Origin of the sequence: Nocardioides sp., from assembly GCF_036274455.1 — a bacterium.
GTDB lineage: Bacteria > Actinomycetota > Actinomycetes > Propionibacteriales > Nocardioidaceae > Nocardioides.
Genome location: NZ_DASUFR010000178.1, coordinates 1 through 40,881, shown reverse-complemented (window position 1 = coordinate 40,881; position 40,881 = coordinate 1). Strand labels below are relative to the sequence as shown.

The window sequence follows — 40,881 nt, the reverse complement described above, 5'->3', positions numbered from 1 at the left end:
CGGTGACCGTCGAGTAGGCGGTGCCGCACCGGAGCGGGCCCGTCGGCGGCGGCACGTAGGGTTGGCGCGTGGCCGATCCGTCGACGTACCGCCCTGCGCCGGGGTCGATCCCGACCGCGCCCGGCGTCTACCGGTTCCGCGACGAGCACCGCCGCGTCGTCTACGTCGGCAAGGCCAAGAACCTCCGCGCCCGGCTGACGTCGTACTTCCAGGACATCGCCAACCTGCACCCGCGGACCGCCACCATGGTGACCTCCGCGGCGAGCGTGGAGTGGACCGTGGTGAGCACGGAGGTCGAGGCGCTCCAGCTCGAGTACTCCTGGATCAAGGAGTTCGACCCGCGGTTCAACGTCAAGTACCGCGACGACAAGTCCTACCCCTGGCTGGCCGTGACCGTCGGCGAGGAGTTCCCGCGGGTGATGGTCGGGCGCGGCGCCAAGCGCAAGGGGACCCGCTACTTCGGCCCCTACAGCCACGCCTGGGCGATCCGCGAGACCGTCGACATCCTGCTGCGGGTCTTCCCGATGCGCAGCTGCTCCAACGGGGTCTTCAAGCGCTCGGGCCAGATCGGCCGCCCCTGCCTGCTCGGCTACATCGACAAGTGCTCCGCTCCGTGCGTCGGCAACATCTCCGCCGAGGAGCACCGCCAGATCGTCGACGACTTCTGCGACTTCATGGGTGGCCAGACCCGCCCGTTCATCCGCCGCATCGAGCGGGAGATGTACGCCGCCTCGGAGCGCCAGGACTACGAGAAGGCGGCGCGGCTGCGCGACGACCTCGGCGCGATGAACCGCGCCCTCGAGAAGCAGGCCGTGGTGCTGGGCGACGGCTCCGACGTCGACGTGATCGCGCTGGCCGAGGACCCCCTCGAGGTCGCCGTCCAGATCTTCTACGTCCGGGGTGGCCGGATCCGCGGCCAGCGCGGCTGGGTGGCCGACCGCGTGGAGGAGGGCGGCACCGCCGAGCTGGTCGAGGACTTCCTGCTGCAGCTCTACGCCGGGGACTCCGACTCCATCCCGCGGGAGATCCTGGTGCCCGAGCTGCCGCCCGACGTGGAGACCTTCGAGCAGCTCCTCGGCGACCTGCGGGGCAGCCGGGTGCAGATCCGGGTGCCGCAGCGCGGCGACAAGCGGACCCTCCAGGAGACCGTGGCGCGCAACGCCCTCGAGGCGCTGGCCCTGCACAAGACCAAGCGGGCCAGCGACCTCACCACCCGCAACCGGGCGCTGGAGGAGATCCAGCAGGCCCTCGGGCTCGACGACGTGCCGCTGCGCATCGAGTGCTACGACATCTCCAACCTCCAGGGCACCGAGGTCGTCGGCTCGATGGTGGTCTTCGAGGACGGCCTGGCCCGCAAGAGCGAGTACCGCCGGTTCGTCATCAAGGGCGTCGACGGACAGAACGACGTCGCCTCGATGCACGAGGTGATCACCCGCCGGTTCCGGCGGCTGCTGGACGAGCAGGCCCGGTCGGAGTACCGGCCCGCCGACCCCGACCACCCCGAGGGCGGCCCGATGCTGGTCGACCCGGAGACCGGCCGGCCGAGGAAGTTCGCCTACGCGCCCGGCCTGGTCGTGGTCGACGGTGGCCCCCCGCAGGTCGCGGCTGCGCAGCGAGCCCTCGACGAGCTCGGGATCGACGACATCCCCGTCGTCGGCCTGGCCAAGCGGCTCGAGGAGGTGTGGGTCCCCGGCCAGGAGGACCCGGTCATCCTGCGCCGTTCGTCGGAGGGGCTCTACCTGCTCCAGCGGATCCGCGACGAGGCCCACCGGTTCGCGATCACCCACCACCGCTCGCGCCGCTCCAAGTCGATGGTCGAGAGCCTCCTGGACGACGTACCCGGCCTCGGCGAGGTGCGTCGCAAGACCCTGCTCAAGCACTTCGGCTCGCTGAAGAAGCTCCGCGACGCCGAGGTGGCCGACATCGCACAGGTGCCCGGCATCGGGCCGACCACGGCGGCCGCGATCAAGGAAGCGGTGGCCGCGGCCAAGGGCGATCGCCAGACTGTCTCCGTGACTCCGTCATTCAATGCCGCGACGGGGGAGGTGGTCGAAGAGTGACGACCGAGGACGCCACGGCCAAGCCCGGGGAGCTGGTCGTGGTGACCGGCATGACCGGAGCCGGCCGCAGCACGGCTGCGAAGGAGCTCGAGGACCTCGGCTACTACGTCATCGACAACCTGCCGCCCGAGCTCATCAAGGAGGTCATCCGGCTGGTCGACCGGAGCCGCGGCCCGGACCACCCCGTGGCGGTCGTGACCGACGTCCGCTCCGGCGCCTTCTTCGGCTCCCTCGCCGAGAACCTCGCCCAGGGCGCCACCGGCCGGCACGCAACCCTGGTCTTCCTCGAGGCCAGCGACGAGGTGCTCGTGCGCCGCCAGGAGGCCGCGCGCCGACCGCACCCGCTCCAGGGCGCCGGCCGGCTCCTCGACGGGCTCCAGCGCGAGCGGGAGGTGCTGGCCGGCCTGCGTGGGGACGCCGACCTGGTCATCGACACCACCGACTTCAACGTCCACCAGCTCACCGACCGGATCGCCGCCGAGTTCGGCACGCCACTCACCGTCCAGCTCAAGGTCAGCGTCGTCAGCTTCGGGTTCAAGTACGGCATCCCGGTCGACACCGACTTCCTCGCCGACATGCGGTTCCTGCCCAACCCGCACTGGATCCCCGAGCTGCGGCCGCGGACCGGCCTCGACCGGGAGGTGGCCGACTACGTCCTGGGGCAGCCCGGGGCGGAGGAGTTCGTGCAGCGCTGGGTCGACCTGATCGCCGGGGTCGCCGACGGCTACCTCCGGCAGGGCAAGCGGTTCGCGCAGGTGGCGATCGGCTGCACCGGCGGCAAGCACCGGAGTGTCACGGTGACCCAGGAGGTGGTCCGCCGCCTCCAGGGCCGCGGCATCGAGGCGCGCGCCTACCACCGCGACCTGGGGCGCGAGTGAGCGACGCCGCCGGTCGGGTCGTCGACCGGGCCGACGACAGGGCCGTCGCGGTGGTCGCCTTCGGCGGCGGCCACGGCCTGCACGCCTCGCTGTCGGCGCTGCGGCTCCTCGTCGACGAGCTGGTGGTCGACGACCTCACCGCGGTCGTCACGGTGGCCGACAACGGCGGCTCCTCGGGGCGGCTGCGCAACGAGTTCGGCGTGCTGCCGCCCGGAGACCTGCGGATGGCCCTGGCCGCGCTGTGCGGCCGCAACGAGTGGGGAGTCACCTGGTCACGGGTGCTCCAGCACCGGTTCGCCGGCCACGGTGAGATGCGCGACCACGTCGTCGGCAACCTGCTGATCGTCGGCCTGTGGGAGCTCCTCGGCGACCACGTCGACGCGCTGGACTACGTCGGCAGGCTGCTCGGCGCCACCGGCCGGGTGCTCCCCATGGCGCTGGTCCCGATGGACATCACCGCCGAGGTGCGCGGCCTGGTCCCCGACGACCCCGACGCGCTGGTGGCCGTGCGCGGCCAGGTCGAGGTGGCGACGTCCGACGGGGTCATCGAGTCGGTCGCCCTGGTCCCGCCCGACCCGCCGGCTGCCCCCGAGGCGCTGAAGGCGATCCAGGCCGCCGACTGGGTGGTGCTCGGCCCCGGGTCGTGGTTCACCTCGGTGATCCCGCACCTGATGGTGCCCGCGCTCCGGCAGGCCCTGGTCAGCACCGACGCCCGGGTGGTGGTCGTCCTCAACCTGGCCGCCGAGGCAGGCGAGACCTCGGGCTTCGGCGCCGCCGACCACCTCCGCGTGCTGGCCGGGCACGCCCCTGACCTGCGGGTCCACACCGTGCTCGCGGACCGGGACACCGCCGCGCACGAGCTGGCCGAGCTCGAGCAGGTGGTGGCGGCGTACGGCGCCCGGCTGGTGGTCGACGACGTCGCGGAGGCGCCGGGGACACCGCGTCACGACCCGGTCAAGCTGGCCGCGGCGTACTCGCGGATCTTCGGCTCGAACTCGTGAAAGACGATCGGCTTAGGATTGTTGACGTGCGTGCGAGGATCGCCCCATGGCGATGACGGCGCAGGTGAAGTCCGAGCTGGCCAGCATCCACATCACCAAGACGTGTTGCCGCAAGGCCGAGGTCGCCTCGATGCTCCGGTTCGCGGGTGGCCTGCACATCGTCAACGGCAAGATCGTGGTCGAGGCCGAGCTCGACACCGGTGCCGCCGCGCGCCGGCTGCGCAGCGACGTCTCCGAGGTCTTCGGCCACGAGTCCGACGTCGTGATGGTCCAGGGCAACGGCATCCGCAAGGGCAGCCGCTACATCGTCCGGATCAGCAAGCAGGGTGAGGCGCTGGCCCGGCAGACCGGGCTGGTCGACCAGCGCGGCCGGCCGGTGCGCGGGCTGCCGCCCGCGGTGGTGTCCGGCGGCGGGTGCGACGCAGTCGCCGCCTGGCGGGGTGCCTTCCTGGCCCATGGGTCGCTGACCGAGCCCGGTCGCTCCTCGTCGCTCGAGGTCACCTGCCCTGGCCCCGAGGCCGCCCTCGCGCTGGTCGGAGTGGCCCGCCGGCTCGGCATCCAGGCCAAGGCGCGCGAGGTGCGCGGTGTCGACCGCGTGGTGATGCGCGACGGCGACGCCATCGGCCAGCTGCTGACCAGGCTGGGCGCCCACGAGTCGCTGATGGCGTGGGAGGAGCGCCGGATGCGGCGCGAGGTGCGGGCCACCGCCAACCGGCTGGCAAACTTCGACGACGCCAACCTGCGCCGCTCCGCGCGGGCCGCGGTCGCGGCCGGCGCCCGGGTCGAGCGGGCGCTGGAGATCCTCGGCGACGAGATCCCCGACCACCTCAAGATGGCCGGTGCGCTGCGGCTCGAGCACAAGCAGGCCTCGCTCGAGGAGCTCGGCCAGCTGCACGACCCGGTGCTGACCAAGGACGCCATCGCCGGCCGGATCCGCCGGCTGCTGGCGATGGCGGACAAGCGGGCCGAGGAGCTCGGCGTCCCCGACACCGAGGCCTCCCTCACCCCCGAGATGTTGGCCGAGGAGTAGATCGGCCGACGAAGGAGGCCGGGCTACTCGTGTCGGCCAAGGTTGAGCGCGACTGCGCCTGAGGGACGAAGGCGCAACGGAGCAGTCGAAACCCTCCGCAGCGCTGGCTGGAAGCCGAGTCGAGCCGGGTGCCGTCGCTGCGGTGGTCTCGACGGGCTCGACCAGCGGTGGGGCAGCGGGTGGCGTCGCTGCGGTGGTCTCGACAGGCTGGACCAGCGGTGGCCGGTTACCCGCACGTATGCCGGACGCCCGGTGGGGCCCGAAATCCCCTGCCATTAGGCTCGAACCGGCGGGTGACTGAACGCCCGTGACCTTCAGGCCGGTGGGTGACCGAACGCCCGCCACGACGACCAAGGAGACTGCAGTGACTGTTCGCGTCGGCATCAACGGCTTCGGCCGGATCGGCCGCAACTTCTACCGCGCCGTGCGCGCCCTCCAGCAGGGCGAGGGACTCGACATCGAGATCGTCGCCGTCAACGACCTCACCGACCCGGCGGCGATCGCGCCGCTGCTCAAGTTCGACTCCATCCTCGGCCGCCTCGATGTCGACGTGCAGGCCGGCGACGGCCAGATCACCGTGGGCGACCAGGTGGTCAAGTACTTCGCCGAGCGCGACCCCGCCAACCTCAAGTGGGCCGACGAGGGCGTCGACGTGGTCGTCGAGTCCACCGGCTTCTTCACCGACGCGACCAAGGCCCGCGCCCACGTCGACAACGGGGGCGCCAAGAAGGTGATCATCTCCGCCCCCGCGAAGAACGAGGACTTCACGGTGGTCCTGGGGGTCAACCAGGACCTCTACGACCCGGAGCAGCACACCGTCATCTCGATGGCGTCGTGCACCACCAACTGCCTCGCGCCGATGGCCAAGGCGCTCAACGACTCGGTCGGCATCAACAAGGGGCTGATGACCACCGTGCACGCCTACACCGCCGACCAGAACCTCCAGGACAACATCCACAAGGACCTGCGCCGGGCGCGGGCCGCCGCGCTCAACATCGTGCCCACCTCGACCGGTGCCGCGAAGGCGATCGGGCTGGTGCTGCCCGAGCTCAAGGGCAAGCTCGACGGCTACGCACTGCGCGTCCCGACGCCGACGGGCTCGCTCACCGACCTGTCGTTCGAGGCCGGGAAGGAGACCTCCGTCGAGGAGGTCAACGAGGCGGTCAAGGCCGCGGCCGACGGTCGCATCCTGAAGTACTCCACCGACCCGATCGTCTCCTCCGACATCGTCACCGACCCGGCGTCCTGCATCTTCGACGCGCCGCTCACCAAGGTGATCGGCAACCAGGTCAAGGTGGCCGGCTGGTACGACAACGAGTGGGGCTACTCCAACCGGCTGGCGGACCTGATCAAGTTCGTCGGCGAGACGCTGTAGATGGGGGAGTACCCCGGACTGGGCGAGGTCGCCGGCAAGCGGGTCCTCGTCCGGTCCGACCTCAACGTGCCCCTCGACGGCACCCGGATCACCGACGACGGCCGGATCCGCGCCAGCGTCCCCACCATCAGCGCGTTGGCCGACGCCGGCGCCCGGGTGGTGGTGACCGCGCACCTCGGGCGGCCCAAGGGAGAGCCGGAGGACCGCTACTCGCTCCGCCCGGTCGCCGAGCGGCTCGGCGAGCTCCTCGGCCGCGAGGTCGCCTTCGCGACCGACACCGTCGGTGAGTCGGCCCGCGAGACCGTGGCCGGGCTCGAGGACGGCCAGGTCGCCGTGCTCGAGAACGTGCGGTTCAACGCCGGGGAGACGTCGAAGGACGACGCCGAGCGTGGCGAGTTCGCCGACCGGCTGGCCTCGCTGGCCGACGCCTTCGTCTCCGACGGGTTCGGCGTGGTCCACCGCAAGCAGGCGTCCGTCTACGACGTCGCCCAGCGGCTCCCGCACGCCATGGGTGGGCTGGTCGCGACCGAGCTCGCGGTGATGAAGCGGCTGACCGAGGAGCCCGAGCGGCCTTACGTGGTCGTGCTGGGCGGCTCCAAGGTCTCCGACAAGCTGGGCGTCATCGACAACCTGCTCGGGCAGGCCGACACGCTGCTGATCGGCGGCGGGATGGTCTTCACCTTCCTCAAGGCCCAGGGCCTCGAGGTCGGGAAGAGCCTCCTGGAGGAGGACCAGCTCGACGCCTGCCGTGGCTACCTCCGGCGCGCCGAGGAGTCCGGCGTACGGATCGTGCTGCCGACCGACATCGTCGTGGACACGGCGTTCCCCTCAGCCGACCGGGAGCCCGAGCCGCGGGTGGTCCCGGCCGACGCGATCCCAGCCGACGCCCTCGGCCTGGACATCGGGCCGGAGTCGGCCCGGGCGTTCGCCGACGAGGTCGCCGCGGCCCGCACGGTGTTCTGGAACGGTCCGATGGGCGTCTTCGAGACCCCCGCCTTCGCCGAGGGCACCCGGGCCGTCGCCGAGGCGCTGACAAGGGTCGACGGGCTGTCCGTGGTCGGCGGCGGCGACTCCGCGGCCGCGGTCCGCACGCTCGGCTTCGACGAAGCCGCCTTCGGGCACATCTCGACCGGTGGCGGCGCCAGCCTCGAGTACCTCGAGGGCCAGGAGCTGCCCGGCATCGCCGTACTGCAGGATTGACCCTCGTGGCTGACACTCGCACCCCGCTGATGGCGGGCAACTGGAAGTCGAACCTCAACCACCAGGAGGCGGTGGTCCTCGTCCAGAAGCTGGCGTGGACCCTGGACGACAAGAAGCACGACTACAGCCGGGTCGAGGTCGTCGTGCTCCCGCCGTTCACCGACATCCGCTCGGTGCAGACCCTCGTGGACGGTGACCGGCTGCCGATCCGGTACGGCGCGCAGGACGTCTCCGAGCACGACGGCGGCGCCTACACCGGCGAGATCTCGGCGGCGATGCTGGCCAAGCTGGGCTGCTCCTACGTCGTGGTCGGGCACAGTGAGCGGCGCGAGCACCACGGCGAGACCGACGACCTGGTCAACACCAAGGCGCACAAGGCTCTGGCGGCCGGGATGACGCCGATCGTCTGCGTGGGCGAGGGGCTGGAGGTCCGCCAGGCCGGCGACCAGGTCGCCCACACGCTCCGCCAGGTCGAGGGGTCGCTTGCCGGCTTCTCCGCGGAGCAGGTGGCCGGCCTGGTGATCGCCTACGAGCCGGTCTGGGCCATCGGCACCGGCGAGGTGGCCACTCCCGACGACGCCCAAGAGGTCTGCGCGGCGATCCGGGAGCACTGCCGGGTCACCTACGCAGACGCGGCCGCGGACGGCGTCCGCATCCTCTACGGCGGCTCGGTGAAGGCCGCCAACGTCGCCGGGATCATGAACGGGCCCGACGTGGACGGCTGCCTGGTGGGCGGTGCCAGCCTGCAGGCCGACGAGTTCGGAGGCATCTGCCGCTACTACGACATGCCGGTGCTGTGATCACCCTTTCGGGCGACCCGGTTTCGTGACGTAGGATCGCGCACGTGGATCTCCTCTTCACGATCATCCTGCTCGTCACGAGCGCGCTGATGATCCTGCTCGTCCTGCTGCACAAGGGTCGCGGTGGCGGCCTCTCCGACATGTTCGGCGGGGGTGTCTCCAGCTCCTTGGGCGGCTCGTCGGTGGCCGAGCGCAACCTGGACCGGCTCACGGTCGGCATCGGGGCGATCTGGTTCGCCTCCGTCATCGCGTTGGGCCTGCTGCTGGCCTACCAGGGCTGAGGGAAGGACCCGAGATGGCTGGTGGAGGAAACGCCATTCGCGGGAGCAGGGTCGGCGCCGGCCCGATGGGCGAGGCGGAGCGGGGCGAGGCTGCCCCCCGCCAGGCGGTCACCTACTTCTGCTCCCACGGCCACCGGTCCGTGGTGACCTTCGCGGTCGAGGCCGCGGTCCCCGAGTCGTGGGACTGCCCGCGCTGCGGGCTGCCCGCGTCGCTGGACTCGGAGAACCCGCCCCCGGCCCCCAAGATCGAGCCCTACAAGACCCACCTGGCCTACGTGAAGGAGCGCCGCTCCGACGCCGAGGCCGCCACGATCCTCGACGAGGCTCTCGAGCTGCTCCGCTCCCGGCGCAAGTCGGGCGACATCATCTTTTGATCGAGTCGAAACCCCCGCAGCCTGCGCTGGAACTCGTCATTGCACGGTCGCGGTGAGCCGCATCAGGTTGTCGAGCGCGCGCTGACCGCGGCTGCGCGCGCGCCACACGTCGAGGGTGAGCTCGGTCGACAGGGAGCGGTAGCGGTCCTGCACCTCGCGCAGCCGGTCGACCACGCCCGTGCCGGTCAGCATCATCACGACCTCGTAGTTGAGGGCGAAGGACCGCATGTCCATGTTGCTGGAGCCGACCACCGCGAGGTCGTCGTCGACGGTGAAGTGCTTGGCGTGCAGGACGAAAGGCTCCGGGTAGAGCCAGATCCGCACCCCGGAGACCAGGAGCGTGTCGTAGTAGGACCGCTGGGCGTGGGAGACCATGAACTGGTCCGCTGTCGCGCCGACGAACAGCTCGACGTCGACGCCGCGCTGGGCCGCGGTGGTCACGGCGTAGAGCAGCGAGTCGTCGGGGACGAAGTAGGGGCTCGTGAGCGACAGCGTCCGCTCGGCGGCGTAGATCATGTTGGTGAAGAGCCGCAGGTTGTTCTCGGTGACGAACCCGGGGCCGCTCGGCACGACCTGGAGCCCGACGTCGGTCACGGCGCCGGGGCGGGCTGACGGCGGGGGCGGGATCGCGGCCACCAGCTCGTCGAGCCGCTCGCCGGTCTCGGCCAGCCAGTCGGTGGCGAAGACGACGTTGAGCTCCTGGACGGCCGGCCCCTCGATCCGCGCCATCAGCTCGACCCAGGCCCGGCCGAGCTTCTGGTTCTTCGGCTTGTCGTAGCAGGGCTCGATGAGGTTGAGCGAGCCGCTGAACGCGACGCGTCCGTCGACGACGAGGATCTTGCGGTGGTTGCGCAGGTCCGGGCGCCGGAGCTCGCCCTTGAACGGGAGGATGGGCAGCATCCGGGCCCAGACGATGTCGGTGCCCTCGAGCCTGCGGATCAGCTCCTTGTAGACCGGGATGCCGCGCGACCCGAGGTGGTCGAAGAGGAACCGCACGGTCACGCCCCGCTGGGTCGCCTTCACCAGCTCCTCGAAGAACGGTGCGGTCACCTCGTCCCAGGCCGAGATGTAGAACTGCACGTGCACGTAGTCGGTGGCGGCGGAGACCGCGAGCCGCATCTCCTCCACGGTCCCGGTGTAGTCGTCGAGCAGCTCGACGGCGTTGCCCGTCGTGAACGGCAGTACGCCGAGGGTGCGGTTGAGGTGGGCGAGGCCGTGCACGAGGGGGGAGTGGTCGGCCCGGAATGCCTCGGTGCCCTTGTCGAGCTGCGCCAGCGGCGCGACCTCGAGGATCGCCGCGTTGACCTCGGCCTGCTGGGCCCGGCGCTTGCGACCGACCGTGTTGCGACCGAGCAGCAGGAACAGGGCGAAGCCGAGGAACGGCACGGCCAGGATGAGGATCAGCCAGGCCATCGCGGTCTGCGGACGGCGGCCTCCGGGTAGCACCAGGAGGGCGGTCACGACGATGGCGATCTGGGCCACCGTGAGCAGCACCCCGACGATGGTCGAGGCGGTGGCCCAGTCACTCATTGCTGGACCCTACTGGCTGGTGCGGGGCGGTGTCAGAGGCGACTCGCCGCGGCCCGGTCGAGGAACCAGATCGTCTCCTCGGAGCCGCTCACGCCCGCGGCCGGGCAGTCGTGCAGGTCGGTGCCGTCGGCGAGCGCACGGGCCACGGCCTCGGCCTTCTTGTCGCCGCTGACCAGGAACCAGACCGACTTCGACCGGTTCAGCGCGGCGAAGGTGAGGCTGATCCGCTCCGGGGGCGGCTTGGGGGAGCCGGTCACCCCGACGGCGATCTGGTCGTCCACGTCGAGCTGGGGGAAGCCCGGGAACAGCGAGGCGATGTGGCCGTCGGGGCCGACGCCGAGCATCATCACGTCGAACTCGCCGCTGCCGTGCGCCCGGACCGTTTCGGAGTAGGCGGCGGCGCCGGCGTCGACGTCCGCAGCATCGCTCGTGGACGGCATCTCGTGGACCTTGGCCGGGTCGACGCCGACCGCGGTCAGGAACGCCGCCCGCGCCTGGCCGGCGTTGCGGTCGGGGGAGTCGGGTGCGACGAACCGTTCGTCGCCCCACCAGACCACCACGCGGGACCAGTCGATCTCCGAGGATCCGGACAGCCTGGCCAGCTCGCGGTGCACGGCATCCGCGATGGTCCCGCCGGTCAGCGCGATCTGCGGCTCGTGGCCGGCGCTCTGGGCGTCCACGAGCCGCGCCAGCAGCTCACCGGCCACCGCGGTCGCCAGGGCGTCCGCGGACTCGTGGACCTCGATGCGGGGCGCCGGACCGACCTCCGCCTGGCTCACAGCGCCCTGCTCCTGGTGAGTGTCTTCGCCACCGCGGCGTAGACGTCGTCCTCGTCGAGCCGGCGCAGCTCCTCGGCCAAGAGCTCGTGCACGTCCCGCCGCCGCAGCGCGATCGGTCGGTCGGGGTGCCCTGGCGAGGTGTAGGTCGCGAGCCGGCCGTCGGGCCGCGAGATCCGGATCGGGCCCTCGCGGGTCTCCAGCTCGACCGCGGTGATCCCGGGGCCGCCGGAGCCCCTGCGCTCGATGTCGACCTTGAGCCGGTTGCGCAGCCACGCGACGAGCAGGTCGGCGGACGGGTTGACCCGCTCGGCGCTCACGTAACCGCCGGTCACCTTGAGCGGGTGCTGGTCGAGCGCGGCGGCGAGCAGCGCGCGCCACGGGGTCAGCCGGGTCCAGGAGAGGTCGGTGTTGCCCGGGGTGTAGGACCGGCACTGCGCGTGCAGCGCCTTGGCCCGGCCGCGGGAGACGTTGGCCGAGTCGGTGATCCGCCGCTGTGCGAGCAGCCCGAGCGGGTCGTTGGCCGGGTCGGGCGGGGGGTCGGTCGGCCACCAGACGGCGACGGGGGAGTCCGGCAGCAGGAGGGGCAGCACCACGGACTCGGGATGCCTCGCCACCTCCCCGGTCAGACGGATCAGCGCGGTCTCGCCGGTCCAGCCGGAGCCGGTGCCGACCTGGGCGTCGACCTGGGAGTCGCCGCGGGCGTCGCCCAGGATCACGCCCAGGACCCGGGCCGGGTGCTCGTGGGACGCCTCGCGGGCCATGTCCATGGCGCGGTCGGCGTCCTCCTCGTCTGCGACGACGACCATGGTCAGCACCATCCCCATCGCGGGGCTCCCCGCGCGGGTCCGGGCCTTCACGAACTCGGCGGCGATCCCGGCCGAGTCGGTGTCGGTGAGCGCGATCATCATGGCGTGCCTCCCACGTTATGGCGGATGTCGGCGTCGTTCCGGCGCGCGCTGGCTAGGCGCCGGCGCGAAGGCAGACTGGGCGTCTTCCGAGGGTCGGCAACGACGCCAGCGCGTGACCGGGGCGGCGTCCGGCGCCGCCAGAATGTGGGAGGCATGCCTATCAGGGTCGCCTCCAGGTCCTGCCGTCGCGGGCCAGCATCTTGTGGGCACCCTCGGGCCCCCAGCCGCCGGAGGGGTAGGGCTCCGGCTTCCCCTTGGTCGCCCAGTAGTCGAGGATCGGGTCCAGGATCTGCCAGGAGAGCTCGACCTCCTCGTGGCGCGGGAACAGAGGCGGGTCGCCGAGGAGGACGTCGAGAATGAGCCGCTCGTAGGCCTCCGGAGACGACTCGGTGAAGGTGCCGCCGTAGACGAAGTCCATGTTGACGTCGCGGATCTCCATGCCGGCTCCGGGCACCTTGGACCCGAACCGCAGCGTGATGCCCTCGTCGGGCTGCACCCGGATCACGAAGGCGTTGTTGGTGAGCTCCTCGACGGCGGAGTCGCTGAACGGCTGGTGGGCCGACTTCTTGAACACCACCGCCACCTCGGTGACCCGGCGCCCCAGCCGCTTGCCGGTGCGCAGGTAGAAAGGGACGCCGGCCCAGCGGCGGTTGTCGACGAACAGGGTCACCGCGGCGAAGCTCTCGGTGTGCGAGGTCTTGCGCACGCCGTCCTCCTCGAGGAAGCCGCGCACCTTGCGGCCCCCGGACCAGCCGGCGGCGTACTGTCCGCGCGCCGTGGTCAGGTCGAGCCGACGAGGCAGGCGGACCGAGGCCAGGAGCTTCTGCTTCTCGTGGCGCAGGGAGTCCGCGTCGAAGGCCTGCGGCTCCTCCATCGCCACGAGTGCCAGCAGCTGGAGCAGGTGGTTCTGGATGACGTCGCGGGCGGCACCGATGCCGTCGTAGTAGCCGGCCCGACCCTCGATGCCGACGTCCTCGGCCATCGTGATCTGCACGTGGTCGATGAAGTGGGCGTTCCAGAGCGGCTCGAACATCTCATTGGCGAACCGCATCGCGAGGATGTTCTGGACGGTCTCCTTGCCGAGGTAGTGGTCGATGCGAAAGATCTCGTTGGGCGCGAAGACCGACATCAGTGCCTGGTTGAGGCGCCGGGCGGACTCGAGGTCGTGGCCGAACGGCTTCTCGATGACCACGCGGCGCCACGCATCGCCGTCGACCTGGGCCAGCCCGTGCTCCTTGAGCTGGTCGGCGACATTGCCGAAGAACGCCGGGGGGATGGCCAGGTAGAACGCGTGGTTGCCGTCGGTGCCACGGACCTCGTCGAGCTCCTCGATGGTGCGGCGCAGCCGGTCGAAGGCGACGTCGTCGTCGAAGTCGCCCGGCACGAACCGGAACCCCTCGGCCAGCTGTCGCCAGGTCTCCTCGCGGAACTCGGTGCGCGCGTGCTGCTTGACCGAGTCGTGGACGATGTCGGCGAAGTCCTGGTCGGCCCAGTCGCGGCGCGCGAACCCGGTCAGGCTGAACCCCGGCGGCAGCAGCCCGCGGTTGGCGAGGTCGTAGATCGCCGGCATGACCTTCTTGCGGGACAGATCACCGGTGACGCCGAACAGGACCATCCCGCACGGACCGGCGATGCGGGGCAGCCGGCGGTCCTGGGGGTCCCGCAGCGGGTTGGCTCTCACGGTCGGCGGTTCTTCCTGTAGTAGGCGATGAGGGCCTGCGTCGACGGATCGGCCCGCGCGGCCGCGGACTCGTCACCGGCGACCGCGGGCGCAAGCTGCTGGGCGAGCTGCTTGCCGAGCTCGACGCCCCACTGGTCGAAGCTGTCGATGCCCCAGACCACACCCTCGGTGAAGGTGATGTGCTCGTAGAGGGCGATCAGCTGGCCGAGCACCGACGGGGTCAGCTCGGACGCCATGATCGACGTCGTCGGCCGGTTCCCCGGGAACACCCGGGCCGGCACGCCCTTCTCGTCAGTGCCCTCGGCGCGCACCTCGTCGGCCGTCTTGCCGAAGGCCAGGGCCCGGGTCTGGGCGAAGAAGTTGGCCAGGAACAGCTCGTGGACGTCGGTGCTCGCTCCATCCTGGGCGTCGCGCAGCGGGTAGGCCGGGTTGGCGAACGCGATGAAGTCGGCCGGCACGAGCCGGGTGCCCTGATGGATCAGCTGGTAGAACGCGTGCTGCCCGTTGGTGCCGGGCTCGCCCCAGAAGACCTCGCCGGTGTCGGAGGTCACCGCGGTGCCGTCCCAGCGGACGCCCTTGCCGTTGGACTCCATCGTCAGCTGCTGGAGGTAGGCCGGGAACCGGTGCAGCAGCTGGGAGTAGGGGAGCACCGCGTGGGTCTGCGCACCGAGGAAGTTGGTGTACCAGACGTTGAGCAGCCCCATCAGCACCGGCACGTTGCGCGCCGGCTCGGTGGTGCGGAAGTGCTCGTCCATGGCGTGCATCCCGGCCAGCAGCTCGGTGAACCGCTCCGGGCCGATCGCCACGACGAGCGAGGTGCCGATCGCGGAGTCCATCGAGTAGCGGCCGCCGACCCAGTCCCAGAACCCGAAGGCGTTGTCCGGGTCGATGCCGAAGTCGGCCACCTTGTCGAGCGCGGTCGAGACCGCCACGAAGTGCTTGGCGACCGCCTCCTTGTCGTCGACCCCTCCTGTCCGGGCCAGCCCGTCGAGCAGCCAGGCCTTGCACAGGCGTGCGTTGGTCAGGGTCTCGAGGGTGCCGAAGGTCTTGCTCGAGACGATGAACAGCGTCGTGGCCGGGTCCAGCCCGGCCAGGGTCGTCGCCGCGTCGGTCGGGTCGATGTTGCTGATGAACCGGCACTCGAGCCCGTCCTGCCGGTACGGCTCGAGCGCCTCGTAGGCCATCACCGGCCCGAGGTCGGAGCCACCGATGCCGATGTTGACGACCGTGCGGATCCGCTCGCCGGTGACGCCGGTCCAGGCACCCGAGCGCACCTTGTCGGCGAAGTCGTAGACCCGGCGCAGCACCTCGTGGACGTCGCGGACGACGTCCTGACCGTCGACCTCCAGGGTGGCGTCCTCGGGAAGCCGGAGGGCGGTGTGCAGGACCGCGCGGTCCTCGGTGACGTTGACGTGGTCGCCCCGGAACATGGCCTCGCGCCGCTCGGCCAGCCCGACCTGGCCGGCCAGGGCAAGCAGCTCGGTGAGCACCGGCCGGGTGATGAGGTTCTTGGACAGGTCGACATGGAGGTCTGCCGCGCTGAAGGTCAGCGCCGTGGCGCGCTCGGGGTCCTCGGCGAACCACGCGCGCAGGCTCGGCGTGAACCCGTCCGCCAGTGCCCGCAGCGCGTCCCAGGCCTCCGTGGTGGTGGCGTCGACGGGCGCGTCGACCACGCCCTAGGCCTCCTGCTCCATCTGCTTGCGGACCGTCTCGACCAGCTCGTCCCACGACTTCTTGAACTTGTCCACGCCCTCCTCCTCGAGGACCCGGAAGACGTCGGGGAGGTCGATGCCCACGCCGGCGAGCTGGTCGAAGACCGCCTGCGCCTCGCCGCCCTTGCCGGTGACCATGTCGCCCTTGACCTCACCGTGGTCGGCGAAGGCGTCGAGGGTCTTCTCCGGCATCGTGTTGACGGTGTCGGCGACGACCAGGTCGGTGACGTAGAGCGTGTCGGGGTAGTCCGGGTTCTTCACGCCGGTGGACGCCCACAGCGGGCGCTGCGGGTTGGCTCCCGCCTCGGCGAGCTGCTTCCAGCGGTCGGATGCGATGACCTCTTCGTACGCCGCGTAGGCGAGCAGCGCGTTGGCCACGGCGGCCTTGCCGCGGAGGGCCTTGGCCTCGTCGGTGCCGATGGCCTCGAGCCGCTTGTCGACCTCGGTGTCGACCCGGGAGACGAAGAACGAGGCGACCGAGAAGATCCGACTCAGGTCGAGCCCCGCGTCGCGAGCCTGCTCGAGCCCGGTCAGGTAGGCGTCCATGACCCCGCGGTAGCGCTCGACGCTGAAGATCAGCGTGACGTTGACGTTGATCCCTTCCGCGATGCCGGCAGTGATGGCCGACAGCCCCTCCTCGGTGGCCGGGATCTTGACGTAGGCGTTCGGCCGGTCGACGGCCTGCCAGAGCCGCTGCGCCGACGCGATGGTCGCCTCGGTGTCGTTGGCGAGGTCCGGCTCGACCTCGATGGACACCCGGCCGTCGGCCTTGGTGGACTCATAGACCGGCGTCATGATCTCGCAGCCGTTGCGGACGTCCTCGGTGGTGATCTCGAAGATCACCCGGTCGACGTCGGCGCCCTCGGCGACCAGCTTGCGGACCTGCTCGTCGTACCGCTCACCCTCGGAGATCGCGCCGGCGAAGATGGTCGGGTTGGTGGTCACCCCCACGACGTGCTTGTCCTTGATCAGCTCGGCGAGGTTGCCGGTCTCGATGCGCTCCCGGGATAGGTCGTCGAGCCAGATGGAGACGCCGGCGTCGGACAGGGCCTGCAGACGGTCGGTCATGGTTGCTCCTTCGAGGGGGTGGGGAAGGTTCAGCTGCTCGCCACGTGGATGCTGTCGCGCGCAGCGTCGGCCACCGCGGTTGCGGTGACCCCGAACTCGGTGAAGATGCGCTGGTAGTCGGCCGAGGCGCCGTAGTGCTCGATGGACACGATCCGGCCGTGGTCGCCGACGACCTCGCGCCAGCCCTGCGCCACGCCCGCCTCCACCGAGACCCGGGCCTTGACGGTGGGCGGGATGACGGACTCGCGGTAGGACGACTCCTGCTCGTCGAACCACTCGCGGCACGGCATCGAGACCACACGAGCGGCAACGCCGTCCTCGGCCAGGATCTTCCGGGCCCCGACCGCGAGCTGCACCTCGGAGCCGGTGCCGATCAGCACCACGTCGGGGGTGCCCTCGGTGTCGAGCAGGACGTAGCCGCCGCGGTGCACGTTGGAGGTGTCGGAGAAGTCCTCCTCGCCGCGTGGGAACACCGGGAGGTTCTGCCGGCTCAGCGCCAGCCCGGCCGGGCGGTCGGTGCGCTCGAGGATCGCCTTCCAGCACGCGACGACCTCGTTGGCGTCACCGGGGCGGACGAGGTCCAGCCCGGGGATCGCGCGCAGCGCGGCGAAGTGCTCGATGGGCTGGTGGGTCGGCCCGTCCTCGCCGAGCCCGATCGAGTCGTGGGTCCAGACATAGGTGACCGGGATCCCCATCAGGGCGGCCAGCCGGACCGCGGGCCGCATGTAGTCGGAGAAGGTCAGGAAGGTGCCGCCGAAGACGCGGGTCCCGCCGTGCAGCGCGATGCCGTTGAGGATCGCGCCCATGCCGTGCTCGCGGATGCCGAAGTGGAGCACCCGGCCGGCCAGCGGGTCGGCCTGCCACATCTTGGTGCCACGGTCGCTCGGCAGGAACGACGGTGCGCCCTCGATGGTGGTGTTGTTGGACTCGGCCAGGTCGGCCGAGCCACCCCAGAACTCGGGCACCTTCGCGGCGATGGCGTTGATCACCGCGCCGCTGGCCTTCCGGGTCGCCACGCCCTTCTCGTCGGCCTCGAAGCTCGGCAGCTCGGAGTCCCAGCCGTCGGGGAGGGTCCGGGTCTGCATCCGCTCGAAGAGCGCGACGTCGGCCGAGGGCTTCGTGGTCCAGTGCTGGAACTCCTTGTCCCACTCCGCCTGGGCGGCCTTGCCGCGCTCGACCAGGCGGCGGGTGTGCTCCAGGACGCCCGGCGGGACCTCGAAGGCCTGGTCGGGGTCGAAGCCCAGCACCTGCTTGGTCTTGGCGACCTCCTCGGCACCGAGCGCGGAGCCGTGCGCCTTTCCGGTGTTCTGGGCGTCCGGCGCCGGCCAGGCGATGATCGTGCGCAGCACGATGAAGCTGGGCCGGTCGGTGACCGCGTCGGCGTTGCGGATCGCCTCGAAGAGGGCGGGCACGTCCTCGACGTACTTGGTCCCGTCGTGGGTCCAGTCCACGGTCTGCACGTGCCAGCCGTAGGCCTCGTAGCGCGCGCCGACGTCCTCGGCCAGCGCGATGTCGGTGTTGTCCTCGATCGAGATCCGGTTGGCGTCGTAGATCACCGTCAGGTTGCCGAGCCGTTGGACGCCCGCGATAGCCGAGACCTCCGCCGAGACACCCTCCTCGATGTCACCGTCGCTGCAGATGGCGAAGACCCGGTGATCGAACGGCGAGGCGCCCTCGGCGGCGTTGGGGTCGAGCAGGCCGCGCTCCTTGCGGGCGGCCATCGCCATCCCGACGGCGTTGCCGATGCCCTGGCCGAGCGGGCCGGTGGTCGTCTCGACGCCGGCGGTGTGGCCGTACTCCGGGTGGCCGGGGGTCTTGCTGCCCCACGTGCGCAGCGACTTGATGTCCTCGAGCTCCAGCCCCCACCCGCCGAGGTAGAGCTGCAGGTAGAGCGTCAGCGACGAGTGCCCGGCGGAGAGGACGAACCGGTCCCGCCCCGGCCAGTGCGGGTCGGCCGGGTTGTGGCGCATCACCTTCTGGAACAGCAGGTAGGCCGCCGGCGCGAGGCTCATCGCGGTGCCGGGATGCCCGTTGCCCACCTTCTGGACCGCGTCCATGGCCAGGACACGGATCGTGTCCACGGCCTTGTCGTCGAGCTCGTTCCACTCAAGGTCTGCCTCGGTGCTCACTGCGTTCCTCTCGACGGCCTGCGGGCACCTCCGACCCTACTCAGCGCCACGGCTAGACTCACAGCGGCTCAGTGCCCACATCCAACCCGCCGAACGCACTCTCAGAGGTTCCGTGACCTACGTCGGACAGTCGGTACCGCGCACCGCGCGGCCCGCTGCCGAACGCAGAATCGCTGGACCGTCGCGGAGAGCCACCGCCCGCGACGTCGTCACGGCGTACGTCGGGCTGACCAAGCCGCGCGTCATCGAGCTGCTGCTCCTCACCACGGTTCCGGTGATGTTCTTCGCGGCCCAGGGGGTCCCGCCGCTCGGTCTGGTGGCCGCCACCGTCGTGGGCGGCACGTTCTCCGCCGGATCGGCGTCGGTGTTCAACTGCGTCTACGACCGGGACATCGACGAGCAGATGCGCCGTACCCGCCGGCGGGCGCTGCCGCGCCACCTGGTGTCACCGCGGGCCGCGCTGGTCTTCGGCTTCGCGCTCGCGGCCCTGTCGACCGCGGTCCTGCTGCTCTGGGTCAACCCGCTGTCCGCAGCGCTGTCGCTGACCGCCAACGCGTTCTACGTCTTCGGCTACACGATGCTGCTGAAGCGGCGGACCACCCAGAACATCGTGTGGGGCGGGCTGGCCGGCTGCTTCCCGGCGCTGATCGGCTGGACCGCGGTCACCGGCGAGCTGTCGTGGGTACCGGTCGTGCTCTTCGCGGTGGTCTTCTTCTGGACCCCGCCGCACACCTGGGCCCTGGCCCTCCGCTACCGCGAGGACTACGCCAACGTCGACGTGCCGATGCTGCCCGTCGTGGCGCCGGCCCGCGAGGTCGGCCGCCAGGTCGTGGTCTACAGCTGGGTGATGGTCGCGGTGTCCCTTGCGCTGTGGCCGGTGGCCGGCACCGGTCTGGTCTACCCGCTCGCCGCGGTCGTGCTCGGCGCCGGCTTCCTGCTCGAGGCGCACCGGATGTGGGGCCGCGCCCGCGGCACCGAGGACCTCACCACGATCCAGCCGATGCGGCTCTTCCACGCTTCCAACCTCTACCTCTCGCTGCTGTTCGTGGCGGTCGCGCTCGACCCGCTGCTCACCCGCTGATCCCCAGACAGCTGATCGCCAGGCAGCTGATCCCCAGGCAGCTGATCCCCAGATGGGGGAGGGCCGGTGGCCGGGCCCCGGTGACCGGCAGGTAACCTGCAGCCGGTGCGCCATGGGGGGCGCGCACGTGTTGGTGACTGGGGGGTCCCGAGCATGGCGGTCTCACGCCGTGAGGTAGACGCGCCGACTTCTGCAGCGGGCTACGCGAGGCCACCGGACCCGCGGATCAGCGTCGTGATCCCGGCCCTCAACGAGGCGCGCAACCTCCGCGAGGTGCTGCCGGCGCTCCCGCCGGTCCACCAGGTGGTCCTGGTCGACGGGGGAAGCGTCGACGGCACCGTCGAGACGGCCCGGGAGCTGCTGCCCGACGTCGTCGTGGTGCGCCAGGCCCGCCGCGGCAAGGGCAACGCGCTCGCGGCCGGCTTCGCCGAGGTCAGCGGCGATGTCGTCGTGATGTTCGACGCGGACGGCTCGGCCGACCCCGGCGAGATGCCGCGGTTCGTCGAGGCCCTGGTCGAGGGCGCCGACTTCGCCAAGGGATCGCGGTTCCGGCCCGGCGGTGGCAGCGCGGACATCACCTGGGTCCGCCGGCTCGGCAACCGGTTCCTGCAGACCTGGATGAACCGCTCCTTCCGGACCCGGTTCACCGACCTCTGCTACGGCTACAACGCGTTCTGGGCCGACCTGGTCCCGCTGCTCGACCTCCCGGACCACGACCTCGCGGCTCCCGACGGCGCCGGGATGCTCTGGGGCGACGGGTTCGAGATCGAGACCATGATCAGCTGCCGGTTCGCCACCGCGGGGCTGACCATCACCGAGGTGCCGAGCGTCGAGCGCCGGCGCATCCACGGCGAGTCCAACCTGCGCGCGGTCTCCGACGGCTGGCGGGTGCTGCGCACGCTGCGCACCGAGCGGGCGCGAGTGAGGCGCAACACCGCCCTCGACAGGGCGCTGCTCGGCCAAACCGCCACGGCGGATTAGCAGCCTCTGGGACGATTCCGGAGTGACGCGTGTGGGGATGATCGCGACTCGGAGCCAGCCGGAGATCGGCGGCATCGAGTCGCACGTGGCCGAGGTGGCGAGCCGGGTCGTCGCGCGCGGCCACGACCTCGAGCTCCTCACCACCGACCGCAGCGGAAGCCTGCCCCGGCGCGAGCGGGTCGACGGCTACACGGTGCGGCGGTTCCGCGCCTACCCGGCCGGCCGGGACTGGTACTTCAGCCCGGGGCTGTTCTGGGCCGCCCTGCGCACGAGGTACGACGTGGTGCACGTCCAGGGGATCCACACGCTGGTCCCACCGCTGGCGATGCTCGCGGCGATCCTGCGCCGCACGCCGTTCGTCCTGACCTTCCACACCGGCGGCAACAGCAGCGCATTCCGGGAGAAGGCGCGCCGCACCCAGTTCCGGCTGCTGGCCCCGCTGCTGCGCCGGGCGGGTGCCCTCGTGGGCGTCTCGGAGTTCGAGGCGCACCGGTTCGAGGAGGTCATGGGGTTGCCGGAGGGTTCGATCCGGGTGATCCGCAACGGCGGCTCGTTGCCCGCGCCGGCGGGACCGGTGACGCCGGAGCCGGGGCTGGTGGTGAGCGTCGGCCGGCTCGAGCGCTACAAGGGCCACCACCGGGCCGTCGAGGCGCTGCCGTACCTCCTCAAGTCCCACCCCGAGGCGCGTGTGGAGATCCTGGGCTCCGGGCCCTACGAGCGCGAGCTGCTCACGCGCGCCGAGGAGCTGGGCGTCGACGACCGGGTCCGGGTCCGCTTCGTGCCGCCGGTGGACCGCGCGCAGATGGCCGAGGCGGTCGGGCGGGCGTCGGTGATGACCCTGCTCAGCGACTACGAGGCGCACCCCGTTGCGGTCATGGAGGCGCTCACCGCCGGCCGGCCCGCGGTGGTCAGCCGAACGTCCGGCCTGACCGAGCTGGCCGACCTCGGCTGGGCGGTCGGTGTCGACCAGCACGCGACCCCCGAGGAGACCGCCCGCGCCATCGAGCGGCAGCTCGCGGAACCGCTCGTCCCCGACCCGGCGGAGCTGCCGACTTGGGAGACGTGTGTGGCTGGGGTGCTCGATACTTATCAGTCGGTCCTGGCTCGCTGACGCAGGGGAACAGGGATGACAGCCACAGTCGACGCGCGTGTCAACGTGCCCGAGGACGCGCCCGCAAACGGGCGTCGCCTCGAGGCCGTCGCCGCGCTGCTGTCGTGCCTCGGGCTGCTCATCCAGGTGATCGGCTACGCGTGGGGCTGGCACGGCGACGAGTCGACGGCGATCGGGCTCTGGTACGTCGGCTTCGTCGGCATCGTGGTCCCGTTCGCGTGGCTGCTGCTCGCGCCGTCGCGAACCGGGCACCAACGGCTCGGCGCCGCGCTCGCCTTCGGCCTGGTGATGTACGCCTCGTGGTACCTCACCGACCCGATCCTGGCGACCCGGTTCGACGAGACGCTGCACGTCACGACCCTGGTCGACCTGGTCGACCACCACTCGTTCTTCTACCCCAACAGCACCCTGCCGGTCTCGCCGCACTACCCGGGGCTGGAGCTCGCCACCGCCGGCGTGCACTGGCTGACCGGGTTCCCGCTGATCGTCTGCCAGGTGCTCGTCGTGCTCACCGCGCGGTCGGTCTTCATCCTGGCGCTGTTCCTGCTGGCCAGCCGGATCGGTCGCTCCACCCAGGTCGGCGCGGCCTGCGTGCTGCTCTACGCCGGCAGCGCGCAGTTCTACTTCTTCAACTCCCAGTTCAGCTACCAGACCGTGGCGATCGCCATGCTGATGGCCGCGCTCTACCTCCTCGTGCGCGCGTTCGACGCCGAGGAGGAGCGGCCCTGGAAGCTGCTGGTCGGCGTCCAGGTCTGCCTGGCCGGGCTCGCCGTCACCCACCACCTCACGAGCTGGCTGACCCTGGTGCTGCTGTGGCTGCTGGCGCTGTTCTTCTGGCGCGGTGGCGAGGAGCGGCGGGCCCGGCTGACCCTGATCACCGCCGAGGTGGCGACGGTCGTGGTGCTGGCGTGGACCGCGATCATCGCCCCGCTGCTGATCAGCTACCTGGGGCCGATCTTCGACGTGGCGACCAGCCAGCTCCTGACCGTGCTGGACGGCAAGGGCGCCCGTGAGGTCGGGACCTCCACCGACGGGACGCCCACTCCCACCTGGGAGCTGATCGTGATGGCCGGGTCGGTCGTGCTCTGGATGGCCATGCTGGTCCCGGCCGCCTGGCGGGCCTGGCGACGCGGCAGCCTCGGCCCGACCCGCGCGCGCTACGTCCCCCTCGCCATCGCGGTGATCTACCCCGCGCTGCAGCTCGCCCGGTTCGCCCCGTCGGCCGCGGAGATCGCAGACCGGGCGTCGACGTTCGTCACCATGGCGATGGCGCTGATCGTCGCCGCGTGGCTGGCGCCGCGGATCCAGCTGTTCTCGGCGCTGGTGGTGCCCGGGCTGGTCGTGCTGATCCTCGGCGGCACCCTCATCGGCAGCGGCCCGGACTGGCAGCGCGTCCCCGGCCCCTACCTGGCCGGCGCCGAGCAGCGCTCGATCGACGCCGAGACGGTGGCGGTCGCGCAGTGGGCCGGGAGGTACCTCCCCGAGGGGTCCCGGGTCGCCGCGGACTCGACGTTCACCAGGGTGCTGCCCAACTTCGCCCCGGTCACACCGATCACGCAGCCGGCCGGCTTCGACAGCATGACGCCCCTCTTCATCGCGCACTCGGTGGACGAGGAGGTGCTCCGGCTCATCCTCCACAACGACGTCGACTTCATCGTCGTGGACACCCGGCTGGTCGGGCAGACGGTCAGGTCAGGCGGCTTCTTCGAGGGCAGCACCGGCTTCGGACCGGACGCCCGGACCATCTCGCGCGACCAGGTCCAGAAGTTCGAGGACCAGCCCGGCTTCGACCTCGTCCTCGACGGGCCGGTCAAGGTCTACGACGTTCGCCCGCTGCGGCACGCCGAGCAGACCTTCGCCGACCGCGACCCGCCGGGGCTGCCGGGCGGCTGGACGCCGTGGCAGGCGCTGGCGACCGTGATGCTGGTGGTGATCGGGCTGCTGGCCCGCGGCCGGCTGCTCGACCCCCGCCGGTTCCGCGCGCGTGACGTGTGGCGGCCGGCGGTGACGCTGCCCGCGGCGATGGTGTTCGGCGCGATCGGGGTGCTGGCCGGCTTCAACCCGCTGGGCGGCCTGATCGCGGCCTCGGTGCTGCTCTTCGTGCTGGTCCAGGTCAGCCGGCGGCCCCAGCCGATCGGGCTGGGCCGGGCCAGCAGCTGGGCATGGGGCCTGCCCACGGGCCTCCTCGTCGCGGCCACCGTCGGCGTCGCGGTGTGGGCGGCCTGGCACGGCCTCCTCGACCACCCGGCGTTGCCACCGCCCGCCGTCGGCGGCCCGGTGTGAGCACGGACACGGTCGCGCAGGGCATCTGGTCGCCGTTCCGGTCCCTCCTGACCGCACAGCTGCTCTCGGCCGCCCTCGGCCTGGTCTTCTGGGTCCTCGTCGCCCGTCTCGTCGACGCCCACGACGTGGGTGTCGCCGCGGCCGCCATCAGCGCGCAGACCCTGCTCGGCATCATCACGGTCCTCGGCTACGGCACGATGCTCGTCTCGGAGCTGCCCAAGGCCGAGCCTTCCCGCCAGCGCACGATGGTGCTGCGGTCCCTGGTCGTGGTGTTCGTGTCCTCGGTGGTGGCGGCCGGGGTCGTGGTCGCGGTCTCGCCCCACCTGTCGGCCAACCTGCACACCGCACTCGGCGACCCGGTCGGGGCGTCGGCGTTCGTGCTCGGCACCGCGGGGTTCGGTTGGGCGCTGGTGGCCGACGACGCCTGCCTGGGCGTGAAGCGATCCCGCCTCCAGGTCTGGCGCAACCTGGTCGCCTCCAGCCTCCGCTTCCCGCTCACCGCGATCCTCCTCGTCGCCGGGTTCACCGACGCTCACGTGCTCCAGGTCTGCTGGGTCCTGCCGCTGGTCGCGTCGGTCCCGTTCACGCTGTGGCGGCTGCGGCTCCCGAAGCCGGACCTCTCGAGCCCGCCGTTCCTGGCCGACCTGCGCAGCTTCCTCGGACTGGCCCTGCGCAACCACGCGCTGAGCCTGGCGCTGGCGGCGGGGTCGCAGATGGTGCCGGTCGTCGCGGCGCTGACGCTCGGCTCGGTGCAGAACGCCGAGTTCGCGATCGCGTGGCTGATGGCGACCTTCGTCTTCCTGCCGCCCTACCTGCTCGCCACCGCGTTGTTCGCGCACGGCGCGAACATCTCCGAGGAGGAGTTCCGGCGCAGCATGGAGCGCACGCTGCCCGCTGCGCTGCTGCTCAGCGCGGCCCTCTGCGTGGGGGCGTGGGTGCTCGGGCAGCCGGTGCTGCTGATCTTCGGGGGTGACTACTCGCGTCACTCGTGGTCGATCCTGGCGCTGCTGGTGCCGGCCGGGCTCTGGATGGTCGTCAAGGACCACCTCGTCGCCCTGTGGCGGACCCAGCGCCGGTTCTCGCTCGCGACCCGGCTGGCCTGTGCCGCGCTGGTGATCGAGGTGGTCGGGGCCGTCACCGGTGGGATCATCGGTGGCGCCCGCGGTCTCTGCATCGGATGGCTCGTCGCAATGGGGGTGGAGATGGCACTGGGCGTTCCGTGGCTGCGCCAGGCGTTCGGGGGGCTGCACTGGCGGCTGCCGGTCCGGCGCCGCACCCAGCTCGGTGGCGCGACCCTGCAGGTCCTGGTCGCCGCCGCGCTGGTGGTCGTCATCGGGGCGGCGGGGGTCTGGACCGCAACGCGCGGCGAGGGCGGCTCGCCCGGGCGTACGTCGGCCGACGGGCTGCCGACCCCGGGCGCACCGCTCCAGACCTGTGAGCCGAGCGCGACCTACGGGGGGCCGAAGATCGACCTCAACGTGCAGTCGGCCACCGGGGACCCGGACGACCCGATCCGCACGGTCGCCGACGTGCGGGCCCTGGTCACGCTGGCCAAGGCGGCCGGCGCTCAGGTGATCTCGACGTCCGCGTCGTTCCGGACCATGCAGCCGTTCCCGAAGCGGCCGATGCGGTTCGGCTACATCGACCGGACCCTCGCCGCGGCCCACGAAGCCGGTCTCGAGGTCCGGCTCCAGATCACCGGCATGCCGCGCTGGGCGCTGGACGACCCGGAGTACCCCGCCCAGCCGCCCCGCTCCGACGCCGAGCTCGCGACCTGGGCCGGCCTCGTCACCCAGCTGATGGAGCACGTGAACGGTCAGATCGACTACCTCGAGGTCTGGAACGAGCCCAACGTGGACAAGGGCTGGCCGACCGGACCCGACCCGGAGGAGTTCGCCCGGCTGCTCGCCGTCACCTACCCGGCGGTGCACAAGGTCGCGCCGACGACGCAGGTGGTCAGCGGCGGCCTGGCCAGCAACGACATCGGCTACCTCACGCGGGTCTACAAGGCGTTCGACGGGCTCGGGCTCACCACCACGCCGTTCGACATGCTGGGTGCGCACCCGTTCTCGGGTGACCACGCGCCGGACTCGGTCGACCCCGCGAAGCGCTACGACCGCGAGCCGTTCGGCCTCTACGACGAGAACTTCAGCGGCTTCATGGGGCTGCACCAGGTGCTGGTGGACCACGGCGACGAGGGGAAGCCGGTCTACATCACGCAGTTCGGCTACAGCACCGAGGCGGCCGAGGGTCGCAAGGCGGTGCCGGACGAGCTCCGGGCGTCCTACCTCACCCGGGCGCTCGAGCAGACCACGTGCGTGCACTACGTGCCGGTCTTCTCGTGGTATGCCCTGCAGCCCACCCGGTGGGACCCGCCGGACTACGCGCTGCTCGACGAGCAGAACCGGCCGAACCTGACCTACGAGGCGCTGGCCGACTGGGGCCGCAAGGCGGCCGAGGCTGGAGCCGGCGGGTGATGGTGCGCATCGGCGTCGGAAATCCCGCAAACCGGCCACACCCCACCGGTCGCCCTGACAGACTCGGCAGCACCGGGCCCGAGAGGGTCCGCGCGGTCGACCGGACGGAGGTGCCCAGTGCCGCTGCTGCGCCTCCGGCGAGACCGCGGGCCACGGGACTGCACGTGCGGCCATCCGCACCAGGCCCACGAGCACTACCGGCGCGGCAGCGACTGCGCGATGTGCGCCTGCGCCCGGTTTCGAGCCGGAGCGCCGGCCGCAGCGGCGCCGGAGCCGCGGGACGCCCGCAGTGAGCGAGCCGGCGCGGTCCGAGCCTGACGTCTCGGTCGTCGTCGCGGCCCACACGATGGACCGGTGGGCCGACATCGTGGCCGGGGTCGACGCGCTCGCCCGTCAGACCGTGCCGCCGCGGGAGACGCTCCTGGTCGTCGACCACAACGACGCGCTGCTGGCCCGGGCCCGCGAGGAGCTGACCGGCGTCCGAGTGCTCGCCAACACGCGCACCCGCGGTGCCTCCGGGGCCCGCAACACCGGCGTCGAGGCGAGCCGCGGCGCGGTGATCGCCTTCCTCGACGACGACGCCCGGCCCGAGCCGGACTGGGTCGAGCGGTTGCTCGCCGCCTACGACGACCCGCAGGTCCTGGCCGTGGGCGGCGTGGCCCGGCCGGTCTGGCCGGACCGGCGCCCGGCCCACCTCCCGCCCGAGCTGGACTGGCTGGTGGGCTGCACCTACCTCGGGCAGCCGAACGTGCGGACCGACGTACGCAACCTCTGGGGCTGCAACATGTCGGTGCGGGCCGAGGTCTTCGGCCGGATCGGCGGCTTCGACGAGGAGGTCGGCCGGGTCGGGCTGATCCCGCTGGGCAACGAGGAGACCGAGCTCTGCATCCGGATCGGGCAGCGCATCCCGGGCGCGCGGGTCGTCCACGAGCCGGCCGCCGTGGTCCACCACCGGGTCACCCGCGCGCGCTGTGAGTGGTCCTACCTGGTCTCGCGGTCGCACGCGGAGGGGATCTCGAAGGCCGTCATGTCCCGGGTCGTCGGCACCGGCGACGCCACGTCCGAGGAGCGCCGGTACGCCACCAGGGTCCTGCCGAAGGGCGTCCTCCGCGAGCTGCTGCATCTCAACCTCCGTGGCGCCGCGGGGATCGTGACGTGCCTGGCGGTCACCACGTGGTGGTACGTCCGCGGCCGGCTCGGCCACGTGTCGGCCATCGGCGAGCAGGGCTCGAGCGCGCGGGCGGGGTCGCAGGCGTGAGGGTGCTCCTGCTCGCGCAGTTCTACCCGCCGGTCATCGGGGGCGAGGAGCGTCACGTCCGCAACCTCGCCGTCGAGCTCGCTGGCCGCGGCCACGACGTGCACGTCGCCTGCCTCGACGTCGGCCGGCCTCCGGACGCCGACCCCGGGGTCACCGTGCACGCGCTGCCGAACGTCGGCGTCAAGGTGCCGGCGCTCTACCCGACCGCGGACCGGCCCCTGGCGCTGCCGGTGCCGGACCCGCTGGTCTCGCGCGCGCTGTCGCGGCTGGTCGCCTCGGTGCGGCCGGAGCTGGTGCACGCGCACAACTGGATCATCAACTCCTACCTCCCGCTGGCCGCGGCCCGCAGGCTGCCGCTGGTCTACTCGCTGCACGACTACAGCCACGTCTGCCCGACCAAGCGGCTGATGTACCTCGGCGATTCGCCCTGCTCGGGCCCCGGGCTGCGCAAGTGCTTCACCTGCAGCTCCGACTGGTACGGCGCGGCCCGCGGCCCGGTCATCCAGTCGATGGTGCGCTCCGGCCGGCCGGTCCGGAACCGAGTTGTCGACGTGTTCGCTCCTGTCTCGACCTACGTCGGCCTCGCCAACCAGCTCCCGGAGCAGGGCGTCCGCTGGCAGGTGGTCCCCAACTTCGTCCCGGACTCGCTGCTGTCGATGGGGCCGGTGCCGCGCGACCCGGCCCTCCCCGACGGCGACTACCTGTTCTTCGCCGGCGACGTCTCCGGCCAGAAGGGCGCGGACACGCTGCTCTCGGCGTACGCCACCCTCGACCCGGCCACCCGGCTGCCGCTGGTGCTGGTCGGCCGGCCCGCGATGGACCTCGCCTCGCTGCCCGAGGGCGTCCGTGTCGAGGAGAAGTGGGAGCACGACCGGGTCGTCTCCGGGTTCGCCCACGCCCGGGCCGCGGTGCTGCCCTCGAGGTGGCCGGACCCCTGCCCGACCACCGTGCTCGAGGCGATGGCGCTCGGCGCACCGCTGGTGACCACGCACATGGGCGGCATCGCCGACATGGTGACCGACGGCGACTCGGCGCTCGTCGTACCTCCCGGTGACGTGGCCGCCATCGCCACGGCACTCACCCGGATCATCTCCGAGACCGGGCTCGGCGACCGGCTCGCGACCCGGGCCCGGGCCGAGGTGAAGCGCTACCTGCAGTCGCGGGTGGCCGCGGACCTCGAGGAGATCTACGCGTCTCTGGTGTGAGAGGAGCTTCGCCGCGTCGAGCCGCACGGGCGGCGGCGGCTCTGGCGGCGGTGGGTGGTCAACCTGTGCGGACGCTGCGGGAGTTCGCAGCTGACCGCTTCCTACGCGTGGTGCGACACACGCCGAGGAGGCGGTGGGGTATGAACCGGTGCGGATCGCATGGCGGTTGAGTGGTCACCGCCGCCGTGGCGCGAGGCCTACCCGACTGCCTTGCCGTAGTCGCGCGGTCCGACCCCCACGGTGATGGGCAGGAACAGCAGCCGCCACTGATCGCCGAACCTCGGCGGCGGACCCTGGTAGCCGGCCTTGAGCAGCGCCCGATACACCCGACCCACTGGACAGTTGGTGGTCGTCCGGCGGCGGTGACCTGTCAACCACGCATCGGCTCGAAGGGGTTGAGAGGGCACCGCCACCTCGCGCGTCGTGACGAGACACGCCGACAGAGCGGTGCATCATCGACGGACTTCGGGCGAGACAGGTTCAGGAGTCACCGCCGCCTGGAAGGAGCAGACCGTCCAGATCCTCGAGTCGTCGTCACGACAGCGACCCGACGACGGTCAGAGCCGCGAGCGGCGCCCCCTCAGCGAGCCGAGGATGAACAGCGCGAGCGCGATGATCGCCAGGATGATCAGGATCGTCCAGAGCATGGTGTTGTCTCCCTCCCAGTGACCGGGCGCGGCGGCGGGATCGCCGGCCGTCGGACCTCGGTCGCGGACCCGGTACCCGCCCTGGGGAGTTGTCTGCGTGCGTACCCTGGTAGTTACGTAACCGAATGGGTACATTGGTCTCATGGACATGGTCATGCACGCGCTGGCGGACGAGAGCCGGCGCACCGTCCTGGGAATCCTCCGTGACCACCCGGCAACGGCCGGCGAGCTGGCGGGCGCACTTCCGATCGCTCGCCCCGGCGTCTCGCGGCACCTGAGGGTGCTCCGAGAGGCCGGGCTGGTCGACGTCGAGGCGCAGGCCCAACGGCGGGTCTACCGGCTGCGCGCCGAGCCCCTCGCCGAGCTGGACGCGTGGCTCGACCGCTACCGGGCGTTGTGGCAGAACCGCCTCGATGCCCTGCACACCGAGATCGCCCGAGGAAAGAGGAGCCGTTCATGAACACCACCGGCACGATGCGTGCACTGGACGAGAAGCGCGGCGCCATCCGCGTCGAGGACGTCTACGCCACGGACATCGCCGATCTCTGGGATGCGTGTACGACCCCGGAGCGGCTCGCGCGCTGGATCGCCGGGGTGACCGGCGACCTCCGTGCAGGCGGCGTCATCCACGCCACCTTCACGAGCACGTGGTCAGGGCCGGGGCGGATCGAGGTCTGCGAGGCCCCGAGCCACCTCCTGCTCACCATGGAGCCCGGTACGGACGACGAGACCGAGATCGAGGTCTGGCTGGTCGAGGATGGCGACAAGACGCACCTGGTCGTCGAGGAGCGCGGTCTGCCACTCGAGCACCTCCCCGGCCACGGCGCCGGCTGGCAGGCGCACCTCGAGGACCTCGGCCGGTCTCTCGCAGGTGAGCCGTCCGTATGGCGGGCGCGCTGGGACGAGCTGTCCCCGACCTACCGGGCGATGCCGGTCGGCTGAGCGCCGACGGGCCGGCGTACGCGCAGCAGCGCCCACGTCACGCTGGCGGAGATCAGCGCGGCGCCCAGCAGGTGGAAGCCGACCAGGACGACCGGCAGGTCGGTGAAGTACTGGACGAAGCCGATCGTGCCCTGCGCGAGCTCGACGCAGAGCAGCACGACCACCGCGGTCCTGGCCGCACGGGAGCCGCCCGTAGCCAGCAGCGCGAACAGCAGGCCCAGCGTCAGGCCCACGAACAGGAAGACCAGGTCGGCGTGGAGCTGGCTCATCTGGAGCGGGGAGAGGCCGTTGCGGGCGCTGTGGGCGTCGCCGGCGTGCGGACCGGAGCCGGTGACGACGGTGCCGACGTAGATCACCGCCCAGGCCGCGGCGAACGTCGCCCAGGCCAGCCCGACCACCGGGCCGCGGTGCGCGACGGGCAGGGGAGCGGGCACCGAGAGCACGAGCCGGACGGCGACGCCGATGATCGCCAGCGAGCAGAGCAGGTGGAACGACACCACCCACGGGTTCAGGTCGGTGAGCACGGTGATCCCGCCGATCACCGCCTGCGCGGGGATCCCCAGCCCGGCGATCAGCGCCATCACGCGCAGGTCCCGGCGGCCGGTGCGCCACATCACGACGAACGTCGCGATCGCGATCGCGGTGAGCACGAAGGTGAGCGTGCGGTTGCCGAACTCGATGGCCTGGTGGAGCGACAGCGCGCCGTGCGGGCGGAACGACCGGTCCGTGCAGCGGGGCCACGTCGGGCAGCCAAGCCCTGAGCCCGTGAGGCGCACCGCGCCGCCGGTGACGACCAGGACGACGTTGGCGACCAGGGTCGCCCACGCCAGCGGCAGCACCCAGCGGGAACCCGTCCGGCCCGGCTCGCTCACTCCCACGAGAACGTCCGGGTCGTGGCGGCCGTCCCGACCAGCGCCCACCCGAGCAGGACCACCAGGTCCCGCCACGCGATCGCGCCGTCGAGGAACGCCGACCGCATCGCCTCGCCCAGGGCGCCCGACGGGAGCCACTGCGCGACGTGGCCGAACCCGCCGTACGCCGACACCGGAAGGACGACGGCGCCGCCGGCCAGGAGCAGCAGGTAGGCCAGGTTGGCGGCGGCGAGCGTCGCCTCGGCGCGCAGCGAGCCGGCCATCAGCAGCCCGAGCGCGGCGAACGCGGACGTGCCGAGCAGCACCGCCAGCACCAGCCCCGCGACCGAGGAGGCGGACGCCACCGGGTCCCAGCCCAGCAGCTGTCCCACGACCCCGATCACCAGCAGCTGCATCGCCTCGACGAGCAGCAGCGCGCCCACCTTGCCGCCCAGCAGCCCGGAGCGGGGGAGCGGCGAGGCGCCGAGCCGCTTGAGGACGCCGTACCTCCGCTCGAACGCGGTCGCGATCGCCAGCGAGGTGAACGACGTCGACATCACCGCCAGGGCCAGCACGCCGGGCGTCACGACGTCCACGACCGGGTGGTCGTAGTCGAGCCCCAGCCGGTCGGCGCCCCCGACCATCCCGACCAGCACGAGCACCGGGATCACGACGGCGAGCAGCAGCTGCTCGCCGTTGCGCAGCATCAGGCGCGACTCCATCCGCGCCTGCGCCAGGACCATCCGGGGCAACGGGGCCGCGCCGGGGGCTGGGCTGAACACGCTCTGGGAGGTCACGGCTGCAGCTCCCGTCCGGTCAGCTCCAGGAACACGTCCTCCAGACTGCGGGTGCCCAGGGTCAGCGACTCTGGCAGGACGCCGTTCTCCTCGCACCAGCGCGACACCTTCGCCAGCGTCGAGGCGTCGGCCGGGCCGGTCACGATCAGGCTGAGCTCGTCGAGGAGCACCACCTCGATGTCCCGGCCGAGCGCCGTCTTCAACGACTCGGGCGCACCGTCGGGGAACGGCTTGGTGACCACGAGGCGGATCGTCGACGTGGTGCCGCCGCGGGTCAGCTCGATCGGCGTGCCGGACGCGATCAGCCGACCGCGGTCGATGATGTGGATCTTGTCGGCCAGCCGCTCGGCCTCGTCCATGTAGTGGGTGGTGAGCACGACCGTGACGCCGTCGTTGCGGAGCTCGGCAAGCAGCTCCCAGACGGTACGCCGCACGGCGGGGTCGAGCCCCGCGGTCGGCTCGTCGACGAAGACGACCTCGGGGCGCCCGACCAGCGCCATGGCCAGGCCGAGCCGCTGCTTCTGGCCGCCGGAGAGCCGGCGGTAGGGCGTCCGCCCGCAGTCACCGAGCCCGAGCCGCTCCTCCAGGACCGCCGGGTCGACCGGGTGCGCGTGCAGGGCCGCGATGTGCCGCAGCATCTCCGGCGCCCGCACCCCGCTCCAGGCGCCGCCCTCCTGGAGCATCACCCCGATCCGGGGCAGCAGCTCGCTGGACTGGCGGCGCGGATCCAGTCCGAGCACCCGGACCGACCCCTGCTGGGGAGCCCGGTAGCCCTCACAGGTCTCGAGGGTGGTGGTCTTGCCGGCGCCGTTCGGTCCCAGCACCGCGGTGACCGTGCCGCGCTCGACCGTCAGGGAGAGGTCGTCGACGGCGGTGGTGTCGCCGTACCGCATGACCAGCCCGGCCACGACGACGGCAGGCTCGGACACGGGGCGAGTCTAGGTTTGCGATGCAGGTCACACGCGGTCAGCCCAGCGGTCGACCCAGCGGTCAGCCCAGCGGTCAGCCCAGCGCAGCGGTCAGGTCGTCGACCGTCGACTGCAGCGGCCGGTCGAACCAGTCGAAGACGACGAACTCGTCGCAGACCTCGCGGTAGGGCTCGATCGCGGCGGCGATGTCGGTCCCGGCCGGGTAGTCGTGACCGGTCGCGCGCCTGATGTCGGCGGGGTTCCGGCCGATCGCCTCACATGCCCGGTCGAGGAGGGCGCTCTTGCGGGCGTACGACTCCGGGGTGCCCCAGATGTGCCACACGTCGGCGTACTTCGCGGCCATCGGGATCGTCCGCTTCTCACCGCCGCCGCCGACCAGGATCGGCAGCCGCTCCTGCACCGGGCGGGGGTTGTTCGGCGCGTCTCGGAGCCGGAAGTGGCGCCCCTCGAAGGTGGTGCGGTCCTCGCGCAGCAGGGAGCGGACCACCGCGACGCTCTCCTCGAACCGGTCCGAGCGCTCGGCGCGGCTCATCAGGTCGATGCCGTACGCGGTGTGCTCGATGACCTGCCAGCCGGCGCCGAGCCCGGCGATCGCCCGGCCGTCGCTGACGTGGTCGAGGGCGGTGAGCTGGTTGGCTACGACGGCGGGATGGCGGTAGGTCGACCCGAGCACCAGCGGACCCAGCCGGACCCTCGACGTCAGCGGGCCGAGCGCCCCGAGCAGCGTCAGGCACTCGAACATCCCCTCGTCGCTGACCGTGTCGTCGTCGGTGTGGCCCATGAAGTGGTCGCACAGGTAGACCGCGTAGACGCCCAGGTCGTCGGCTACCTGCGCGAGGTCGCGCACCTCCGCCCACGGACGGCCGTTGTCGATGATCAGGCTGATGTCCACGTCTAGACCTCGACCCCGCCGTCCACCTCGCCGGTCTGCACCTCGATCGCGTCGAAGGCGGCCGGCGGCTCCCGCCACGGGTCGGGGAGCGTGCCGACGCGGGCGTCCTGGACCACCCGCCACACGCGCTCCGGGGTGCACGGGATGTCGACGTGGCGGACCCCGAGGTGCCTGAGCGCGTCGACCACGGCACTCTGCACCGCCGGCGTCGAGCCGATGGTCCCGGACTCGCCGATGCCCTTCGCGCCCAGCTCGTTGAGCGTGGTCGGGGTCTCGGTGTTGGAGGCCTCGAACGAGATCGTGTCCGCGGTGGTGGGCATCTGGTAGTCCGCGAACGTCGAGGTGAGCGGCTGGCCGTCCTCGGAGTAGAGGAACTGCTCCCACAGCGCCTGGGAGATGCCCTGGGCGATCCCGCCGTGCTGCTGGCCCTCGACGATGATCGGGTTGAGGACCCTGCCGCAGTCGTCGACCGCCACATGCCGGAGCGGCCGCACCAGCCCGGTCTCGGTGTCGACCTCGACCACGGAGACGTGGGCGCCGAACGGGAACGTGGCGCCGTCCTGCGGCACGTCGAGCTGGGCCCGGAGCGGCTCACCGCGCTCGGCGGCGGCGGTGGCGAGGGCGGGCCAGTCGACCACCGCCCCGGGGACGCCGGAGACGGTGAACCCCTCGTCGGTCAGCTCGAGGTCCTCGGGGGCCGCCTCGAGCAGGGTCGCGGCCAGCTCGCGGGCCTGGTCGCGCACCGCCGCGGCGGCCGCGGCGACGGCGCTGCCGCCGAGCTGCAGCGAGCGCGATCCGCCGGTGCCGCCGCCGGTCGGCACCGCCCGGGTGTCGGACTGGACGTAGCGGATCTTCTCGAGTGGGATGCCCAGGCGGTCGGAGACGATCATCGCGAACGACGTGGCGTGGCCCTGGCCGTGGGCCGAGGTGCCGGACATCACCGTGGCCGAGCCGTCCGGCTCGACCACCACGCTGCCGAGCTCGGAGCCGCCGAACCCGGTGATCTCGACGTAGGTCGAGATGCCGATGCCGAGGAGCTTCTCCGCGCCGGCCTCGATCCGCCGGGCCTGCTCGGCACGCAGCGCGTCGACGTCGGCGATGCGTAGCGCCTCCTGCAGCGCCGCCTCGTAGTCGCCGTTGTCGTAGGTGAGCCCGGTGCGGGTCGTGTAGGGGAACGCGCTTTTGGCGATCAGGTTGCGGCGGCGCAGCTCCTCGGGGGCGAGCCCGAGCTCGTCGGCCGCCAGGTCCATCATCCGCTCCAGCATCGCGGTGGCCTCGGGGCGGCCGGCGCCGCGGAACGCGCCGTTCGGCGCGGTGTTGGTCAGCGCGGCGATGGCCGAGTAGTCGATCTTCGGGATCTCGTAGGGACCCTGGGCCATCACGTGGCCCGCGCCGACGACCAGCGTCCCGCCGAAGCCGGCGTACGCGCCGCAGTCACCCACGTTGCGCGCCCGGAACCCGGTGATCCTGCCGCCCCGGGTCAGCCCCAGCTCGCCGAACTGGACCGCCGCCCGTCCCTGCATCGACAGGAACGCCTCGCTCCGGGTCTCGGTCCACGCGACCGGCCGGCCCAGCGCGCGCGCCGCGGCCACGATCGCGCCGTGGTGGAAGCCGATCCCCGCCTTGCCACCGAAGGCGCCGCCGACGTGCGGGGTGACGACGCGGAACTGCTCCCTGCTGAGGCCGGTGTACTTCGCCAGCAGGTTGCGGGCCATGTGCGGGTGCTGGGTGGCGATGTAGGCCGTGAGCAGGATCGCCGGGTCGTCCGCGCCCGGCCGCGGGTCGACGAGGATCGCGTTGCCCTCGAGCGGCGCGGTGGCCAGGCGCTGGTTCTCGATCCGGGCCCGCACCACCACCTCCGCGTCGGCGAGCACGTCGCCGGCGTCCGGCGGGTGGATGGCCCGGACCGACTCGGCGATGTTGCTCCCGACCTCGGGGAACTGGAGGGGGGCACCCGGCGCCAGCGCCTCCTCCATGTCGACGACCACGTCGAGCAGGTCGTAGTCGACGTCGACGAGCTCGGCCGCGTCCACGGCCTGGGCCCGGGTCTCGGCGACCACGAGCACGACCGGGTCGCCGACGTAGCGCACGACCCCGTCGGCCAGCGGGCCGTGCCCGATCGCGTCGTGGATCTGCGCGAACGACGGCACCCAGTCCCGTCCCAGGGTCTCGACGGTGTGCACCGCGACGACGCCGGGCGCCCGCTCGGCGTTGGAGGTGTCGATGGCGGTGATGGTGGCATGCGCCAGCGGGCTGCGGACGAAGACCGCGTGCGTGGTACCGGGGATCCGGAGGTCGTCGACGAAGGTGCTGCGCCCGTCGATGAGCTCGGGGTCCTCGACCCTGCGGACGCGGTTGCCGAGGATGGATCCGACCATGAAGCGGAGGCTATCCCCGGTTAGGTCTGGTGGGCGCTCCCGCCCGGCCTTGTCACCCCATGTAACTCTGTGTTCGGGTCACTGGACCAGTGTCAGAACACCGACCTGGTGACCCGAACACGGAGTTACAAGCGGCCGGCCGGCAAGTAAGGTGACCCTTCCTTGATCCGCCCGATCCAATTACGGCACACTGGTGTTGTGATATTCGAGGACGACCAGTCGACGCGGCACCGCGTGGCCCGGTCGATCCTCGTCGAGGGGCCGTCGACCGCCGCGGCGCTCGCTGCCCGGCTGGACCTGACGCCGGCCGCCGTACGCCGCCACCTCGACCAGTTGGTCGCGGAGGGCGCCGTCGAGGCGCGCGAGCCGCGCCGTCAGGCGCACCGCGGGCGCGGACGCCCGGCCAAGGTGTTCGCGCTGACCGAGCACGGCCGTGAGGGCTTCGACCAGCACTACGACGACCTCGCGGTCCAGGCGCTGCGGTTCCTGCGCGAGACCGGCGGCGAGGACGCCGTCCGGGCCTTCGCGCAGGAGCGGGTAGCCTTCATCGAGGACCGGTTCGACGCGGTGGCCGGTGCCCGCCCGGAGCTCAGCCCGGTCGAGGTGCTCGCCACGGTGTTCACCGACGAGGGCTACGCGGCCGCCGTCCGTGCGCTGCCGCTCGCGGGGGAGCAGCTGTGCCAGCAGCACTGCCCTGTCTCGCACGTGGCCCACGAGTTCCCTCAGCTCTGCGAGGCCGAGACCGAGGCGATCAGCAAGGTCCTCGGCCGCCACGTGCAGCGGCTGGCGACCATCGCCCACGGCGACGGCGTGTGCACCACCTGCATCCCTGACCTGCCAACTACTCAGAAGGAGAAGGTCACCTCATGACCTCCATCGAGGAGCGGAACCCCGAGCTCCAGGGCCTCGGTCGCTACCAGTTCGGCTGGGCCGACCGCGACGACGCCGGCGCGTCCGCGCAGCGCGGGCTCAACGAGGCCGTGGTCCGCGACATCTCGGCGAAGAAGTCCGAGCCGAAGTGGATGCTCGACCTGCGGCTCAAGGGGCTCAAGCTGTTCGACCGCAAGCCGATGCCCAGCTGGGGCTCGGACCTGTCGGGCATCGACTTCGACAACATCAAGTACTTCGTCCGCTCCACCGAGAAGCAGGCGGCGTCCTGGGAGGACCTGCCCGAGGACATCAAGAACACCTACGACAGGCTCGGCATCCCCGAGGCGGAGAAGCAGCGCCTGGTCGCCGGCGTCGCGGCGCAGTACGAGTCCGAGGTCGTCTACCACCAGATCCGCGAGGACCTGGAGGAGCAGGGCGTCATCTTCCTCGACACCGACACCGCGCTGAAGCAGCACGAGGAGCTCTTCAAGGAGTACTTCGGGACCGTCATCCCCGTCGGCGACAACAAGTTCGCCGCGCTCAACACCTCGGTGTGGTCGGGCGGCTCGTTCATCTACGTGCCCAAGGGCGTGCACGTCGACATCCCGCTGCAGGCCTACTTCCGGATCAACACCGAGAACATGGGCCAGTTCGAGCGGACGCTGATCATCGTCGACGAGGACGCCTACGTGCACTACGTCGAGGGTTGCACCGCGCCGATCTACTCCTCCGACTCGCTGCACTCGGCGGTCGTGGAGATCATCGTCAAGAAGGGCGGCCGGTGCCGCTACACGACGATCCAGAACTGGTCCAACAACGTCTACAACCTCGTCACCAAGCGGGCGACCTGCGAGGCCGGCGCGACCATGGAGTGGGTCGACGGCAACATCGGCTCCAAGGTGACGATGAAGTACCCCGCGGTCTACCTCATGGGCGAGCACGCCAAGGGCGAGACCCTGTCGATCGCGTTCGCGGGCGAGGGCCAGCACCAGGACGCCGGCGCCAAGATGGTCCACGCCGCGCCGCACACCTCCAGCTCGATCCTGTCCAAGTCGGTGGCGCGCGGCGGCGGCCGGACGTCCTACCGCGGGCTGGTCCAGGTCAACGAGGGCGCCCACGGCTCGAAGTCCAACGTGCTGTGCGACGCGCTGCTGGTCGACCAGATCTCGCGCTCCGACACCTACCCCTACGTCGACATCCGCGAGGACGACGTGTCCATGGGCCACGAGGCGTCGGTCTCGAAGGTCTCCGAGGACCAGCTCTTCTACCTCATGTCGCGCGGCATGGCGGAGGACGAGGCGATGGCCATGATCGTCCGCGGCTTCGTGGAGCCGATCGCCAAGGAGCTGCCGATGGAGTACGCCCTCGAGCTCAACCGGCTCATCGAGCTGCAGATGGAAGGGGCTGTGGGCTAGGCATGGGCCTCGATGTCTCCTCCCACCTGCATCCGGTGGGCTCCTTCGACCTGTCCGACCACCCCGTCCCGACCGGGCGCGAGGAGGTGTGGCGGTTCACCCCGCTGAAGCGGCTGCGCGGACTCCACGCCGACGCGTCTCTCGGCGGTGACGGCTACGACGTCAAGCTCGAGGTGCCGGCGGGCGTCACCGCCGGCAACGTCGAGGTGGCCGACTCCGAGCGCGGCCTGTCCGGGTTCGTGCCCACCGACCGGGTGGCGGCGCGGGTCTGGGAGGCCTCGCCGCGGGTCTTCACCGTCGACGTACCGGCCGAGACCGAGCTGGCCGAGCCGGTCCTCGTGACCGTGACGGGCCGCGGCGGCGACGAGGCGATCGCCCGCCAGCTGCTGGTCAAGGTGGGCGCGCACGCCCGCGCCACCGTCGTGGTGCGCTTCGAGGGCACCGCGACGTGGGCCGACACCACCGAGATCGTGGTCGGCGACGGCGCGCAGGTCACCTACGTCACGATCCAGGACTGGGCCGACGACGCCGTCCACCACAGCACCCAGTCGGCCAGGGTGGGCCGGGACGCCTCGCTCAAGCACGTCGCGGTGACCTTCGGCGGCGACGTGGTCCGTCACGACACCACGGCGTCGTACGCCGGACCGGGCGGCGAGATCGAGATGCTCGGGCTCTACTTCGCCGACGAGGGCCAGCACATCGAGCACCGGCTCTTCGTCGACCACACGGCGCCGAAGACCAAGAGCCACGTGGTCTACAAGGGCGCGCTGCAGGGCGAGGGTGCGCACACGGTCTGGATCGGCAACGTGCTGATCCGCAAGGAGGCCGAGGGCATCGAGACCTACGAGGAGAACCGCAACCTCGTGCTCACCGACGGCTGCCAGGCCGACTCGGTCCCCAACCTCGAGATCGAGACCGGTGAGATCGAGGGCGCCGGCCACGCGTCGGCGACCGGCCGGTTCGACGACGAGCAGCTGTTCTACCTCCGCTCGCGCGGCGTCTCGGAGGCCGAGGCCCGCCGGCTGGTCGTGCACGGCTTCTTCAACGACCTGATCCGCAAGATCGCCGTGCCCGAGCTCGAGGAGTCGCTCCGGGCGACCGTCGAGACCGAGCTGGAGAAGAACGTGCTTGGTGACGCCTCGTTCCTCGGCTCCTCAGCAACCGGAGCTGAGGACGCATGAGCTGGGAGCGGGCCTGCGCGCTGGCCGACATCGCCGAGGACGAGGCCCTCGGGGTCGTCGTCGGTCCGCAGAACCTTGCGATCGCCCGGCACGGCGACGAGGTCTTCGCGGTCGAGGACATCTGCTCGCACGCCGCCGTCGCCCTGTCCGAGGGCGAGGTCGACGGGTGCACCGTGGAGTGCTGGCTGCACGGCTCGCGCTTCGACCTGCGCACCGGCAAGCCCACCGGGCTGCCGGCCACCGAACCAGTCGCGACGTTCCCCGTCGAAGTCCGCGGGGGCGACGTCTACGTCGACATCACCGAATCGCTGAACGGAGTCACACCCCAATGAGCAAGCTCGAGATCAAGGACCTCCAGGTCTCCGTCTCCACCGAGGACGGTCCCAAGCAGATCCTCAAGGGCGTCACGCTCACCATCGAGGAGGGCGAGACCCACGCGATCATGGGTCCCAACGGGTCGGGCAAGTCGACGCTGGCCTACTCGGTCGCCGGCCACCCGAAGTACACCGTGACCGGCGGCTCGGTGACCCTCGACGGCGAGGACGTGCTGGCCATGTCCGTCGACGAGCGGGCCCGGGCCGGGCTGTTCCTCGCGATGCAGTACCCCGTCGAGGTGCCCGGCGTCTCGGTGGCCAACTTCCTGCGCACCGCCCGCACCGCCATCGACGGCGAGGCGCCCAAGCTGCGCACCTGGGTCAAGGAGGTCAACACCGCCCTGGAGGACCTCGACCTCGACGCGTCGTTCTCCCAGCGCTCGGTCAACGAGGGCTTCTCCGG

General features: G+C 71.6%; 36 protein-coding genes. 23 read left to right on the top strand and 13 right to left on the bottom strand.

Translation table 11 applies throughout. The annotated features are described in order from the left end of the window. The first annotated feature begins 68 nt into the window (after positions 1–68). The 9 genes from uvrC (at position 69) to VFV89_RS17845 (ending at position 8,999) form a co-directional block, all read left to right on the top strand. The gene (uvrC, locus tag VFV89_RS17885; RefSeq protein ID WP_329707317.1) at positions 69–2,060 is read left to right on the top strand and encodes an excinuclease ABC subunit UvrC; all 1,992 of its coding nucleotides are present in this window, start codon (positions 69–71) and stop codon (positions 2,058–2,060) included. Beyond that, the gene (rapZ, locus tag VFV89_RS17880; protein WP_329707316.1) at positions 2,057–2,938 is read left to right on the top strand and encodes an RNase adapter RapZ; all 882 of its coding nucleotides are present in this window, start codon (positions 2,057–2,059) and stop codon (positions 2,936–2,938) included. The genes uvrC and rapZ overlap by 4 nt, the downstream gene beginning before the upstream one ends. Next, the gene (locus VFV89_RS17875; RefSeq protein ID WP_329707315.1) at positions 2,935–3,939 is read left to right on the top strand and encodes a uridine diphosphate-N-acetylglucosamine-binding protein YvcK; all 1,005 of its coding nucleotides are present in this window, start codon (positions 2,935–2,937) and stop codon (positions 3,937–3,939) included. Before rapZ ends, VFV89_RS17875 begins: the two co-directional genes overlap by 4 nt. 46 nt (positions 3,940–3,985) lie before the next feature. After that, positions 3,986–4,969 carry a DNA-binding protein WhiA gene (gene whiA / locus VFV89_RS17870; protein WP_329707314.1) on the top strand — a complete coding sequence of 328 codons (984 nt, stop codon included), beginning with the start codon at positions 3,986–3,988 and terminating at the stop codon, positions 4,967–4,969. 364 nt (positions 4,970–5,333) lie between these two features. Next, on the top strand, positions 5,334–6,344 hold the full coding sequence (gap, locus tag VFV89_RS17865) for a type I glyceraldehyde-3-phosphate dehydrogenase (protein WP_329707313.1): 1,011 nt from the start codon (positions 5,334–5,336) through the stop codon (positions 6,342–6,344). Continuing rightward, on the top strand, positions 6,345–7,544 hold the full coding sequence (locus VFV89_RS17860) for a phosphoglycerate kinase (protein ID WP_329707312.1): 1,200 nt from the start codon (positions 6,345–6,347) through the stop codon (positions 7,542–7,544). It begins immediately after the preceding gene. A 29-nt stretch (positions 7,545–7,573) separates the two neighbouring features. After that, positions 7,574–8,344, top strand: a complete 771-nt coding sequence (gene tpiA, locus VFV89_RS17855) for a triose-phosphate isomerase (protein ID WP_329707320.1) — start codon at positions 7,574–7,576, stop codon at positions 8,342–8,344. 44 nt (positions 8,345–8,388) lie between these two features. After that, positions 8,389–8,625 carry a preprotein translocase subunit SecG gene (gene secG, locus VFV89_RS17850; RefSeq protein WP_329707311.1) on the top strand — a complete coding sequence of 79 codons (237 nt, stop codon included), beginning with the start codon at positions 8,389–8,391 and terminating at the stop codon, positions 8,623–8,625. Between the two features lie 14 nt (positions 8,626–8,639). Beyond that, positions 8,640–8,999 (top strand): RNA polymerase-binding protein RbpA, encoded by a 360-nt coding sequence (locus VFV89_RS17845; protein WP_329707310.1) that lies wholly within the window; start codon positions 8,640–8,642, stop codon positions 8,997–8,999. 36 nt (positions 9,000–9,035) lie between these two features. On the opposite strand, the gene cls is transcribed toward VFV89_RS17845, so the two are convergent. From cls to tkt, 7 genes are all read right to left on the bottom strand, one after another. Next, complete coding sequence (gene cls / locus VFV89_RS17840) at positions 9,036–10,529, bottom strand: cardiolipin synthase (protein WP_329707309.1); 1,494 nt, start codon at positions 10,527–10,529, stop codon at positions 9,036–9,038. Between the two features lie 32 nt (positions 10,530–10,561). Then, positions 10,562–11,308: a 6-phosphogluconolactonase gene (pgl, locus tag VFV89_RS17835; RefSeq protein ID WP_329707308.1), complete on the bottom strand. Its 747-nt coding sequence runs from the start codon at positions 11,306–11,308 to the stop codon at positions 10,562–10,564. Then, a complete protein-coding gene (locus tag VFV89_RS17830) occupies positions 11,305–12,216 on the bottom strand; it encodes a glucose-6-phosphate dehydrogenase assembly protein OpcA (RefSeq protein WP_329707307.1) in 912 nt (303 codons plus the stop codon). Before VFV89_RS17830 ends, pgl begins: the two co-directional genes overlap by 4 nt. 160 nt (positions 12,217–12,376) lie before the next feature. Continuing rightward, entirely contained in the window at positions 12,377–13,897 is a 1,521-nt protein-coding gene (zwf, locus tag VFV89_RS17825) for a glucose-6-phosphate dehydrogenase (RefSeq protein ID WP_329707306.1), read from the bottom strand. Then, a complete protein-coding gene (gene pgi, locus VFV89_RS17820; protein ID WP_329707305.1) occupies positions 13,894–15,570 on the bottom strand; it encodes a glucose-6-phosphate isomerase in 1,677 nt (558 codons plus the stop codon). The genes zwf and pgi overlap by 4 nt, the downstream gene beginning before the upstream one ends. Before the next feature lie 3 nt (positions 15,571–15,573). Further along, positions 15,574–16,677 carry a transaldolase gene (tal, locus tag VFV89_RS17815; protein ID WP_329707304.1) on the bottom strand — a complete coding sequence of 368 codons (1,104 nt, stop codon included), beginning with the start codon at positions 16,675–16,677 and terminating at the stop codon, positions 15,574–15,576. Between the two features lie 29 nt (positions 16,678–16,706). Next, positions 16,707–18,734 (bottom strand): transketolase, encoded by a 2,028-nt coding sequence (gene tkt, locus VFV89_RS17810; protein ID WP_414690399.1) that lies wholly within the window; start codon positions 18,732–18,734, stop codon positions 16,707–16,709. A gap of 184 nt (positions 18,735–18,918) precedes the next feature. Between tkt and VFV89_RS17805 the strand changes: the two genes are divergently transcribed. From VFV89_RS17805 to VFV89_RS17775, 7 genes are all read left to right on the top strand, one after another. Continuing rightward, positions 18,919–19,887, top strand: coding sequence for a heme o synthase (locus VFV89_RS17805; RefSeq protein WP_414690398.1), 969 nt, complete (start codon positions 18,919–18,921; stop codon positions 19,885–19,887). A 225-nt stretch (positions 19,888–20,112) separates the two neighbouring features. Beyond that, positions 20,113–20,868, top strand: coding sequence for a glycosyltransferase family 2 protein (locus tag VFV89_RS17800; protein WP_329707318.1), 756 nt, complete (start codon positions 20,113–20,115; stop codon positions 20,866–20,868). Between the two features lie 22 nt (positions 20,869–20,890). After that, positions 20,891–21,979 (top strand): glycosyltransferase family 4 protein, encoded by a 1,089-nt coding sequence (locus VFV89_RS17795; RefSeq protein ID WP_329707302.1) that lies wholly within the window; start codon positions 20,891–20,893, stop codon positions 21,977–21,979. Between the two features lie 15 nt (positions 21,980–21,994). Then, the gene (locus VFV89_RS17790; RefSeq protein WP_329707301.1) at positions 21,995–24,262 is read left to right on the top strand and encodes a hypothetical protein; all 2,268 of its coding nucleotides are present in this window, start codon (positions 21,995–21,997) and stop codon (positions 24,260–24,262) included. Further along, positions 24,259–26,739, top strand: a complete 2,481-nt coding sequence (locus VFV89_RS17785; protein WP_329707300.1) for an oligosaccharide flippase family protein — start codon at positions 24,259–24,261, stop codon at positions 26,737–26,739. Before VFV89_RS17790 ends, VFV89_RS17785 begins: the two co-directional genes overlap by 4 nt. A 289-nt stretch (positions 26,740–27,028) precedes the next feature. Next, positions 27,029–27,997, top strand: a complete 969-nt coding sequence (locus VFV89_RS17780; protein WP_329707299.1) for a glycosyltransferase family 2 protein — start codon at positions 27,029–27,031, stop codon at positions 27,995–27,997. Then, a complete protein-coding gene (locus tag VFV89_RS17775; protein ID WP_329707298.1) occupies positions 27,994–29,202 on the top strand; it encodes a glycosyltransferase family 4 protein in 1,209 nt (402 codons plus the stop codon). Before VFV89_RS17780 ends, VFV89_RS17775 begins: the two co-directional genes overlap by 4 nt. A gap of 197 nt (positions 29,203–29,399) precedes the next feature. On the opposite strand, the gene VFV89_RS17770 is transcribed toward VFV89_RS17775, so the two are convergent. Continuing rightward, the gene (locus VFV89_RS17770; protein WP_329707297.1) at positions 29,400–29,528 is read right to left on the bottom strand and encodes a hypothetical protein; all 129 of its coding nucleotides are present in this window, start codon (positions 29,526–29,528) and stop codon (positions 29,400–29,402) included. 463 nt (positions 29,529–29,991) lie between these two features. On the opposite strand from VFV89_RS17770, the gene VFV89_RS17765 reads away from it, so the two are divergent. Both VFV89_RS17765 and VFV89_RS17760 read left to right on the top strand, forming a co-directional pair. Then, positions 29,992–30,309, top strand: coding sequence for a metalloregulator ArsR/SmtB family transcription factor (locus VFV89_RS17765; protein ID WP_329707296.1), 318 nt, complete (start codon positions 29,992–29,994; stop codon positions 30,307–30,309). After that, positions 30,306–30,791, top strand: a complete 486-nt coding sequence (locus tag VFV89_RS17760; protein ID WP_329707295.1) for an SRPBCC family protein — start codon at positions 30,306–30,308, stop codon at positions 30,789–30,791. The genes VFV89_RS17765 and VFV89_RS17760 overlap by 4 nt, the downstream gene beginning before the upstream one ends. On the opposite strand, the gene VFV89_RS17755 is transcribed toward VFV89_RS17760, so the two are convergent. From VFV89_RS17755 to VFV89_RS17735, 5 genes are all read right to left on the bottom strand, one after another. After that, entirely contained in the window at positions 30,767–31,663 is an 897-nt protein-coding gene (locus tag VFV89_RS17755) for a COX15/CtaA family protein (RefSeq protein ID WP_329707294.1), read from the bottom strand. The two genes, VFV89_RS17760 and VFV89_RS17755, sit on opposite strands and share 25 nt — an antisense overlap. Next, the gene (locus tag VFV89_RS17750) at positions 31,660–32,439 is read right to left on the bottom strand and encodes an ABC transporter permease (protein ID WP_329707293.1); all 780 of its coding nucleotides are present in this window, start codon (positions 32,437–32,439) and stop codon (positions 31,660–31,662) included. The genes VFV89_RS17755 and VFV89_RS17750 overlap by 4 nt, the downstream gene beginning before the upstream one ends. Continuing rightward, a complete protein-coding gene (locus VFV89_RS17745) occupies positions 32,436–33,368 on the bottom strand; it encodes an ABC transporter ATP-binding protein (protein ID WP_329707292.1) in 933 nt (310 codons plus the stop codon). Before VFV89_RS17745 ends, VFV89_RS17750 begins: the two co-directional genes overlap by 4 nt. Before the next feature lie 73 nt (positions 33,369–33,441). Then, positions 33,442–34,260 (bottom strand): LLM class flavin-dependent oxidoreductase, encoded by an 819-nt coding sequence (locus VFV89_RS17740; protein WP_329707291.1) that lies wholly within the window; start codon positions 34,258–34,260, stop codon positions 33,442–33,444. A gap of 2 nt (positions 34,261–34,262) precedes the next feature. Further along, positions 34,263–36,638, bottom strand: a complete 2,376-nt coding sequence (locus VFV89_RS17735) for a xanthine dehydrogenase family protein molybdopterin-binding subunit (protein ID WP_329707290.1) — start codon at positions 36,636–36,638, stop codon at positions 34,263–34,265. Between the two features lie 198 nt (positions 36,639–36,836). On the opposite strand from VFV89_RS17735, the gene VFV89_RS17730 reads away from it, so the two are divergent. The 5 genes from VFV89_RS17730 to VFV89_RS17710 form a co-directional block, all read left to right on the top strand. Then, positions 36,837–37,508 carry a helix-turn-helix transcriptional regulator gene (locus tag VFV89_RS17730; protein WP_329707289.1) on the top strand — a complete coding sequence of 224 codons (672 nt, stop codon included), beginning with the start codon at positions 36,837–36,839 and terminating at the stop codon, positions 37,506–37,508. Continuing rightward, a complete protein-coding gene (gene sufB, locus VFV89_RS17725) occupies positions 37,505–38,923 on the top strand; it encodes a Fe-S cluster assembly protein SufB (protein WP_329707288.1) in 1,419 nt (472 codons plus the stop codon). The genes VFV89_RS17730 and sufB overlap by 4 nt, the downstream gene beginning before the upstream one ends. Before the next feature lie 2 nt (positions 38,924–38,925). Further along, a complete protein-coding gene (sufD, locus tag VFV89_RS17720; protein ID WP_329707287.1) occupies positions 38,926–40,104 on the top strand; it encodes a Fe-S cluster assembly protein SufD in 1,179 nt (392 codons plus the stop codon). Next, entirely contained in the window at positions 40,101–40,436 is a 336-nt protein-coding gene (locus VFV89_RS17715; protein WP_329707286.1) for a non-heme iron oxygenase ferredoxin subunit, read from the top strand. The genes sufD and VFV89_RS17715 overlap by 4 nt, the downstream gene beginning before the upstream one ends. Next, positions 40,433–40,881, top strand: a 449-nt coding sequence (locus tag VFV89_RS17710; protein ID WP_329707285.1) for an ABC transporter ATP-binding protein, incomplete at its 3' end; no start/stop codon positions are given. The genes VFV89_RS17715 and VFV89_RS17710, both read left to right, overlap by 4 nt.

Excerpts from the sequence above, each read along its gene's own strand:
- VFV89_RS17830 (WP_329707307.1), bottom strand. The coding sequence starts at position 12,216 with ATGATGATCGCGCTCACCGACACCGACTCGGCCGGGATCGCCGCCGAG.
- sufB (WP_329707288.1), top strand. The coding sequence starts at position 37,505 with ATGACCTCCATCGAGGAGCGGAACCCCGAGCTCCAGGGCCTCGGTCGC.
- tal (WP_329707304.1), bottom strand. The coding sequence starts at position 16,677 with ATGACCGACCGTCTGCAGGCCCTGTCCGACGCCGGCGTCTCCATCTGG.
- cls (WP_329707309.1), bottom strand. The coding sequence starts at position 10,529 with ATGAGTGACTGGGCCACCGCCTCGACCATCGTCGGGGTGCTGCTCACG.
- VFV89_RS17765 (WP_329707296.1), top strand. The coding sequence starts at position 29,992 with ATGGACATGGTCATGCACGCGCTGGCGGACGAGAGCCGGCGCACCGTC.
- VFV89_RS17845 (WP_329707310.1), top strand. The coding sequence starts at position 8,640 with ATGGCTGGTGGAGGAAACGCCATTCGCGGGAGCAGGGTCGGCGCCGGC.
- VFV89_RS17790 (WP_329707301.1), top strand. The coding sequence starts at position 21,995 with ATGACAGCCACAGTCGACGCGCGTGTCAACGTGCCCGAGGACGCGCCC.
- sufD (WP_329707287.1), top strand. The coding sequence starts at position 38,926 with ATGGGCCTCGATGTCTCCTCCCACCTGCATCCGGTGGGCTCCTTCGAC.
- VFV89_RS17760 (WP_329707295.1), top strand. The coding sequence starts at position 30,306 with ATGAACACCACCGGCACGATGCGTGCACTGGACGAGAAGCGCGGCGCC.
- VFV89_RS17715 (WP_329707286.1), top strand. The coding sequence starts at position 40,101 with ATGAGCTGGGAGCGGGCCTGCGCGCTGGCCGACATCGCCGAGGACGAG.
- tkt (WP_414690399.1), bottom strand. The coding sequence starts at position 18,734 with ATGGACGCGGTCCAGAAGGTGGGCAACGGGCATCCCGGCACCGCGATG.
- VFV89_RS17735 (WP_329707290.1), bottom strand. The coding sequence starts at position 36,638 with ATGGTCGGATCCATCCTCGGCAACCGCGTCCGCAGGGTCGAGGACCCC.
- VFV89_RS17860 (WP_329707312.1), top strand. The coding sequence starts at position 6,345 with ATGGGGGAGTACCCCGGACTGGGCGAGGTCGCCGGCAAGCGGGTCCTC.
- tpiA (WP_329707320.1), top strand. The coding sequence starts at position 7,574 with ATGGCGGGCAACTGGAAGTCGAACCTCAACCACCAGGAGGCGGTGGTC.
- whiA (WP_329707314.1), top strand. The coding sequence starts at position 3,986 with ATGGCGATGACGGCGCAGGTGAAGTCCGAGCTGGCCAGCATCCACATC.